Source organism: Stenotrophomonas sp. YJH_SMC_37 (genome assembly GCF_059370035.1).
In genome coordinates this window covers 1-55,758 of record NZ_JCAFTG010000014.1, presented here as the reverse complement: position 1 = coordinate 55,758, position 55,758 = coordinate 1, and the positions used below count along the sequence as shown (strand labels likewise).

Annotated in this window: 53 protein-coding genes (1 of these 53 only partly in view); 19 read left to right on the top strand and 34 right to left on the bottom strand. The window is 64.8% G+C overall.

The genetic code is table 11. From position 1 onward, the window contains the following. From AC5P8J_RS17360 to AC5P8J_RS17320, 9 genes are all read right to left on the bottom strand, one after another. A protein-coding gene (locus tag AC5P8J_RS17360) for a CsgG/HfaB family protein (RefSeq protein WP_227853681.1) crosses the window boundary here: on the bottom strand, positions 1-341 show its 5' end (the start). The gene continues 1,306 nt to the left of window position 1, outside the view; only the first 341 of its 1,647 coding nucleotides appear in the window; the start codon lies at positions 339-341; its stop codon lies beyond the left edge, outside the window. A gap of 16 nt (positions 342-357) precedes the next feature. After that, positions 358-1,035 carry a hypothetical protein gene (locus AC5P8J_RS17355; protein WP_021202156.1) on the bottom strand — a complete coding sequence of 226 codons (678 nt, stop codon included), beginning with the start codon at positions 1,033-1,035 and terminating at the stop codon, positions 358-360. Between the two features lie 98 nt (positions 1,036-1,133). After that, entirely contained in the window at positions 1,134-2,234 is a 1,101-nt protein-coding gene (locus AC5P8J_RS17350; RefSeq protein WP_019337987.1) for a hypothetical protein, read from the bottom strand. Next, positions 2,225-3,421 carry a hypothetical protein gene (locus AC5P8J_RS17345; protein WP_043403343.1) on the bottom strand — a complete coding sequence of 399 codons (1,197 nt, stop codon included), beginning with the start codon at positions 3,419-3,421 and terminating at the stop codon, positions 2,225-2,227. The genes AC5P8J_RS17350 and AC5P8J_RS17345 overlap by 10 nt, the downstream gene beginning before the upstream one ends. Positions 3,422-3,528: 107 nt before the next feature. After that, positions 3,529-4,791, bottom strand: a complete 1,263-nt coding sequence (locus AC5P8J_RS17340; RefSeq protein WP_494540092.1) for an RNA polymerase sigma factor — start codon at positions 4,789-4,791, stop codon at positions 3,529-3,531. A 45-nt stretch (positions 4,792-4,836) separates the two neighbouring features. Next, the gene (locus tag AC5P8J_RS17335; protein ID WP_057502328.1) at positions 4,837-5,193 is read right to left on the bottom strand and encodes a DUF1428 domain-containing protein; all 357 of its coding nucleotides are present in this window, start codon (positions 5,191-5,193) and stop codon (positions 4,837-4,839) included. A gap of 24 nt (positions 5,194-5,217) precedes the next feature. Then, a complete protein-coding gene (locus tag AC5P8J_RS17330; protein ID WP_010484146.1) occupies positions 5,218-5,628 on the bottom strand; it encodes a VOC family protein in 411 nt (136 codons plus the stop codon). 40 nt (positions 5,629-5,668) lie between these two features. Then, positions 5,669-6,091, bottom strand: coding sequence for a VOC family protein (locus tag AC5P8J_RS17325; protein WP_494540093.1), 423 nt, complete (start codon positions 6,089-6,091; stop codon positions 5,669-5,671). 67 nt (positions 6,092-6,158) lie between these two features. Further along, on the bottom strand, positions 6,159-6,572 hold the full coding sequence (locus AC5P8J_RS17320) for a YciI family protein (RefSeq protein WP_053500761.1): 414 nt from the start codon (positions 6,570-6,572) through the stop codon (positions 6,159-6,161). Positions 6,573-7,374: 802 nt separating this feature from the next. On the opposite strand from AC5P8J_RS17320, the gene AC5P8J_RS17315 reads away from it, so the two are divergent. Further along, positions 7,375-7,788, top strand: a complete 414-nt coding sequence (locus tag AC5P8J_RS17315; RefSeq protein WP_180832584.1) for a YciI family protein — start codon at positions 7,375-7,377, stop codon at positions 7,786-7,788. Here the strand turns inward: AC5P8J_RS17315 and AC5P8J_RS17310 are convergent. Further along, positions 7,766-9,847 carry an NHL repeat-containing protein gene (locus tag AC5P8J_RS17310; protein WP_188250009.1) on the bottom strand — a complete coding sequence of 694 codons (2,082 nt, stop codon included), beginning with the start codon at positions 9,845-9,847 and terminating at the stop codon, positions 7,766-7,768. The two genes, AC5P8J_RS17315 and AC5P8J_RS17310, sit on opposite strands and share 23 nt — an antisense overlap. A gap of 165 nt (positions 9,848-10,012) precedes the next feature. Between AC5P8J_RS17310 and AC5P8J_RS17305 the strand changes: the two genes are divergently transcribed. After that, positions 10,013-11,533 (top strand): tetratricopeptide repeat protein, encoded by a 1,521-nt coding sequence (locus AC5P8J_RS17305; RefSeq protein WP_495214075.1) that lies wholly within the window; start codon positions 10,013-10,015, stop codon positions 11,531-11,533. Between the two features lie 48 nt (positions 11,534-11,581). Here AC5P8J_RS17305 and AC5P8J_RS17300 read toward each other — a convergent pair whose 3' ends face one another. Together AC5P8J_RS17300 and cycA are read right to left on the bottom strand one after the other, a co-directional pair. Then, positions 11,582-12,358, bottom strand: coding sequence for a lytic transglycosylase domain-containing protein (locus tag AC5P8J_RS17300; protein ID WP_227853685.1), 777 nt, complete (start codon positions 12,356-12,358; stop codon positions 11,582-11,584). A 229-nt stretch (positions 12,359-12,587) separates the two neighbouring features. After that, positions 12,588-13,961 carry a D-serine/D-alanine/glycine transporter gene (gene cycA, locus AC5P8J_RS17295; protein WP_021204435.1) on the bottom strand — a complete coding sequence of 458 codons (1,374 nt, stop codon included), beginning with the start codon at positions 13,959-13,961 and terminating at the stop codon, positions 12,588-12,590. A 229-nt stretch (positions 13,962-14,190) separates the two neighbouring features. Between cycA and AC5P8J_RS17290 the strand changes: the two genes are divergently transcribed. Then, positions 14,191-15,807, top strand: coding sequence for an EAL domain-containing protein (locus tag AC5P8J_RS17290; RefSeq protein WP_227853686.1), 1,617 nt, complete (start codon positions 14,191-14,193; stop codon positions 15,805-15,807). 173 nt (positions 15,808-15,980) lie between these two features. Here the strand turns inward: AC5P8J_RS17290 and AC5P8J_RS17285 are convergent, their stop codons facing one another. After that, positions 15,981-17,165, bottom strand: coding sequence for an MFS transporter (locus AC5P8J_RS17285; protein WP_227853687.1), 1,185 nt, complete (start codon positions 17,163-17,165; stop codon positions 15,981-15,983). Next, positions 17,162-18,340 carry a serine hydrolase domain-containing protein gene (locus AC5P8J_RS17280; RefSeq protein ID WP_227853688.1) on the bottom strand — a complete coding sequence of 393 codons (1,179 nt, stop codon included), beginning with the start codon at positions 18,338-18,340 and terminating at the stop codon, positions 17,162-17,164. Before AC5P8J_RS17280 ends, AC5P8J_RS17285 begins: the two co-directional genes overlap by 4 nt. A gap of 227 nt (positions 18,341-18,567) precedes the next feature. Here AC5P8J_RS17280 and AC5P8J_RS17275 point away from each other — a divergent pair, with 227 nt between their 5' ends. Next, on the top strand, positions 18,568-19,467 hold the full coding sequence (locus AC5P8J_RS17275) for a LysR family transcriptional regulator (protein WP_111102282.1): 900 nt from the start codon (positions 18,568-18,570) through the stop codon (positions 19,465-19,467). Positions 19,468-19,731: 264 nt separating this feature from the next. Further along, positions 19,732-21,339: an ATP-binding cassette domain-containing protein gene (locus AC5P8J_RS17270; protein WP_495216998.1), complete on the top strand. Its 1,608-nt coding sequence runs from the start codon at positions 19,732-19,734 to the stop codon at positions 21,337-21,339. A gap of 175 nt (positions 21,340-21,514) precedes the next feature. Here the strand turns inward: AC5P8J_RS17270 and AC5P8J_RS17265 are convergent, their stop codons facing one another. Further along, positions 21,515-22,840 carry a GTP-binding protein gene (locus AC5P8J_RS17265; RefSeq protein WP_495216997.1) on the bottom strand — a complete coding sequence of 442 codons (1,326 nt, stop codon included), beginning with the start codon at positions 22,838-22,840 and terminating at the stop codon, positions 21,515-21,517. 70 nt (positions 22,841-22,910) lie between these two features. Here AC5P8J_RS17265 and AC5P8J_RS17260 point away from each other — a divergent pair, with 70 nt between their 5' ends. Next, positions 22,911-23,285 carry a MerC domain-containing protein gene (locus tag AC5P8J_RS17260; RefSeq protein ID WP_021204442.1) on the top strand — a complete coding sequence of 125 codons (375 nt, stop codon included), beginning with the start codon at positions 22,911-22,913 and terminating at the stop codon, positions 23,283-23,285. A gap of 95 nt (positions 23,286-23,380) precedes the next feature. On the opposite strand, the gene AC5P8J_RS17255 is transcribed toward AC5P8J_RS17260, so the two are convergent. Continuing rightward, the gene (locus tag AC5P8J_RS17255) at positions 23,381-23,665 is read right to left on the bottom strand and encodes a metal/formaldehyde-sensitive transcriptional repressor (protein ID WP_227853691.1); all 285 of its coding nucleotides are present in this window, start codon (positions 23,663-23,665) and stop codon (positions 23,381-23,383) included. 48 nt (positions 23,666-23,713) lie between these two features. Here AC5P8J_RS17255 and dmeF point away from each other — a divergent pair, with 48 nt between their 5' ends. Further along, a complete protein-coding gene (gene dmeF, locus AC5P8J_RS17250) occupies positions 23,714-24,688 on the top strand; it encodes a CDF family Co(II)/Ni(II) efflux transporter DmeF (RefSeq protein ID WP_021204444.1) in 975 nt (324 codons plus the stop codon). Positions 24,689-24,775: 87 nt separating this feature from the next. Here the strand turns inward: dmeF and AC5P8J_RS17245 are convergent, their stop codons facing one another. Beyond that, the gene (locus AC5P8J_RS17245; RefSeq protein ID WP_227844382.1) at positions 24,776-25,030 is read right to left on the bottom strand and encodes a hypothetical protein; all 255 of its coding nucleotides are present in this window, start codon (positions 25,028-25,030) and stop codon (positions 24,776-24,778) included. 120 nt (positions 25,031-25,150) lie between these two features. On the opposite strand from AC5P8J_RS17245, the gene AC5P8J_RS17240 reads away from it, so the two are divergent. The 3 genes from AC5P8J_RS17240 (at position 25,151) to AC5P8J_RS17230 (ending at position 26,924) form a co-directional block, all read left to right on the top strand. Further along, entirely contained in the window at positions 25,151-25,567 is a 417-nt protein-coding gene (locus tag AC5P8J_RS17240) for a hypothetical protein (protein ID WP_049459186.1), read from the top strand. Positions 25,568-25,636: 69 nt separating this feature from the next. Beyond that, complete coding sequence (locus AC5P8J_RS17235) at positions 25,637-26,017, top strand: hypothetical protein (protein WP_227853692.1); 381 nt, start codon at positions 25,637-25,639, stop codon at positions 26,015-26,017. Beyond that, the gene (locus AC5P8J_RS17230; protein WP_494540094.1) at positions 25,998-26,924 is read left to right on the top strand and encodes a class I SAM-dependent methyltransferase; all 927 of its coding nucleotides are present in this window, start codon (positions 25,998-26,000) and stop codon (positions 26,922-26,924) included. Before AC5P8J_RS17235 ends, AC5P8J_RS17230 begins: the two co-directional genes overlap by 20 nt. A gap of 3 nt (positions 26,925-26,927) precedes the next feature. Here the strand turns inward: AC5P8J_RS17230 and AC5P8J_RS17225 are convergent, their stop codons facing one another. Together AC5P8J_RS17225 and AC5P8J_RS17220 are read right to left on the bottom strand one after the other, a co-directional pair. Continuing rightward, complete coding sequence (locus AC5P8J_RS17225; protein WP_134731148.1) at positions 26,928-27,896, bottom strand: polysaccharide deacetylase family protein; 969 nt, start codon at positions 27,894-27,896, stop codon at positions 26,928-26,930. Positions 27,897-27,966: 70 nt separating this feature from the next. Then, positions 27,967-28,617: a hypothetical protein gene (locus AC5P8J_RS17220; protein ID WP_227853693.1), complete on the bottom strand. Its 651-nt coding sequence runs from the start codon at positions 28,615-28,617 to the stop codon at positions 27,967-27,969. Between the two features lie 133 nt (positions 28,618-28,750). Between AC5P8J_RS17220 and AC5P8J_RS17215 the strand changes: the two genes are divergently transcribed. Further along, positions 28,751-29,431, top strand: a complete 681-nt coding sequence (locus AC5P8J_RS17215; RefSeq protein WP_134731152.1) for a hypothetical protein — start codon at positions 28,751-28,753, stop codon at positions 29,429-29,431. A 90-nt stretch (positions 29,432-29,521) separates the two neighbouring features. Here the strand turns inward: AC5P8J_RS17215 and AC5P8J_RS17210 are convergent, their stop codons facing one another. Beyond that, positions 29,522-29,695 (bottom strand): hypothetical protein, encoded by a 174-nt coding sequence (locus AC5P8J_RS17210; protein ID WP_167692772.1) that lies wholly within the window; start codon positions 29,693-29,695, stop codon positions 29,522-29,524. A 9-nt stretch (positions 29,696-29,704) separates the two neighbouring features. Next, entirely contained in the window at positions 29,705-30,517 is an 813-nt protein-coding gene (locus tag AC5P8J_RS17205) for an alpha/beta fold hydrolase (RefSeq protein WP_227853694.1), read from the bottom strand. A 226-nt stretch (positions 30,518-30,743) separates the two neighbouring features. Between AC5P8J_RS17205 and AC5P8J_RS17200 the strand changes: the two genes are divergently transcribed. Together AC5P8J_RS17200 and AC5P8J_RS17195 are read left to right on the top strand one after the other, a co-directional pair. Continuing rightward, positions 30,744-31,223, top strand: a complete 480-nt coding sequence (locus AC5P8J_RS17200; protein WP_494540095.1) for a nuclear transport factor 2 family protein — start codon at positions 30,744-30,746, stop codon at positions 31,221-31,223. Between the two features lie 75 nt (positions 31,224-31,298). After that, positions 31,299-31,715, top strand: a complete 417-nt coding sequence (locus AC5P8J_RS17195) for an XVIPCD domain-containing protein (RefSeq protein WP_180877762.1) — start codon at positions 31,299-31,301, stop codon at positions 31,713-31,715. A gap of 63 nt (positions 31,716-31,778) precedes the next feature. On the opposite strand, the gene AC5P8J_RS17190 is transcribed toward AC5P8J_RS17195, so the two are convergent. From AC5P8J_RS17190 to AC5P8J_RS17140, 11 genes are all read right to left on the bottom strand, one after another. Then, positions 31,779-32,843, bottom strand: coding sequence for an XVIPCD domain-containing protein (locus AC5P8J_RS17190; RefSeq protein ID WP_494540096.1), 1,065 nt, complete (start codon positions 32,841-32,843; stop codon positions 31,779-31,781). Between the two features lie 40 nt (positions 32,844-32,883). Further along, positions 32,884-33,459 (bottom strand): hypothetical protein, encoded by a 576-nt coding sequence (locus tag AC5P8J_RS17185; RefSeq protein ID WP_494540097.1) that lies wholly within the window; start codon positions 33,457-33,459, stop codon positions 32,884-32,886. Positions 33,460-33,535: 76 nt separating this feature from the next. Then, positions 33,536-34,111 carry a hypothetical protein gene (locus AC5P8J_RS17180; RefSeq protein ID WP_494533700.1) on the bottom strand — a complete coding sequence of 192 codons (576 nt, stop codon included), beginning with the start codon at positions 34,109-34,111 and terminating at the stop codon, positions 33,536-33,538. Between the two features lie 144 nt (positions 34,112-34,255). Continuing rightward, positions 34,256-35,401: a YncE family protein gene (locus tag AC5P8J_RS17175; RefSeq protein ID WP_495216996.1), complete on the bottom strand. Its 1,146-nt coding sequence runs from the start codon at positions 35,399-35,401 to the stop codon at positions 34,256-34,258. Positions 35,402-35,586: 185 nt separating this feature from the next. Then, entirely contained in the window at positions 35,587-36,600 is a 1,014-nt protein-coding gene (locus tag AC5P8J_RS17170; RefSeq protein ID WP_308305881.1) for an XVIPCD domain-containing protein, read from the bottom strand. A gap of 2 nt (positions 36,601-36,602) precedes the next feature. Next, the gene (locus AC5P8J_RS17165; protein WP_494533702.1) at positions 36,603-37,238 is read right to left on the bottom strand and encodes a hypothetical protein; all 636 of its coding nucleotides are present in this window, start codon (positions 37,236-37,238) and stop codon (positions 36,603-36,605) included. After that, positions 37,235-38,161 carry an XVIPCD domain-containing protein gene (locus AC5P8J_RS17160; RefSeq protein WP_019660867.1) on the bottom strand — a complete coding sequence of 309 codons (927 nt, stop codon included), beginning with the start codon at positions 38,159-38,161 and terminating at the stop codon, positions 37,235-37,237. The genes AC5P8J_RS17165 and AC5P8J_RS17160 overlap by 4 nt, the downstream gene beginning before the upstream one ends. A 144-nt stretch (positions 38,162-38,305) precedes the next feature. After that, positions 38,306-38,944 (bottom strand): hypothetical protein, encoded by a 639-nt coding sequence (locus AC5P8J_RS17155; protein WP_494533703.1) that lies wholly within the window; start codon positions 38,942-38,944, stop codon positions 38,306-38,308. Positions 38,945-38,988: 44 nt separating this feature from the next. After that, the gene (locus tag AC5P8J_RS17150; RefSeq protein ID WP_495216995.1) at positions 38,989-42,336 is read right to left on the bottom strand and encodes an XVIPCD domain-containing protein; all 3,348 of its coding nucleotides are present in this window, start codon (positions 42,334-42,336) and stop codon (positions 38,989-38,991) included. 34 nt (positions 42,337-42,370) lie between these two features. Beyond that, positions 42,371-43,015 (bottom strand): DUF1629 domain-containing protein, encoded by a 645-nt coding sequence (locus AC5P8J_RS17145; RefSeq protein WP_495217013.1) that lies wholly within the window; start codon positions 43,013-43,015, stop codon positions 42,371-42,373. 188 nt (positions 43,016-43,203) lie between these two features. Next, positions 43,204-43,581 (bottom strand): hypothetical protein, encoded by a 378-nt coding sequence (locus tag AC5P8J_RS17140; protein WP_495216994.1) that lies wholly within the window; start codon positions 43,579-43,581, stop codon positions 43,204-43,206. Positions 43,582-43,748: 167 nt separating this feature from the next. On the opposite strand from AC5P8J_RS17140, the gene AC5P8J_RS17135 reads away from it, so the two are divergent. The 4 genes from AC5P8J_RS17135 to AC5P8J_RS17120 all read left to right on the top strand — a co-directional run bounded on the left by AC5P8J_RS17135 (position 43,749) and on the right by AC5P8J_RS17120 (position 49,068). Then, a complete protein-coding gene (locus tag AC5P8J_RS17135) occupies positions 43,749-43,964 on the top strand; it encodes a hypothetical protein (protein WP_495216993.1) in 216 nt (71 codons plus the stop codon). Positions 43,965-44,449: 485 nt separating this feature from the next. Continuing rightward, complete coding sequence (locus AC5P8J_RS17130; protein ID WP_164262238.1) at positions 44,450-44,818, top strand: hypothetical protein; 369 nt, start codon at positions 44,450-44,452, stop codon at positions 44,816-44,818. Between the two features lie 624 nt (positions 44,819-45,442). Beyond that, a complete protein-coding gene (locus tag AC5P8J_RS17125) occupies positions 45,443-46,369 on the top strand; it encodes an HNH endonuclease (protein WP_495216992.1) in 927 nt (308 codons plus the stop codon). A 1,070-nt stretch (positions 46,370-47,439) separates the two neighbouring features. After that, positions 47,440-49,068 (top strand): TIGR04141 family sporadically distributed protein, encoded by a 1,629-nt coding sequence (locus tag AC5P8J_RS17120; RefSeq protein WP_495216991.1) that lies wholly within the window; start codon positions 47,440-47,442, stop codon positions 49,066-49,068. Positions 49,069-49,090: 22 nt separating this feature from the next. On the opposite strand, the gene AC5P8J_RS17115 is transcribed toward AC5P8J_RS17120, so the two are convergent. Both AC5P8J_RS17115 and aceE read right to left on the bottom strand, forming a co-directional pair. Further along, positions 49,091-50,587: a reverse transcriptase domain-containing protein gene (locus tag AC5P8J_RS17115; protein ID WP_495216990.1), complete on the bottom strand. Its 1,497-nt coding sequence runs from the start codon at positions 50,585-50,587 to the stop codon at positions 49,091-49,093. Between the two features lie 239 nt (positions 50,588-50,826). Next, positions 50,827-53,514: a pyruvate dehydrogenase (acetyl-transferring), homodimeric type gene (aceE, locus tag AC5P8J_RS17110; protein WP_012478970.1), complete on the bottom strand. Its 2,688-nt coding sequence runs from the start codon at positions 53,512-53,514 to the stop codon at positions 50,827-50,829. A 550-nt stretch (positions 53,515-54,064) separates the two neighbouring features. On the opposite strand from aceE, the gene AC5P8J_RS17105 reads away from it, so the two are divergent. After that, positions 54,065-54,625, top strand: a complete 561-nt coding sequence (locus AC5P8J_RS17105) for a PadR family transcriptional regulator (protein ID WP_495216989.1) — start codon at positions 54,065-54,067, stop codon at positions 54,623-54,625. Positions 54,626-54,685: 60 nt separating this feature from the next. Beyond that, positions 54,686-55,483: a siderophore-interacting protein gene (locus AC5P8J_RS17100; RefSeq protein WP_171953334.1), complete on the top strand. Its 798-nt coding sequence runs from the start codon at positions 54,686-54,688 to the stop codon at positions 55,481-55,483. The last annotated feature ends 275 nt before the right edge of the window (positions 55,484-55,758 follow it).

Below are 55,758 nucleotides of genomic sequence, written 5' to 3'. Positions count from 1 at the left end.
CCGACGTGTTCGTCATCCACATCCACATGCAGGCCTGCACGCAGGCCCTGCATCTGGCTGGCCACGCGTACGCCGTTGACCTGCGCCACCGCCGACTGCAACGCCGCCAGCACCGCCAGTTCCGGGGTGCTGCCGATGCCGTCGGCCTCGCGCGCGACCTGGGTGGTGCCGCCGAAATCCGGCGTGCCACGCAGGGGCGCCGCTTCCACTGGCGCATTGCTGGCCAGTGCACTGGTTGCCTTTTCCTTGGCGGGCGCGGCAGCCGGGGCGTCCTGCTCGCCACAGGCTGCAAGCAGCGCGGCAACCAGGCCCAGGCCGATCAAACGGTAGGTCATACGCATGGAGATTCGCCTCGGATCAGAGCGTGTCGAGCATCGAATCGGCGTTGGACGGCACCTTCACCTTGCTCTTCCTGGCGAAGGTCACGGCCGACTTGGTCGAGCCGTACAGGCCCTGGATGAAGCCCGGCGATTCCTTGGCCACCCATGCACCGGCGGCCAGCTTGCGGCCGACGGTCGCCAGCTGGGTCGCGCCCAGGTTCTTCATGCCGGCGGTGAAGTTGCTGGCCTCGCCACCGAGCTTCTGTGCTTCGGCGGCCGACGCCAGCAGCGAGACCAGACCTTCGGCGTAGTGCTGCTTGGACTCAGCGTTCAGTTCCGGCTGCGCGGCCTGGCGCTCGTTGATCGCCGCCTGCGCCGCCTCGCTGACCGACACCGACTTCTTCATCGCATCGACGCTGACCGAACCCGACGAAAGCGCCTGGCGCTCGGCTTCCAGCAGCTGCACCTGCTCGGCCAGGCCGAAGGCACGGGCAAACGAGGTCTGGGCCTGCAGCGAGTGCGACTGCGAGCTGACGAAACGACGCACCAGCGCTTCCTGCGCGGCTTCGTCCGGGGCGGCGGCGCTGGAAGCGCTGCTGCTGGAGGTGCCGGTGGCGGCACCGGCCAGGTCCTTCAGCTTGCCCAGGCCAGCGTGGGCCGGCATCGACAGGGTGGCGGCAGCGATGGCCACGACAAGAGCAGTATTGCGGATCATATGAGTGTCCTTTGGGAGAGACGGCCGCCAAGCGGCACGTGGGAATCGGTAATCCCAGGCCGATGCCGAGCGGGCTCGGCACCCACCGGGGCGGCGGATCAGCGGACCGCCTTGACGTTCAGTTCGTTGATCATCTGCTGGGCGGCCTTTTCGGCAGCCAGCTGCAGCGCGTTGGTACGGGCCACGGTTTCATTCGGGCCGGTGCCGGAGAACTGCACCGGGCCCACCGACGACACGGTGCGCGGGAAACGACCGGTCACGTCCAGCACCTTGCCGGTGACCGTGACGAACACGCGGGTGTTGCCGCTGGCCGGATCGCGGTCGCGCATGCCGACGTCGAGGGTGCCGACGGCGATGTACGGAATGTTGGCCGCACGAATGCCGTTGGCGGTATCACGCAGGGTGGCCGGAGCCAGGTCGTTGCCGGTGCTGAAGTCCTTGCGGATGCGCTCGATGCTGAGCAGGCCGCGCGACTCGCCTTCCACGTATTCGGCTTCGACCACTTCGTAGCCGGCGGCGCTGAAGGCACCGGTCATCGCGGTGTTCACTTCGGCCGCGTTGGCCACCTTCCAGCTGATGTTGTCGCTGCGCTGGGTGGTGCTGCCACCGCTGGTGACCGACATCGAACCGTTCTGGTTGATGCTGCCGTTGGTGCTGACCGAGTTGCCACGGAAGCTGTCGCCTTCACGGGTGTTCTCGCTGTAGCTGCTGCTGGCGTCGACGCGGCGGTATTCCTTGTCCTGGAACGACTGCACGGTGTCCTGCGAGCGCGCCATGAACAGGAAGGTCAGCAGCGAGCGCTGGGCGGCGGTGGCGCCGGCCACGGCCGAACCTGCATCCAGCTTGGTCTGCAGCAGGGTGGTGTTGATCTCGGCGCGGACGGTGACGGTGTAGGTCTTGGCCTTCTTGTCTTCGGTGTCCGACAGCTGCACGGCACTGAGCACGTAGCGGTCGATCTCGCCGATGAACTCGGCGCGGCGCGCTTCGAACAGGCGCAGCTTGGCCGCACCGGTTTCGGCAATGTACGCCTCCAGTGCATTGACCTTGGCCTTGTTCAGGGCCTGGGCACGGGTGTCGGCACTCAGGCGCAGGCCGTAGCTGGCCGAACCAGTACCGCGCGAACTGGCGGTCTGCGCAGCGACCGGCGAGGCCACCACCAGGGCGATGAGGATGAGCAGGATGGTACGCATCAACGACATGACTTGATCAACTCCTGGAGGGCTTGGGTCTGCTGCTGCAACGGGCGGCCGCCCGGCTTCTGTTCGTCCAGCCAGCCGCGCGAATCGGCGCGCTTGGCGGCGGCGCCGGCGAAGGCATCGAGGCCCGCCAGCAGGGTTTCGTAGCTGGCCGACCACTGGTCGACCTGCCACTGCGTGACCGGCACCACCTTGGTGGCCCCCTTGCGCAGCGGCTGTTCGAAATAGACCTTGCCGGAGAACGGCTCGGTCACCTTGGCGGTGAAGAACGCGCCGAACAGCATCGTCTTCATCGCCGGGGTTTCTTCGATCACGCCGTTCTTCAACGCATCCACCTGCAGGTTGATGACGTAGTCCGGCTCGGGAATCTTCAGCTGGTAGACCTTGCCGTCGGCAAAGCGCGCCGCCATCGCACCACCGATCGCCTGGCCCGAGGCCGGCGGCAGCAGGCCGACGCCGGTATTGGACGACAGCGTCTTGGACAGTTCGTGGGCCAGCGTGGCGCGCAGCGGGGCGTCCCACTTCGGGTCGGGCAGCTTGGCGCGGACCGCGTCGGACAGGGTTACGCCACCGACCTGCAGGCGACGCACGGCGGCATCGGGCAGCTTGGCCTGGGCGAGGCTGGCGGCCAGCACCTGCGACAGGCTGGTATCGGCACTGCCGTACAGGAGATCGGCAACGATCGCGTCGATATCGTCGTTGTCCGGCCGGTAATCCTGCACGTCGATGCGCTGCAGGGTCAGCGGATAGGACGCGATCACCTGGCGCTCGCGGAAGTCGAAGAACAGCGCCTGCAGCGCCACTTCCACCAGCACCTTGTACTGGTCACCGATCGGCTCGACCGAGACCAGTTCGCGGTCCAGTGCCGCGGCCAGCACGGTCGCGCTGGTGGTGCCGTCGAGCATCGCCACCGGCTGGTCGATCAGTTCCAGGTGGGCCGGTGCGCGGCGCTTGAGCGACTGCGCCAGGGTCTGGTTGAGCGGGATCAAGCCACGCTTTTCCAGCACGGCATGCGCATGCGGGGTGGTCGCCTGCACGGCGGCGGCGTCAGCGGTGTAGGCAAAACCGGCCCAATAGGCCTGCTGTGATTTGTCTGCCGCCTGCACGGCCATCGGCCATACGGCCAGGCACAGGGCACAGGCAAGCAGGCGCGCAAAAGCGCGCGATGCGCTCTTCGTCCTTGAATACATCCAACCGCTCCTCGGTCAATACGCATGGAAAGTGGACGCTGACGCGTCCGCTGGGCGCGAAACATAACGGCTCACGGGGCTGCCGACAAGTGCTGCCTTCGTCGGGGTCACTCCGCGGGAGGCAGACCAGCCCGTTGCCGCAGCAGGCCGCGCTCTGCCTGGTTCTGGCTGAGTCTGGCGGCTTCCGCAAAAGCGTGACGTGCGTCCAAGTCGCGTCCCAACGCCTGTAGTAGTTCCCCGTGCACCACCTGCAGCGGCGCGTACTCGCGCAGTCGCGCGTCCACCAGCAACGGCTGCAGCTGCGCCCAGGCCGCGAAGGCACCGTCGCTGCGCAGTATCGCCACCACGCGGTTCAATGCGACAACTGGCGAGGGCTGCACCTGCAACAGCTGCGTATAGAGCGTTGCGATGCGCGGCCAGTCGGTATCTTCGGGACGCCGCGCCGCCGCATGGCACGCTGCGATGCGCGCCTGCAGCACATAGGGATCGTCGCCGCCACCGGCGGCCAGCGCGCGCGCCAGCACCTGCTGCCCGCGTTCAATCTGCAGCCAGTCCCAGCGCGCGCGGTTCTGTTGGTCCAGCAGCACCGGCACGCCCTGCGCATCGGTCCGTGCTGCGGCACGCGAGGCCTGCAGCTCCATCAGCGCCAGCAGGCCCAGCACCAGCGGCACCGGCAGCCGGTGCGCCAGAATGCGCGCGAGTCGCAGTGCCTCGTCGCACAGCGCCGGACGCATCCAGTCGTCACCGGCACTGGCCGCATAGCCTTCGTTGAAGACCAGGTAGATCGCCTCCAGCACTGAAGCCAGCCGCTCGGGCATCGCCTCCGCGCGCGGCACTTCATAGGGCACCTGCTTCTGCGCCAGGGTGCGTTTGGCGCGCACGATGCGTTGGGCGATGGTCGGCTCGGGCTGCAGGAAGGCGCGGGCGATCTCGGTCGTGGTCAGGCCACCGAGCAGGCGCAGGGTCAGTGCCACCCGCGCATCGGCCGGCAACACCGGGTGGCAGGCCACGAACATCAGGCGCAGCAGGTCGTCCCCCAGGTCATCTTCCAGCGCCTGGCTGTCATCCGGCGCTGGCAGGGGTGCCGGATGCAGTTCCTCACCCCATTGCGCATGCTGCTGCGCCACGCGCTGGTGCTGGCGCAGCACATCGATGGCACGGTTGCGCGCAGTGGTCATCAGCCAGGCTCCGGGATTGTCCGGGATGCCCTGCTCCGGCCAGCGCTCCAGCGCGGCCAGCCAGGTGTCCTGGGCCAGCTCCTCGGCGCGGCCGACATCGCCCCCGAGCAGCCGCGCCAGGCGCGCGATCAACACCGGCGACTCCATCCGCCAGAGGGTTTCCAGACGCTGCGTCAGTGCGGGATCGAGCATGCGCCGATCACAGCACGCACGCCCGGCCCGCACAAGCGCCATGGCTCACGCTTCGACGATGGGCTTGAAGCCGCCCCAGAACATGCGCTTGGTATCGAACGGCATGTCCTTCGGGCCCAGCGACGCCAGCCGCGGGTCAGCCATCACTCTGGCGTTGATGCGGTCGCGTGCCACACGCGAGCGGAACACCACGAAGGCGACGATCACCGTTTCACCGGGCCTGGCTTTCACCGCGCGCGGGAATGACGTGCTTTTGCCCGGTTCCACGTCGTCGGCCACGCACTCCATGTACTGCAGCGCGCCATGGTCCTTCCACACCGCGCCGGCCTTGCGGGCAAGGCGGCGGTAGGCCGCCACCTTGTCCTGCGGGCACGGCAGCACGTAAGCATCCACGTAAGCAATGAGGGTTCTCCCTTGCGGCGGCCGTCAGCCCGGCTCGCCGTCCATGTGTGCGATTTCCCAGAGATGGCCATCCAGGTCCTGGAAGCCACGCTGGTACATGAAGCCCAGGTCGCGCGCCGGCTGCGGCTCGCTGGCGCCGGCGGCCAGTGCCTTGTCCACCAGCACATCAACGGCCTCGCGACTGGGCGCCGAGAGCGCATTGATCACTTCCGTGTGGGTGCGCGCATCGGCAATCGGCTTGTTGGTGAACTGCTGGAAAAAAGGTTGGGTCAGCAGCATCACGTAGATGCTCTCGCTGATGACCATGCCAGCCGCATCGTCATTGGTATAGGTTGGATTGAAGCTGTAGCCCAGGGCGGTGAAGAACGCCTTGGACTTCTCCAGATCCTGCACGGGCAGGTTGACGAAGATCATCTGCGGTTGTGGTGCACTCATTGGTAACGCTCCTTGTGGATGAAGAGGAAAGAGGGAGGGATCAGGGCTGCTTCATGCAATTGACCATCCACGGCTTGCCGTAGCGATCAATCAGCATGCCCCAGCGGTGCGCCCAGAACGTTTCGGCGATCGGCATCTGCACCTGGCCACCTTCGGCCAGCGCAGCGAACACGCGTTCGGCTTCTTCGATGCTGTCGACGTCGACATTGATGGTGGTCGAGCCGCCCTCGCCACCGCCGGGGCCATCGGCCGCCATCATGATGGCGTTGCCGATCTCCAGCTGGCTGTGCGCAACGTGGTCGAGGGTTTCCGGCGGCATCTCGTTGCAGCCGGGCGACCCATCGGAGGGCGGCATGTCGCGGTACTTCATTTCCGAGGTGACCTGGGCACCGAGTGCCTTGGCGTAGAACGCCATCGCATCGTGGGCCTGGCCGCTGAAGCCGAGGAAGGGAATCAGTTTCATGGCAATACTCCGTTGTGCGGTTCAGGGCAGTAGTGCCGGGTCCTGCCCGGCAGGGAGAGGAATCGGGTCAACCTTCCAGCTGTGCACGCAGACGCTGTTCCTGCTGCTGTAATTCGGGGGTGAAGGCTTCACCGAAGTCTTCTGCGGAGATCAGGGGACGCAGTTCCAGCGTGCCTCCCTCGCCGAACGGCGCACGGCTGGCCCATTCAACGGCCTCGTCCAGCGACCGCACCTCCCACAACCAGAAGCCGGCGATCTGTTCGCTGGCAGGACCGAACGGACCGGCCTCGACCTTGGGTGCCCCGCCGCCGAAATGAATGCGACGGCCGCGCTGGGTGGCGTGCAGGCCTTCACCGGCCAGCATGATGCCGGCGGCCACGAGCTGTTCGTTGAAGGCGCCCATTTCGGACAGTTCCTGTTCGCTGGGCATGCGGCCGGCTTCGGAGTCGGCGTTGGCCTTCACGATCACCATCACTTTCATTGCAGTCTCCCGTGGGGACGCGTGATGCGTGCCCTTCACCGGGTACAACGAACCAGGGGGCTGGGAATCGACACGTCTGTTGGAAATTTTTTCTTCCGTGGAAGGCGCGCCTTCGGCGGGAGTCGGCGAACGGCGGAGCCCCTCCGTGGTGGGTTGGGTTGGTCGCTGAAAGCTGGGTTCATGGGCTTTGCCGGGTGGGTAGACGGGTCGGGGGACGCCGTAAACCCGTCCCTGGGGGCTTGACCGCGGCTTGCTCGTGTGCGCTGTCCTGCGCACACGGCAAGACCGGGGTTGGGCATCGTGCCCAACCCGCCCGAGGCTTGCCTCGGGCCCATGCCGCGGGCACCCCCGCCCCGCCTACCCACCCGGCCTTTGACAGTTTCCTGTCACCGTCGCACACCACGGGAAGATCAAGAGAAAAGGCAGAAGCAAAGGCAACAGCAACGGCGGTTGGCTGGCGGCCGCGGCTTTGCGAGCGAAGCGACCCGCTTTTGCTCTTGCTTGTGATTTCCCGTGGTGGATCGGCAACCGGAATCTGTCTGGGGCCGGGCGGGTGGGGTTGGCGGGGTATCCGCGCCATGGATGGCGCAACTAAGCCTCCAGGGATGGATTCACGGCGTCCCCGCCAATCCCACCCGCCCGGCCCACCCGCAGGAAGCCAGCTTTCAGCGACCAACCCAACCCACCACGGAGGGGCTCCGCCGTTCGCCGACCCTCGCCGAAGGCGCGCCTCCCGCGCTGCAACATGCCCACGCGCAGACCTGCGCCATCATGGGCACCCCGCCCCCGCCAGGACCGCGCCATGCAGCAGTACCTGCTCCTGATCTACATCGAGCCTGCCCTGCTGCAGGCCCTGCCCATCGAAGAATTCAACGCGCTGATGCGCGACTGCCTGGCCCATGCCGACAAGCTGCAGGCCGAAGGCACGCTGCTGGCCGCGCAGAAGCTGCAGCCGGTCGACACCGCGCAGACCCTGCGCGTGCGTGATGGCCACAGCCGCGTACTGGATGGCCCCTTCGCCGAAACCCGCGAACTGCTGGCCGGCTTCAACCTGATCGTCGCCCGCGACCGCGACGAAGCCATGCGCATCGCCCGCGACTTCCCTTGGGCACGCTTCGGCAGCATCGAAGTGCGGCCGCTGGAAGACATGGACGCCGAGCGCGAACGCTGCGGCGCGCCGGCTGCGGCTGCGGCTATGGCAGCAGCCGTACCCTGATCTCGCGCGGGCCGACGCCTTCGTTGCCGCTGTAGTCGCGCACGCTGGCACGCACGATGTACTCGCCCGGCGGCAACGCCGCCGGCTGCCAGCGCCCGGTTTCCATCAGGCCATCACGCACGGTGTTGGTGGCCAGGTAGCGGAACCGGGTTACCGCGCTGCCATGCACGGTGATGCCGCTGTCCGGTGCGTAGGCCACGCGCACCGCTTCCCGCTGCGGCGGCATGCGGTTGAACACGATGTTCCAGCGTGGCTGCTCGTAGCCCTGCAGCGGCTGGCCGCCCGCATCGAGAATCTGGTAACCCACCTGGTACATGCCCAGGCGCCGCCGCGGCAGGTTGTTGTCGACCTGGTCCCAGGCTTCGACCACGATCTGCACACCGCGTCCCTGGCGCGCCACCATCACCACGCCATCGCTGCCTGCCGCCATCGGCTGGTCGTTGTCGTCCAGCAACGCCACATCGGTGATGCGCGGTGCGAAGTGGTCGGCGTAGTTCTGGAAGCCCAGTGCCACGGCGTTGGTCTCGAAACCACCGGTGCCGACGGCCAGGTGCACATGCGCCTGGTTGTTGATGCTACCCAGGCGATCGCCGACGTGAATGCGCATGCCGCGCCGCACGCGCATCCGCTCCAGCTTGCCCTGCTCGTCGTACAGCGCCTGCCAGCGCGCATCGAACGGTTCATTGCGTGGGGTGCGGCCCACCCGCATGTGGATGTACTTGAGGCGATCCACGGCCAGGCCCTCGGCCTGCTCGCCCAGGCTCCAGGCCGCCATCGGGCTGCTGATCTTGCCATCGGCAATCGCCAGCACGGTCTGGCCCACATCACCGCGCACGTCGAAGCCCCCATGCAGGTGATGGCGGCTCTCGCCGCTGAAGTTGCCGCGCACCTCTCCCAGCGTGCCGACCACTTCGTGCCAGCCATCCTGCGGCGCCAGCGGCCAACGGCCGCCCGTCTTCGGCAACGCGGCATCGGCTGCCGGGCCGACCAGTGCCGGCGCAGGCAGTTCGCCCACCGGCAGCGGCCGCAGGCGATGCAGACGGTAGCCTGCGGCGTCGGCCACCAGCACGCTGCCATCGGCATCCAAAGCCAGTCCGCTGGGACGGGCCAGGCGCGGCAGTCGACCGTTGCCGACCAGCGCGATCTGGTGGCCCTGCGGCGTCACCTGCACGATGCGGCCATCCATGTCGCCCACGTACAGCACGCCATCGTGGGTGGTGGCCAGCGACAGCGGGCCATTGATCACGCCCCCACCACCCACCACGGTGCTGACCGTGCCATCCATGCCGACGCGGCGCACCGCGTTGTTGAACAGGTCGGCCACCAGCAACACGCCCTGCGCATCGAAGGCCAGTGCCACCGGCGTATCGAAGCGCGCAGCGGCGCCCGTGCCATCGGCCAGGCCCGGCCGATCGCCACCGGCCAGGGTGCGCACGTTGCCATCGGTACCGATCACCCGGATGCGGTCATTGAAGGTATCGGCCACGTAGACCTGGCCCTGCGCATCCACTGCGATGCCCATCGGCGCATCGAAGCGCGCCTGCGCGGCAGGTCCATCAACGTGGCCCTGTTCGCCACCGGCCAGCGTGGTCACCTGGCCATCGGTGCCGATACGGCGGATCGCATGGTTGCCGGTGTCGGCCACATACAGGTTGCCCTGCGCGTCGGCGGCAATGCCCGAAGGCGTATTGAAACTGGCCTGCAGTGCCGGGCCATCAACGCGCCCCTCGCCCTGCCCGGCCACCGTTTCGACGCGGCCATCGGGCAGGCGGCGACGGATCCGGTTGTTATCACCGGCATCAGTGAAATAGACACTGCCATCGGCACTGCGCAGCAACGCATAGGGATCGGCGAAGCGTGCCTGCCCGGACGCGCCGTCGCGGTCACCGGGGTGGCCATCGCCGGCCAGCGGCTCGATCTGTGCGGTCCACGCCAGTGGCGTTGGAGCCGGGCCCGCCGGTTCAGCCAACGTGTGCAGCGGTGTCTCCCACCAGGTCGCAGCCAATGCCACTACCGTCGCCAACGCTACGCCTGCCGCCATCCATTGCCACCGTGCCATCGCGCTGCGCTGCCTGCCTGCTGCCTGAAGAGGCACCGACAATAGACGCTGGGCACCGCATGCGCCAAGGCCAATCGTACTGCCGGATACCAGAGTTCCATGCGCCACGCTTGTTCTCACCAGCCCCAGCAGGTTCAATGCGGTTCCCACGGATGGAGATCCTCCATGCCCCGCATCCTCCCCCTTGCTGCCCTGCTGGCCGCCGCATTGGCCAGCACATACGCCACCGCTTCGATCACGGTGGCGCCGCAGAAGCCGTCAATCACCGCCGATGTGATGCACATGGCCTATGCCACGCGCTGGGATGAGGCCATCCAGCAGTCACGCAGTGGCAACACGCTGGGCGCGCTGATCGCGATGGAACGGCTGATGGAAGATCCGATGCTGGATGACTTCGATGCCGAACATCGCGGCCGCGCCGCGCAGGTGGCCGGCTGGACCGCGATGGTGCAGAAGAAGCCGGACCAGGCCCGCCGCTACCTGCAGCGCGCACAGGAAGCACTGCCGGACGACGCGCAGATCCTGCTGACCCTGGTCTCGGTGGAACTGTCCGAGAACCAACCGGCACCTGCCACGAAGCACCTGGTGCAGGCGCTGAAGCATGCCGAGGCGCCGTTGCCGGTGGACCACCACGCGATCAACTACCTGCAGTTCCGCCTGCGGGACCAGCCCCAGCAGCGCATGGAACTGCTGCAGGCGCTGTTCGACAACGGCTGGAAGAGCGGCGGCCTGGAACCCACCGGACTGTGGCTGGCACTGGCAACACTGCAGGCCGACAATGGCCGGGGCGACGACATCCCGGCCACGTTGGCGCGCATCACCGGCCCCGCCGAGATCATCCGCCTGCGCAGTGACAAGCGGTTTGATCGCTATGTCGACCGCGACGATGCCCGCTTCGACCCAGTGCAGGCTGCACAGAAGCACCTCGACGAACTGCGGGTTTCCGGCCTGCTCGACCGGGCGCTGGACGCACGCATGGCCGAGTTCAGCAGCACGCTGCTGATGCTGGACCGCAACGAGGAGGTGCTTGCGCTGACCGATGGCATGGCCGGTGCGGCGGCCGAAGGTGAGTCGCCCTCGGCGACGGAAGCCGAATGGGTGGCGTGGCTGCTCAACAGCCGGCTTATGGCGCTGCGCCGGTTGGGCCGTAACGATGATGCGCTGTCCACAGCCAGGCTGGCCGCACGCATCGGTGCGCTGGGCCCGGATGGTGCCGAGCACCAGTTCAACGTCGGGTTCTTGCTCAGTTCGCTGGGCCGCATTCAGGACGCTGCTGTCGCGGTGAATGACATGCCGGGCCTGGCCGGTTACGGCAAGGCGGCCCAGGCACTGCTGCAGTTCGTTGCCGCCCGTGAACGTGGCGATGCCAAGACCGAACAGGCCGCGCGCGCAGCCATCCTGGCCCAGGGCGATGACGCGCGCCTGTTCCAGCGCGAGATGCTGCTGGAGGAAGGCAATCTGGACGCGGCCGCTGCGGTGCTGATCGAACAGCTGCGCTCACCGGTTGAGCGCGGCGAGGCACTGGCCTCCCTGCAGGACATGCGCACCTATCCGTCGCTGCCCGGCGACGTGAAGATCGATGCCGCCTGGCGTGTGCTGAAGCAGCGTGCCGACGTGCAGGCCGAGGTGGCACGCGTCGGCCGCATCGAGCGCTACAACCTGGTCAGCACGTCCACCTCGCGCTGAGCCGATTTCCTGTGGAGCCGAGCGTGGGCTCGGCACTACACCTCCCGCCTAGCGGGCTGGCACTTCGGTGCGGATGCCCATCGCTTCGCGGTAGCGCGCGTACAGCGCCATCACCTTGTCCACATAGGCCAGGGTTTCGGCGTAGGGCGGCACGCCCTTGTAGCGGGTGACTGCACCGATGCCCGCGTTGTAGGCAGCCGCCGCCAACGGGCGATCGCCGTTGTAACGGCGCAGCAGCGCGCGCATGTACCGCGCGCCGCCCTCGATCGACTGCTGCGGCGAAAACGGATCGCGCACGCCATATTCCTGTGCGGTCTCCGGCATCAACTGCATCACGCCCTGTGCGCCCTTGCTGGACACCGCCAGCGGATCGAAATTGCTTTCGGCATGGGCGATTGCGCGCAGCCAGGCATCGTCGACGCCCGTGGCCTTGGCCGCGGCCTTGAACTGCCTGGCGTGCTGCGCCAGCTGCGGCTTGCCCACCTTGCCCAGGCCTTCGTGGGCAGGCTCGCCCGGCGGCGTGGCCACGGTGAACTTCAGGAATACCCGCGAGCCGGGCAGGTTGCGGGTGGAGTAGACCAGCACGCCATCCTGCTCGCGCTCGTACAGTACGCCGCTGAACACGCCCATGTTGCCCCACAGGTTCGGGGCCTGGATGGCGTTGTCGTCGATTTCCTTCGGGCTACAGCGCGAACCCGGTTCCGGCGCGGTGGCCAGGCTGACGGTGTTGCCCTGCACACAGCGGTAGACGGTGCGTGCGGCGGCCAGCCCGGGCCACAGGCTGGGCAGCAGCAACAGCACAAGCAGGAGAGGGCGACGGGACATGGCGGCCGGATCATCCGGCCGCGCCCGCGAATGTTGGGTGAATGGGGGTCGGCAGGGCTGCACCCTGCACTTGCGCCGGCGCCCGCAGCGGTAGAGTCGACTGTCAGTCGACTATCGCGCGCAGCGCGGGGTTTTCCGAAAGCCCATGGAAGAGCAGTCGACTAACAGTCGACTCTACCGATTTCCGACGTTCTCGATTTCCGGCGTTGCCGAAACCCCGCATTCCCGGTCATTTCACCGTTCTGAGACGCACCCGGTACCCCACGCCCAGCAGCACGAACCACACCGGGCTGGCGATCAGCGCCTGGCGGGTGTCAGCCTGCAGGCTCAGCAGCACCAGCACCGCGGCGAAGAACACCAGGCAGGCCCAGCACATGGCGACGCCGCCGGGCATCTTGAAGATCGACGCAGCGTGGCGTTCCGGGTAGCGGCGGCGATAGGCCATGTAGGCCACCAGGATCAGCGACCACACGAAGATGAACAGCACCGTCGCCAGCGTCGTCACCAGGGTGAAAGCAGTCACCAGGTTCGGAATCAGGTAGATCAGCAGCGTGCCACCCAGCAGGCACAGGCACGAGAACAGCAGGCCACGGGCAGGCACGGCAGCGCGCGACAACTTCGACAGCCCCCGCGGTGCGTGGCCTTCCTCGGCAAGGCCGTACAGCATGCGACTGGTGGAGAAGATGCCGCTGTTGGCCGAGGACGTGGCCGAAGTCAGCACCACGAAGTTGATCAGGCTGGCGGCGGCAGGAATGCCGGCCAGCACGAACAGCTGCACGAACGGGCTCTTGTCCGGCACCACCTGGCGCCACGGGGTGACGGCCATGATCGCAATCAGCGCCAGCACGTAGAAGATGATGATGCGTACCGGAATCGAGTTGATCGCCTTGGGCAGGTTGCGCTCGGGGTCGGCGGTCTCGGCGGCGGTGGTGCCGACCAGCTCGATGCCGACGAAGGCGAACACCGCAATCTGGAAACCGGCGAAGAAGCCGACCAGGCCCATCGGGAACAGGCCGCCGTCATTCCACAGGTTCGACAGCGACGCGGTGTGGCCACTGGGCGAGGTGAAGCCCCAGGCCACCAGCCCGGCGCCGGTGATGATCAGCGCACAGATCGCCACGATCTTGATCAGCGCAAACCAGAACTCCATCTCGCCGAACAGCTTCACGGTCACCAGGTTCAGTGCCAGCAACAGCAGCACGCAGGCCAGCGCCGGTATCCACGCATCCAGCCCGGGGAACCAGAACTGCGCATAGGCGGCAATGGCGATCACATCGGCGATGGCGGTCACGATCCAGCAGAACCAGTATGTCCATCCACAGAAGAACCCGGCCCATGGGCCGAGCAGATCCGTGGAGAAATCGATGAAGGACTTGTACTGCAGATTCGACAGCAGCAGCTCGCCCATCGCGCGCATCACGAAGAACAGCATCGCGCCGATGATCAGGTAGACGAAGACGATGGAGGGTCCGGCCAGGCTGATGGTCTTGCCCGAGCCCATGAACAGGCCGGTGCCGATGGCACCGCCGATGGCGATCAGTTGCAGGTGGCGGTTGGAAAGGCTGCGGCGCAGGTGCTCGGGGGGCGTTGCGGGCTCGGTCATGGGCGCGGGCAAGAGGGCGGCGAAGCGTTCGACGGTAGTCCTCCAGCGCCCGGAGCGCCAGCATCGGACGGATCAATCACGTCAAACTTGGCCGCTTTCATCACAATGTGACCGAATACCGGATTGATCCCATTCCGCCCGGCCCTGCGCCATGCTCAGATAGCCGTTCCTGCCCAAGGATCGGCCCGCCCATGTGCCCTGCCCTGCCCACCCCGCTGGAGCCCCGGCCATGAGCCGGCTGCGCGTGATCATCGGTGGCACGGCGCTGGCGATTCTGGCCGCAGCCGTGCCGATCGCGGTGATGGCCTATGCCACCTGGGACCGGGCCGTCAATGTCGAGCAGCAGCGCCTGCGCGATATCGCCGGTCGTACCCTGCGCCGCGCCGACCAGTCCTACCGGGAAGCACTGGCGGCGCTGCAGTCGGCCGAGGCCGGCGCCCAGGACGCCTGCGGGCCGGACCATATCCGGCGCATGCAGACGCTGGTGATGACCTCGCCGTCGGTTGACCAGATGGGCTACTTCGAGGGTGGCAAGCTGCGCTGCACGTCGTGGGGGCCGTTTCTGTCCGACGTGAACCAGCCCAGGGCCGACCACGTCACCAGTGATGGCGCCGGCATTGCCGTGGATGTGCGCCCCGAGGCAAGCGGACGGCGCCAGGTGCTGTCGATCCTGTATGGCAACTACGACGTCCTGGTCGATCCGCGCCGGTTTGTCGATGTCATCGCCGACCCGAACGTGCGCCTTGCCCTGGCCAGCCCGGATGGCCGCCTCCTGGCCAGGCAGAGCGGCATGGATCCCGCGTTGCTGGAGACCCTGCTGCGTGCGCCCGAGGAAGGCCTGGACCACAACACCCTGTACGCCACCGCCCGCAATGAAGAGTGGCTGGCGATCGCAACCACGCCGCGTACCGCGCTGGCTGCAACCTTCCGCCAGCAGGCGTGGCTGTTCGTGCCGATCGGCGTTCTGCTGGCCGCTGCCGGTGCCGGCCTGGTGGTGTGGCTGTCGCGTCGCCGCCTGTCCCTGCGCGGCGAACTGGCCACGGCGATCCGCCGCCGCGAGCTGTACCTGCACTACCAGCCGATCATCGAGCTGGATACCGGCATCTGCGTCGGCGCCGAGGCCCTGGTGCGCTGGCAGCGCCCGGATGGCACGCAGGTACGGCCGGACCTGTTCATTCCGCTGGCCGAAGAGGCCGGCATGATCGGCGCGATCACCGATCTGGTGATTGAGAACGTCGTGCGCGACATGCGCGATCTGTTGGTCGCCGACCGCAGCGCACACATCGCGATCAACCTGGCCGCCGAAGACATCAGCAGCGGCCGTGCGCTGAAGATGATCTCCAAGCACATGACCGGCAGCGGCATCCTGCCGCAGCAGATCTGGATGGAAGCCACCGAGCGCGGCTTCCTCGATCTGGACCGCGCCCGCACGATGCTGGCGCAGGCACGTCGCGCCGGCCACAGCGTGGCCATCGATGATTTCGGAGTCGGCTTCTCCAGCCTGCAGTACCTGGAGCAGCTGCCGCTGGACGCGCTGAAGATCGACAAGTCGTTCATCGATGCGATCGACACCGAGAGCGCGACGAGCCCGGTGACGCCGCACATCATCGACATGGCCAAGGAGCTGGGCCTGTGGGTGGTGGCCGAGGGCGTGGAGACCGAGGCGCAGTTGGCATATCTGCATGCGCGCAAGGTCGAGTTCGCGCAGGGCTGGCTGTTCTCGCGGCCGCTGCCACGGGACGAGTTCGTGGTGTTCCACCACAAGCGGCAGCAGCGCTATGGCGCGGCGCGGGAGCACATGCAGAATCCGCGCAGTGTGCCGATCGAGCGTGAGGGCGTGGAGTAAGGCGGCGAACGGCGGAGCCCCTCGTGGTCGCGCCCGGTGAATCCATCAGTTGGGGCCGGGTGGATGGGTCGCGCAGGAGGCGCTGCGCTCGGTAGATCCACGCCATGCGTGGATGGCGGGGACCACGGTAGTGCGGGCCGCTGGCCGGCACCGCGCCATCACTGACTCGCCGCCTACGCCCAGGCCTTCGGCCGTGCCAGCAACCACGCCACGCTCACCGCCAGCAGCAGCAACGGCAGCCATCCCAACTGGTTCGGGCCGCCCGCCTGCAGCAGCACACCCCCTGCAACGCCACCGGCAGCAATGGCCAGGTTCCAGCCGGTCACCAGCATCGACTGCGCCAGATCTGCGGCGGCACCGGCACGCCGTGCCAATGCGGTCTGGAACAACGTAGGCACCGCGCCGAAGGCCACGCCCCACAGCATGGTCGCCAGCAGCAGCGCGGTCGCTTCGCCCGGCCACAGCAGCAGCGCGAGCACCGGCACGATGAAGCCGATCACGGCCGCCCACACCAGCGTGCGCAGGTGGCGATCCACACCCCAGCCAGCGATACCGATACCGGCAATGGCCGCCAGCCCGAAGGCCAGCAGCAGGCGGTCCAGCCACGGGCCGGCCCCCGCCTCCACCGCCAGCGGTTCGATGTAGGTGTAGAGCACGTTGTGCGCCAGCACGTACAGCACCATTACCGCCAGCGCGCTGCGCACGCCGGGCATGCGCCACACCGTCGCCAGCGAGGTGCGCCGGCCGGCTGCCGCCGCCGGCAGCGCGGGCAGAGCCCAGCGTGCGTAGGCAAGCAGCACCACGGCCAGCACGCTCATCAGGGCGAATGCCCAGCGCCAGCCGAGCTGCTGCCCCAGCAACGTGCCCGCCGGTACGCCCAGCGACAGCGCCAACGGCGATCCGACCATCGCCACCGCAATTGCCCGGCCCTGCAGCGAGGGCACCACCATGCGCGCCGCATAGCCGGCCACCAGCGACCACAACAGGCCACCACTCACCCCGGCCAGGAAACGTGCGGCCAGGATCAGTGGATAGCTGCTGCTCACTGCGGTCAGCGTATTGACCACCACGAAGCCGGCAATGGCGGCCAGCAACAAGGCGCGTCGCGGCAGGCGCTGGGTCAACGCAGTCATCGGCAATGCGGCCATCACCGAGCCCAGTGCGTACACGCTGACGAGCTGGCCCACCGCCGCATCGCTCACGCCCAGGCCTTCGCCCATCGGCCGCAGGACGCCCGCCGGCAGGGTCTCGGTCAGCAGGGTGATGAAACCGCCGCCGGCCAGCGCCAGCAGCCCCGTCCACGGCAGGCGCGTGGCTTCACCGGCCGGGCCAGCCGCATCGATGGCATGGCCGCTCATCGGGCGGCCTCCAGATCGGCGTAGACCGCATCACGCAGCTCATCGACGAAGGCGCCATCCATGCCTTCGTACAGGGTGTTGGTCAGCGCCACCACGCTGAGCCCACGCGCAGGATCGACAAACCAGCTGTGCCCGTAGGCGCCGCCCCAACGCCATGTGCCTGCGCTCTGCGGCGTACCGCTGGCGGCCGCATCGCGCAGCACCGCAAAGCCAAGGCCGAAGCCCCAGCCGGCCGGTTCCGGCGGCCCCTGTTCGCCCACCTGCGGGCTGGCCATCTCCGCTGCCAGTGCCGGCGGCAACAGGCCTGAACGCTGCACATCACGCAAGGCCTCCAGCACCGCCATCACTTCATCGGCGCTGCCGACCAGGCCTGCCCCGGCCGAAGGGAAACGGCTGGCATCGGTGGCGCGCGCGAGGCTGTACTCGATACCGACAGTACCCTCGAACGGAGCGACCACCTCGCCTTCGCGCAGGCGGTGCGGCTGCGGTGTGTCGCTCACATAGGGCGTGGCCAGCCGTGCCGCGTTGCGCGCAGCGAAGGCGGTGTCACGCAGGCCCAGGGGTGCGGCCAGCAAGCGCTCGAACAGTGCCTGCAGGCATTCACCGGTCGCTGCTTCAGCCACGGCACCGGCAACGTCCACGCCCAGCGAGTACAGCCAGTGGCTGCCCGGCGCGAACAGCAGCGGTGCCTGCGCGATGCGGCGCACGTTCTCGGCCAGCGAGAGCGGGTTCGCGTCCAGGCCATCGCTGACCCCGGCGCGCGCATAGGGGCCGTCCACATCGGCTTCGAGGAAGCGGTAGCCCAGCCCGCTGCTGTGGCTGAGCAGCTGGCGCAGGCTGATCGGCGGCGCAGTGCCATCGGCCAACGCCGGGCGGAAATCCGGCAGCCAGCGCTGTACCGATGTGTCCAGGTCGAGCACACCCTCGGCCACCAGGCGCAGGATCACCGTGCTCAGCAGCGGCTTGCTCACCGACGCCAGCCGGAACAGCTGGTCGCGCTGCATCGGCGTGACCGATTCACGATCGGCCAGCCCGGTCGCGCTGGCATGGCGCAGTACGCCGTGCTCGCGCACCAGCACCACCGCGCCGACCAGGCGCTGCGGGTGGACCTGCTTCAGCAGCCGCTCCACTGAAGGCAGCGTCGGCGCAGGGGCAAGGGAAGGAACAGCATTCATCGCGATGGTCCGTGGGGAGAGGCCCGCCACGTTAGGCAGCGGGTGGCCGCGCAAAAAGCCGGTTGCCGCTCCGGGCATCATGGACCGTCCAGTCCGCAATCGGCATGATTGCCGGAGCTGCATGGCCGCAACCGTCCCCACGCCACCGCGCATCACAGTGTTGCGATGGCGGTGCCGCCCGCTACGTTCACGCAACCTACCCTGCCGCTTTCATTGCCCGCACGCCCATGTCAGTCCTGGACAACCTCGCCAACCTGCAGACCTTCGTGCACGCGGCCGACACCCGCAGCTTCGTCGAGACCGGACGCCTGCAGGGTATTTCCGCCTCGGCAGCGGGCAAGTGCGTGGCACGGCTGGAGCACGCGCTGGGCGTACGGCTGTTCCATCGCAGCACGCGCAGCATCACCCTCACCGCCGAGGGCCAGCTGTTCCTGGCGCGCTGCCGGCGCATCCTGGACGAGCGCGATGCCGCGCGCACCGAGCTGGCACAACCGCACGCCTCGCCCCGTGGCACCCTGCGCATCAGCCTGCCCCTGGTTGGCGACCTCACCCTGCCGTTGATGGCCGAATTCATGGCGGCGTACCCGGATATCCGCCTGGACCTGGACTTCAGTGACCGCCTGGTTGATGTCATCGAGGAGGGCTTCGATGCGGTGCTGCGCGTCGGCGAACCCAGCGACTCACGCATGAACGCACGGCGCCTGGGTGTGTTCCCGCGCCGCGTCGTTGCCTCGTCGGGCTACCTGCAGCGCTGCGGCGTTCCGCGCACGCCGGCAGGCTTGATGCAGCACACGCTGCTGCACTATCGCTTCCCCACCACCGGCAAGCTGGAACCGTGGCCGATCCACTGGCCCGACGATGAAACGCCGCAGGAGCTTCCGGTGCACATGGTGGCCAACACCATCGAAGCGCGGGTGGCGCTCGCACTGCGCGATATCGGCCTGGCCTTCGTGCCGGTGCACTCGGTGCGCGATGCCCTGGCCGACGGCCGCCTGGTCACGGTGCTGGACGAACACGTGCATTCCTGCGGCACCTTCCATCTGCTGTGGCCGTCGGGCCGACACGTACTGCCGAAGCTGCGGGTGTTCATCGACTTCGTCAACGACCGCCTGGGTACCGTGCCGTAGATCCACGCCATGCGTGGATGCGTCTCGCGGCGAAAGGAAGCCGAGCATCGGCTCGGCTCTACAGAACCGCCCGACCATCGGTAGCGCCGGGCCATGCCCGGCGGCCGCACACCTGACCATTCAGCCACTGCCGCTATACTGACCGCTCATTCCTCCCAGAGGCTCGCGACCAATGCGCCATTGATGCCGCCGTCTTCCCACCAGACGGCCTGACTCTTCCCGCCCCCTGCGCGCAGGGGAGAACCCGGCATCCATGGAGGTCGCATGACCCCGCATTCCCTCACGCTCGATCGCGTGTCGTATCGATTGGCCGACGGCCGCCTGCTGTTTTCCGATCTGACGTTTTCCTTCGAACCGGTTGCTACCGGCCTGGTCGGTGCCAATGGCGCCGGCAAGAGTGTGCTGGCACGCCTGCTGGCTGGCCGGCTGCTGCCCGACAGCGGCCAGGTACGCGGCAGTGGCCGGGTGTTCCTGTTGCCGACGCCCGGTTATCCACCCGTCGGCACGGTTGGTGAACTGGCCGGCGTCGGCGCGGAACTGGCCGCGTTGCAACGCATCGAGGCCGGCAGCGTGGATGAGGCCGACTTCGCCTGCATCGGCGACCGCTGGGATCTGCGCGAATGCCTGCAGCAGCAATGGCAGATGCTCGGGCTGCCCGATGACCTCGACCCCGCCCAGCCTGCCGCGCGTCTCAGCGGTGGCCAGGCGATGCAGGTGGCGCTGTCCGGTGCCTGGGCCAGCGGTGCCGATTGGCTGATCCTGGACGAACCCAGCAACCACCTGGATGCACGCCATCGCCAACAGCTGTACGAGCAGTTGCAGCAGTGGCGCGGTGGCCTGCTGGCGGTCAGTCATGATCGCGAGCTGCTTGGGCACATGCAGCAGATCGTCGAGGTCGATGGGCGCGGGCTGCATCGTTACGGCGGACCGTGGCAGCACTACGCCGATGCGCGCGCCGCCGAGCGCGAAGCTGCCGTCGCCCAGCTCGACCATGCGCGCGCCCAGCACCGGCAGCAGCAACGCAGCGCGCGCGAACAGCACGAACGGCAACAACAACGCCAGGCGCGTGGCAATCGCGATGCGAAGCAGGCCAACCAGGCCCCCATCCTTCTCGGCCGGCAGAAGCAGCGCGCCGAGGCCAGCCACGGCCGCGCGCAGCTGGTACAGGCCGAACGCCTGCAGGCCAGCGCAGAGCAGCTGCGCGCAGCGGCATCGGCGGTGCATGTGGCGCCAGAGCTGGCGCTGTTTGCCGTCGCAGGCGAACGTGGCAGCACGCGTCTGCTGCAGGCCGAATCCCTGGTGCTGCCGCATGGCTGCAGTGCGCCGTTGCAGCTGGAGATCCGCCGCGGGCAACGCATCGCCGTGATCGGCGACAACGGTGCTGGAAAATCCACTCTGCTGCGCGTGCTGGCCGGCCAGTTGCCTGCGCGCAGCGGCATCGTGCAACGGCATGCGCCCCTGGCCCTGCTCGACCAGCAGCTGCTGGGGCTGTCCGGCGAGCGCAGCATCCTCGACACCGTGCAGGCCGCCAACCCGCGCGCGGCCCCCGGCGAACTGCGCACGCGGCTGGCCCTGCTCGGGCTGGATGCACAGCGCATCCAGCGGGCGGCCCACAGCCTCAGCGATGGCGAACGGGTGAAAGGCGCGCTGGCCAGCGTGCTGTATGCCGATCCCGCACCGCAGCTGTTGCTGCTGGACGAGCCGGGCAATGCGCTGGATCTGAGCGCATTGCAGGCGTTGGAAGAATTGCTTGCGGCGTGGCCGGGCGCACTGGTGATGGTCAGCCACGACCGGTACCTGCTGCAGGCATTGCGACCGACGCGGGTACTGCGAGTCACCTCCGACGCCTGGCAATGGCGCGATGCGTTGTAGATCCACGCCATGCGTGGGTTCGATTCTGTAGAGCCGAGCCCACGCTCGGCTGACGCATCACGCATGGCGTGGAACCACTGCAATTGCAGCCGAGCGTGGGCTCGGCTCTACAAGGCGGGCAAAGACCGGTTGAACCACCATCCACGCATGGCGTGAATCTACTGGAGCCGTTCGCTCACCGCTTCCACACCGGGAACGCCTGCGGCAACTGCTGCCACAGCAACGGCCCCGCACGCAGTTCCTGATCGTTGAGCAGGCACGCGTCCAGCTCCGCTCGCACCGCGCGCTCATCCATGTGCACGCCGATCACCACCAGCTCCTGGCGGCGATCCCCCCACAACGGATGCCACAGGCGCTGCATCGCCGAATGCGCGGCCGCATCCGGGAAGTCCTCCGGCCCCGGCAACGGTGCGCTCCAGCAATCGGCCTGCTGCCGCGCCCAGCCGAGGTCGCTGTACGGCAGCGGCGTGGGCGGCAGCAATGGCGCGGTGTCCTCCAGCCCAGCGCGCACGCGATCACGCGCGGCGTACCAGAACCCCGCCGCCTGCGTGCGCGTCGCTGCGCCCACGGTGTTCAGTTCGCCCACCCAGTCCATGCGGTTGGCCAGCCAGAACCAGCCCTTGCTGCGGATCACGCCAGGCATGCCCGACTGCAGCGCGCGGGCGAAGCGGGCGGGATGGAACGGTCGCCGCGAGCGGTAGACGAAGCTGCCGATGCCGTACTCTTCGGTCTCCGGCGTATGCTCGCCACGCAGTTCCTTCACCCAGCCCGGCGCACGTTGCGCACGCTCGTAGTCGAAGCAGCCGGTGTCCAGCAGCTCGGCCAGTGGCACGTCACCGAAGCGGGACAGCAGCAGCTTCGCGTCGCGGTTCAGGCCGCGCAGCACGGCCAGCGTGTCCTGCAGCAAGTCATCTTCCGTCTGATCGACCTTGCTGACCACGATCACATCGGCGAACTCGACCTGCTCACACAGCAGGTCGACCACGCCGCGATCATCATCCGGCCCGGCCTGCTGGCCACGCTCGGCCAGGCGCAACGTCGAGCCGAAGTCGGCGAGGAACGCGCTGCCATCCACCACCGTCACCATCGTGTCCAGGCGCGCGATGTCGCTCAGGCTGAAGCCATGCTCGTCGCGTACGGCGAAGGTGGCTGCCACCGGCATCGGCTCGCCGATGCCGGTCGACTCGATCAGCAGGTAGTCGTAGCGGCCGGCGTCGGCCAGGCGCCGGCATTCCTGCAGCAGGTCATCGCGCAGCGTGCAGCAGATGCAGCCATTGCTGAATTCCACCAGCGTCTCCTCGGTGCGGCGCAGTTCGGCGCCGCCCTCGCGTACCAGCTGCGCATCGATGTTGACCTCGCTCATGTCGTTGACGATGACCGCCACACGCAGGCCCGCGCGGTTGCGCAGGATCTGGTTGAGCAGGGTGGTCTTGCCGGCCCCGAGGAAGCCGGACAGCACGGTGACCGGAAGGCGACGGTCGGCGCGGGAAACAGTGTTCATGTCGGAGCGGGGTTGGCTGCGGAACGGAAATGTTACTGTATAACATCTGTCGCGCAAGGAGCCTCCCCCGATGAAGTCGCCGTCTGCCGCCCTGCTCGATGCCGGCGCTGTCGCCCTGTCCAGCCTGTGCCTGCTGCACTGCCTGGCGCTGCCGCTGCTGGCCGCCGCGTTGCCGCTGTTCGGCGCGTGGGCCGAGGCGGAATGGGTGCACTTGCTGTTCGTGGCCATCGCCCTGCCGCTGACCGGCTACGCGCTGTGGCGGGCCGAGCGTCGCCGTCGCCTCCCCGTGCTGGCCTGGGCCACCGCCGGCGCCGGGCTCGGCCTGCTGCTGGCCGGCGCGCTTGCGCTGCCCTCGCACGACTGGGAAACACCGATGACGGTCACCGGCAGCCTGCTGCTGGCCGCCACGCACATCTGGAACGCGCGGCACCGCCACGGGGGGTAGAGTCGACTGTTAGTCGACTATCGCGCGAAGCGCGGGGTCTTTCGTTGGTTGTACGAAGAGCAGTCGACTGACAGTCGACTCTACCGCCCCTCGGCCTATTTGCCGTAGCGGCGCAGCAGCTCGACCAGCACCTCGGCCTCGGCCGCCCGCTGCTGCGGGTCTTCGGCGCCCACCACGTGTTCCTGCAGGTGCTCGTGCAGCAGCTCCATCAGCAGGCTGTGGGCGGCACCGCGCACGGCGGCAACCTGCACCAGCACGTCCGCACAGTCGCCGGCCTTACCCTCGGGCTGGTCCAGCGCCTGCTCCAACGCCGCCACCTGGCCGCCGATGCGGCGCACCCGGGTCAGCAGCTGCTTACGATTTTTGTGTACGTGCGCCATGGCGGGATCATATACCCTATGGGGGTATCCACTCCAGCTCCCGCCCCCATGCACTTGGACGCCCTCGCCGCCGCCCGTCGCCACGAACACCGCTTCGACGACGGCAACCCGCTGGCCGAACGCAATACCCGCCGCGCCCTGTGGCTCACCGTCAGCATGATGGTCGTGGAGATCGTCGGCGGCTGGTGGTTCAACTCCATGGCCGTGCTCGCCGACGGCTGGCACATGAGTTCGCATGCGCTGGCGCTCGGGCTCTCGGTGTTTGCGTACCGCTGCGCACGCCGCTACGCGCACGACCCGCGCTTCGCCTTCGGCACCTGGAAGATCGAGATTCTGGCCGGCTATACCAGCGCCATCGCTCTGCTCGGCGTGGCCGCGCTGATGGCCGTGCAGTCGCTGGAGCGGCTGTGGGTACCGGCGCCGATCCACTACAACGAAGCCATCGCCATCGCTGCGGTAGGCCTGGGCGTGAACCTGCTCTGTGCATGGTGGCTGCACGACAGCCCGGGCCACGCGCATCACCACCACGGGCATGACCATGGCCATCATCACGGGCATGACCACGAACACCACGATCACGGCCATGCGCACAGTCACGACCTCAACCTGCGCTCGGCCTATGTGCACGTGCTGGCCGACGCCGCCACCTCGGTGCTGGCCATCATCGCCCTGCTCGGCGGCAAGCTGCTGGGCCTGACCTGGCTGGACCCGGTGATGGGCCTGGTCGGCGCCGTGCTGGTCACGGTGTGGGCGGTGGGCCTGCTGCGCGACAGCGGCCGCATCCTGCTCGACGCGCAGATGGACGCTCCGGTGGTGGCCGAAGTACGCGAAGTGATCGAACAGGGCCCGTGGCCGGCGCGCCTGGCCGACCTGCACGTCTGGCAGGTGGGTCGCGGCAAGTACGCGGTCAGCGCCAGCGTGGTCACCAGCGACGCCACGCTGGATGCCGATACCCTGCGCAACGCGCTGGCGATCCATGAGGAGCTGGTGCATGTCACCGTGGAGATCCACCGCAGCACATGATCCACGCGGGTAGTGCCGGCCGCTGGCCGGCAACCTCATGGGCTCCGGAAACAATCCGGTGTTGCCGGCCAGCGGCCGGCACTACCGCTAGAGCTTCAGCATCATCCGCAGCAGGTACATCAGCAGCGGCAGCGCACTCAGCACCGCACCACCGATGCCGATCCACGGCCAACGCTCACCGCGCACGCGCGAAGCCACCGCCAGGCCGCCACCCACCAGCGCCGCGCCCAGCACGCCCACGCCCAATCCCGCAGCCATGCCATTGCCGCCTGCGGCTGCCGCCGCCTGCGCCGCCAATGTGCCGGCCCCCCAACCCACAGCGATCCCCAGCCAACTGGCCATGCCGCACCACGGTGCCTTGCCCTGCGCCCTCCGAAAACCCCTTTGTTCTTGCCGAATTTCTGTACGGGCGACGCCCGAGTGCCGCCTACACTAGCCGCACCTGCCCTGTAGGGACATCCCATGCGCATGCTCCGCCTGCTGCTGCCCGGTGCCGTCCTGCTGCTCACCGCCTGCAGTGGCGATGCCGGGCTTCCTTTCAGCGCCGATCCGTTGCAGGGCTGCTTCGCCACCGGCGCGCGCAAACCGGCCGACTTCCGCATCGACAGGGAAGGCGGCCAGTACTTCGTCTCCTTCAGCCGCGGCGACCAGTGGCAACGCGAGCCGAATGCCCTGCACAAGGCCACCCGCAGCGAGATCAGCCGCTACTTCCGCGATGACGCCGAGCAGATCGACAGCGCGTTGATCCGCATGGCGGGCGGCTTCGGCATCTTCCACTTCAACAAGGACGCGACATTGAAGGGCAAGGCCAGTGATAGTGACTACATGGCGCTGATGCTGATCGGTGCTGGGCCGGTGTATGCGGTGAAGTGCCCGTAAGACGCAATGATTCTGATGGCGACTCAGGGCACTATGGGCGCATCCTGTCTTCTTTGAGGAGCGATGCCAATGCTGCTGTTTCTGCTGCTTGCGGTAAGCGCGCCGAAGACCCAGGGTGCCTATGACGAAGTCCGGCAGCTGCCCGATGGCCAGATCCTGATAATGCGCACTCTGGATTGGGACCTCGGCGATGGCACGAAGGAGCGCGTCATCGTGCACTGGCTGCTGCAGGAGGACGGCCGCATGCGCTACGACTTCGATCGGCAGCCACCGCAAACCCAGGAGGCCCATCGTCGATCGTGCGCGCGGCAGGGCATGCAGCCGTCGCGTGGCGTCGGCATGATCGCGGGGGAAGGGACCACACACGGTTACAGCTGCACTAGCGCTAGCGTCGGGCCCACGCCCGACTCCTCCCTGCCTGCATCCACGCATGGCATGGACCTACTTTGACATCGGCTTGGCTCTACAACAGCTGCGGTACCATGCCCTCCCCCGAACCGCCCCGGTACCCGCCGTGCCCCATTACACCGGCCCCCTGCTGACCCGCGACAGCGCCGACACCCTGCGCCGTGCCCATGACAAGGGCGCCGCCGACTGGCAGGGCTCGCTCGACCTCGGCCGCAGCGAGGACAGCGTGGTGCTGGATGCCGACGGCTTCCGCTTCCGGGGCCAGCCCTACCCGTGGCCGGGCAAGCTGAAGGACCGCACGCTGTACTACTGGGATGGCGAGGACTTCGCGCCGATCTCGCGCTACAGCGGCTCGCTGATCAAGCTGGTGCCGACCGAATGGGGCGCACCGACCTTCGAGATCGACGGCATCAAGATGCTGCCGACCTCGAAGCTGTCGCCGTTCGAGGATGCACGCCGCAAGGTGGAGCTGGTCGCCCCGGCCGGCAAGGTCATCCTCGATACCTGCGGTGGCCTGGGCTACTTCGCCGCCTGTGCGCTGGAAGCCGGTGTCGGCCAGATCCGTTCGTTCGAGAAGAACGCCGATGTGATGTGGCTGCGCACGCTCAACCCGTGGTCGCCGGATCCAGACTCGGCTGCCGCCGGTGGCCGCCTGCAGTTCAGCCACGGTGACGTCTCGCAGCAGATCGAACAGGTGGCCAGCAACAGTGTCGATGCGATCCTGCACGACCCACCGCGCTTCGGCATCGCCGGCGAGCTGTACTCCCAGGTGTTCTATGACCACCTCGCCCGCGTCATCCGCAAGGGCGGCCGCCTGTTCCATTACACCGGCGCGCCGAACAAGCTGACCAGCGGCCGCGACGTGCCGCGTGAAGTGGCCAAGCGCCTGGAAAAGGCGGGTTTCAAGGCCGAACTGGCGCTGGACGGCGTGCTGGCCGTCAAGCGCTGAGCGTCACTCCGAGTCGACCTTGGCCAGCTTCATCACCCACGCCGGCACCTCGGGTTCGCCGGCGTAGAAGTCCTTCGGCTTGTTCTGCGCCATCGCCCAGCGGTGCAGCCAGCTCGGGCCATAGCGGCCGTTGTAGCCCTCGGCACCCCGCGCGTAGGCCGGGTCACGCATCGCCTCGTCCAATGAAATGAAGCGATAGCCGCGACGCTTCGTGGCCGCGACCAGTTCGGCAAAGGTCGCCGCGTTGAGCTCATTGGCGTGCATCAGCCACACCTGCGGCAGCGCGTACCCAAGTAGCGCCTGCGACTGCTTCTCGTAATAGTCCAGCTTGTTCAGCATGTACGGCACGTAGCCCTTGCGCAGCTGCGCCAGCGTCGCCGCGCGCGCGGGCGAATCCGCCTGCTCGTTCATCACGTTGGCATAGGCGAACGCCCACACCCACTCGCCGTTGTCCACCGTCACCGGCGCCACGCGGTAGCCAAGCTGCTTGAAGAACACGTCCATTTCCGCGCGGTCTTCCGGCGTGCGCCCCGCACGCAGATAGGGGTGACGCATCCACTGCGGCTTCAGCCCGCGCTCGGCCAGCAACGGCCGCAGCACCGTCTCGCCACGCAGGAAATCCCGCTGGAACGCAGGCACGCCCTTGGCGTTCAGGTCCATGTGCGAGTAGGTGTGATTGCCCAGCATGTAGCCGGCGTCCAGCCAGTCGCGCAGCATCTGCACCCGCGCCGGCTGCATCTGCCCGTCGATCTCAAGCTTGTTCTCGTTGACGAAGCCGACCACCGGCACGCCTGCCTCGCGCAGCTGGTCCATCAGCGCTTCATGCCGCGCCTGCAGGTCCGGCGGAACGATCTCATCCACCCGCGCCCAGGGCAGGTCGTCGATGGTCACCGCAATCCGGCGATCTACTTCAGCGGCGTGTACCGCCAACGAACAGAGCAGTAGCGGTACAGCGCGAAGCAACCAACGCATCAGCACTTCCTTGCAGGGGCGAAGTACGGACTTTAGCGTGATTGAGAACGCCTGGTCGGGCATGCAGCTGCTATGGGCTGGGCGACTGCACCTCCCGCTCGCGCACGATCGCCCGCCACAACATGAATCCTGCAGCCATCGCCATCAGCATCACTGCGACCAGCACCAGGGCCAGATCATCGGGATTGCGCAGCAGCGGGGCATGCTCGTGGGTGAGGATCTCGAACACCACCTCCTGCGCCTGTGCCAGCGGCAAACTGCCCAGTTCCATCAGGCAGGTTGTCGGCGCCAGCTTGGCCACACTGGTCCATGCCATGTCGTACAGATGCAATGCCCGCACCGCCAGCACCAGTAACGCGCCATGCAGCATCATCAAGACCCGGTTGGCCCGCCGCAGCCGTCCGGACAACCGCCCCAGCCGATAGACGCTGATCGACATCGCGCCCAGCAGCGCGAGCACCACGCCCGCCATCGGAATCCACTGCAACGGTTGCCACGGTGCAAGCGCAGTGGATCGCGCCAGCAGCTGTTCGGCCACCTGTATGCGTGCGGCCGCGTCGGGCCCACCGCATGCGTCATCCACCGGCTCCAGCAGCAGTCCCACACGGTAGTGGAAGAAGCCGGCTGCAAGGCCTACCGCCAGCAACGCCACCACCTGCAGCGCCAGCAGGATCGGGCCGGGACCACAGATGCGACAGAAGCGGGCAGCGGCAGAGACCATCGGTTCATCCATGACAACAAAGGACCATCCTAACCAAGCATCCTGTGCCTGTCGGCTGGCGTATACGACAACCACCGCGTGGTCCCGGTAGGATGTAGACGAGCATGGATGGTCGTCTGTAGAGGTGTTGTGGATGGTCACGCTGTATCTGTGGGTGCGAACCCTGCTCCCGCTGCTGGCGTTCGTGATCGCGTGGATGCTGCTCTCGCGCCTGATCCAGGCCCGCGTGGCGCGCCTTCCGCGCGTTCCCTTGAACCTGCCTGAGCACAGCAGCAGCCCGCGCAGGAAGGACCGGCGTATCTACGCGCGCAAGCTGCGGCGCAAACCGGGGCTGCGCAACGCGACTCGACCGGCCACCGCGCCGCGCAGCTGGATCCTGGCGGCGGTATTCGTTTCGCTGTGCGTATTGATCGCCGCCGTGCTGGCCGTACCAGATGGCGCGCGCTTCCAGGTCATGGTCGAGAGCCTCACCGGCTACCCAGCCACGATTGCGGAAATACATGTTCCCGCTGCCGGGCAGCCCCTCGTGCTGCAGGCGTGGCAGCCCGCACTGGCGCAGCTGTCACGGCCGGTAACAATGCGCTACCCGATCGGCCGCACCGGCGGCCAGCAGGACGCGCGTGCCACGCTACCGGTACAGGTGAGACATCAGGGTGATCGGCTGCAGGTGGCTACGGCCATGTCGGTGGATGCCGAGCTGCTGCGTGCGGAGCTTGCACGCCTGGCTGGGGTACCAGTTGAGGCCATCACCGTCCGCCAGAACAAGATCGCGCCCTGGATGGAACCCGGCTGGAAGCCGCTGGCCAAGCTGTAGAGCCGAGCCCACGCTCGGCTGCTTTTGCAGTAGATCCACGCATGCGTGGATGGATGCAGAGCGGAGTCGAGCATGGCTCAATTCTACAGATCACAGTCCGCGCGGCAGCTTGGCGGCCCACATGTTGTCCACCAGATTCGGATAGCGCCGCCCATTCTCTTCCGCCCGCTGCCGCGCCGCCTCCTTCTGTGCAGGCGACAGCGGCTGCGAGGTCTGGCCCTTGGGGTTGGGCTTCTTCCACGGTGGCATCTTCGGTTCGCGCATGGCCGCAGCTTACCGCTTCAGGAAGTTCAGCAGGGCAAGATTGAAGTGGTCGGCATGGCTGGTATTGCAGCCGTGCGGCGCGCCTTCAAGGATCACCACTTCGCTGCCCGCAATGGCCCGGTGCGTGCGCTGGCCAGAGCCTTCAAACGGAACGATGGCATCGCTGTCACCGTGCAGGATCAGGGTGGGCACTGTGATCTTCTTCAGATCATCGCGGAAGTCCGTGGTGGCAAACGCTTTCATGCAGCCCAGCGCTGCCGTCTGGTCGGACTGATGACACAGCGCGATCGCCGCCTGGCGCGCTTCCTCGGTGACCATCAGCTTGCCGTTGGCGCTGAAGAAATCGCGGGTGAAGCCGTCGAAGAACGCTTCGCGATCCTTCTTCAGACCACTGCGCATTTCGTCAGCCTTGTCCTGGGTCAGCGGGCCTTCCGGGTTGTCATCACTGCGCAGCAGGTACGGCGGCACGGCGGCAGCAAACACCACGCTGTGCAGGCGCTCCTGCCCGTGGTTGGCCACATAGCGCGCCACCTCACCGCCGCCCATCGAGAAGCCGACCAGGGTGACGTCGCGCAGGTCACGTTCCTCGATCAACCCCGCCAGGTCCGCCGCCAGCGTGTCGTAGTCATAACCTTCGGCCGGCTTGTCGGAGCGGCCGAAGCCACGCCGGTCGTAGCTGATCACCCGGTGTTGAGCGTCGCGCAGAATCGTCACCTGCGTCCTCCAGGCGTCGGCGGACAGCGGCCAGCCGTGGATCAGTATGACCGGGCGGCCGTGGCCCCCTGTGTCTTCAACGTGCAGGCGGATGCGGGAAGCAGGCATGGGCGCTCCTGTGGAAAGGGAGGCGTTCAGGCTAGTGGCCGTGCCCTGTGGCGGCCGTGAGGGAATCCCGGCCGCTCATGACATCGCCTGCACAGCCACGGCCCCGACGCTGGCGCCGGGCCGCCAATGCGGACGTTCACTCCGTGGAAGGGCCGTTTCGTCGGACGCCGGCTGCAGTGGCCCAAACGCCATGCGAGCCTGCGTGAACCCTCCCTGGAGCCTCACCATGCTGCTGCCCACCCTGCCCTTGCTGGCCGCCGGCCTCGTTGCCGCGCCAGCGCCCGCCGACTCCCTGCGCGAGCAGATCCACCAGGCCGACACCCAGCTGTTCGCCGCCGCCTTCGAGGCCTGCAATGCCGACAGGGCCGCCGCGATGACGACCGAGGACATGGAGTTCTTCCATGACAAGGACGGCAAGTCGGCCAGCAGCCGCGAGGACTTCCGTCGCAGCGTGGCCACCCTGTGCAGCAGCGCGCGCAAGGGTGGCTGGCAGCTGCGCCGCGAGCTGGTGGAATCTTCGCTGCAGGTCTTCCCGCTGCACGATGAGCGGGCGCTCGAAATCGGCAACCACCGCTTCCATGAACGCGGCAAGGATGGCGTGGAACGCTGGACCGGCCAGGCCCGCTTCATCCAGGTCTGGCGCCGCGTGGACGGGTGCTGGTTGGCCGAACGGGTGATCAGCTACGACCATCGGCCGGCGGACTGACCTTTCCGGCGCCCTTCACCGGCCGGATTTATACTGAAGGGGTTCACCCCGACCCACCGCTACCGTTCGATCGCCATGGCAGAACTCACCCCCAACCACCCCGACTACGGCCTCAACCAGCAGGTCCGCCAAGGCGTGGCCGCTCTGGATGCCCAGCATGGCCGTGCGTTCGACCAGACCAGCGAACGCCTGACCGCCAGCCTGACTGTGCTGGCCCGCGAGCAGGGCCTGCAGCAGGTCGACCATGTGCTGGTCAGCAACGCCACGGCCAACCATCCGGCAGGACACAACATCTTCGTGGTGCAGGGCGACCCGGCCAATCCGGCGCACCTGCGCGCGATGATGCCGACCGCGGTGGCGGCGCAGACGCCGGTGGAGCAGTCGATGCAGAAGCTGGGGTTGGCCCCGCAGCAGCCGGCCGTGGGGCTAGTGCCCGAACAGCAGGCCCGTGAGCAGGAGCAGCAGCAGAACCCGGCACACCGTCTGGGCTGAGCCGCCTCCAGCGTTACTGGCGGCCCAGCGCGAGTACGGCGGCTCGCCGTGGCGCTTGCTGCGCTAGGCCATGCGCGGACCGGACTGCTCCTGCACCTGGCGCTGCTGCAGCTCATCCTGCGTACGCACCTGTGCAGACTGCGACAGCTGCTCGGCACGCTCGAACGAAGTTTCTGCCGGTGTCTGCGCAGCCACCGCTGTTGGCATGCTGGCGCGCAGCTGTGCCGGATTGTTGCGCTCGCCCTGCACGATGAAGATGTTCTGCGCAGCGTCGGGCTGCGCGGTGCGATCGCTCAACAGCACATGGTCAACCTGGGTCAGGCCATTGGCTTTGGCCAGCGCGTACAGGCTGGCACTGATGTTCTCGCTGGTGGCATCGAAGGCACGGCCCCGCTCTGCATCGAGCCGGGCCACGCCCTGGTGGATCTGCGAGAGCAGCGGGTCGTTGCTGTGCCGGGCCAGAAGATCACCGCTTCGTTCGCCCATGCCCTCGGCATCACTCAGCATGTGTTGCTTGAGACTGCGCTCCGGCAGGGGATTGGTTTTCCTCTGGTTGAGCTCGCTGTCCGGAAACGGCGGATCAATGCTATCCACACCGTGGATGTTGCGCAGCGGTCGGAATGCGTCCTTGCCCGCCCCCTTGATGTCAAGAGGAATGCGAACATCCGGAAGAAGCTGGCCAGCGGGACCTCCCAACGCGTTCACGTCGATGCTGCTTTTCCGCTGGATGCCTGCGTGGTTCAAGGCTTCCCAGGTGAAGTCCACGCAGTTGTTGCGCACGTCCTTGTATTGAAGATCGAAGCCGTACTTATCCGGGTGCGCACCGAAGGCCTCAAGCTTTCTGTACTGTTGCTCGCTGATCTCGAGCGTGCGGCTGTAATGCGGGTTCCTGTACTCGACCGCATCGGTCTTCATGACCTCGCCCGGCCCGTTCATGCTTCCATGCTCCGTAGGCGCGAAGCCGAAACTCCGCGTGGTCTTGTCCGGCCCATGGAGCACGTAGAACATGTGTCCGGGCCCGGATGTCTGCGGAACCCCGTCCACAACTTTCTGTACACCTCTCTCGTCCACCAACGGCGTACCAGGTGCGGCAATGACTATTTCTACGGTGTAGCGCGGCTTATCCATAAGAAAAATCCTTCAGTTCCTTCCAGCAGTGGGATGACGTCTATTTTCCAGAGAGTGGGTCGGCATGAACCCGCAGCTGCGCCGGGTAATGCTGGAGCGCAGCGGTGGGCTGCACCGTGCGCACATCCAGGCGGTAGCGGGCACCCATTTCTATCGGCAGCGTGACGATGCTCAACCTGTATCGGCTGGCGTCCATCGATACCTGCTGCGCGTAACGCCAGTCTGCCGACTCATGCCATTCGGGGAGCGGCTCACCCAGATTGCGCGCCCGTGCCTGATAGACATCAGACGTTGCAACGTCCTGCCAGGCACCTGCGACCCAGCGCTGCAGGGACAGCTGAAAGGGAACATGAACATTGTCCATGTCAGGCTCACTGTCAGGCCCGGGTCCATGTCGCTGCAATTCAAGATCCAGAACATAGGGACGACCCGGATAGAAGTTGCGGGCATTCGTCTCGAACTCGAACCGCACCGCTTGGCCGGACCCGGCCACGTCGATCGGCTTGACCAGATCCAGCGGCTCCGGCGCATCCGGTACGCGGCTGCTACAGGCGCCGAGTGCGCCCGCCAGCGTGAAGATCAGGCCGGCGCGCAGCCAGCGGTGGATACCCAGCATGATTCAGATCCTTTGGCTCCCTGCCATAGGCCTCAACCCTAGCGGGTGACCAACGGCGTCGCAACCAGGCGATTGATTACTTTCCAGCGGTTCGGGCGGCATGGATCCGAAAACGGGCCGAGTAGCCCTGCAGTGCCTCTGTCCTCTGCACCGTGCGCACGTCCACGCGGTAGCGGGAGTCAATTTCCACTGGCAGAGCAACCAGGCTCATCGTGTACTGGCCATCACTGCCCATGTGCGGCGACGTATACCGCCATTCGCTGGATGCATGCCATTCCGGAAGCTGCTCACCGGCATTGAGCACCCCGGCTTGAAAGCTGTCGTAGGTGGGAACATCCTTCCAGGCATCAGCACGCCATTGCTGCAGGGTCACCTCGAACGGGATCCTCATTGTGCCCACGTCAGGCTCGTCGGGCTTTCGCGTCCCCTGGTGCTGCAACTCAAGCTCCAGCGCATAGGTGCGACCCGGGTGGAAGTTGCGGGCATTCGTCTCGAACTCGAACCGCACCGCCTGGCCGGACTCGGCCACGTTGATCGGCTTGACCAGATCCAGCAGCTCCAGCGCATCCGGTACGCGGCTGTTGCAGGCGCCAAGTACGCCCGCCAGCGTGAAGATCAGGCCGACGCGCAGCCAGCGGTGGATATCCAGCACGATTCAGATCCTTTGGCTCCCTGCCATGGGCTTCAACCCTAGCGGGTTGGCGCTGGGCACTGCAACCAGGCAAAGAAAAAGGCAGGGCCTGCACCCTGCCTTCTTCACGCGGCGCGTCGCCGGGCGGGACCCGGCGTCAGCGCATCACAGCTGGATGCGCGCCACGCTCTCGTCAGCGCCCTTGTCATCCTTCTCGCCGTTCTTGATGCTGACGAACAGCACGTTGTTCTTCGCATCCAGCGCCAGGCTGTTCGGGTGGGTCGGCACGGTGTAGGTGGCCACCTTCTGGTAGCTGTCACTGTTGTAGGCGGTCACCGTACCGGCTTCGCGGTTGGTCACGTACAGGCGCTTGCGCGGTGCATCCAGCAGGATGCCCAGCGGGCCGGCGTCGGTCGGAATGCTGGCCAGTTCCTTGCCGGTGCTGCGGTCCAGCACCAGCACGCGCTGGCCCGGGTGCTTGCTGACCAGGCCGCTGCTCTTGGCCTGGTAACCACGCAGGAATTCCGAGCCCTGGTCGGTCACGAACAGGCGCTTGCCGGCCGGATCCAGCGCGATGTTCATCGGCTGCTCGGCGGCGATCCTGTGCTGCGCCACTACCTTGTTCGAATCGGTGCCCACCACCACCAGGTCGGCCAGCAGGTTGCTGGTGTAGACGCGCTTGTTGGCCGCATCCAGCGCCAGGCCCGGCGCCTTGGCATTGCCCAGGCCGTCGATGGTGTTGATCACCTTCAGCGTGGTGGTATCGATCACGAACAGCACGCTGCTCACGTCCGGCTGGCTGCTGTGGCCGGTCACGTACAGGCGGTTGGTCGCGCTGTCGACCACCAGCTCGCGCAGGTCGTAGGTGTAGGCGGCCTTGCCGTCCTTGCCGGTCTTCTTCTCCATCAACTGGATGGTGCCCACGGCCTTGTTCTGCGCGGTGTCGACCACGGTCACCGACAGGTCCACGGTGTTGCCCACGTACAGGCGGTCGTGGGCGTCGTCCAGCACCACGCCGAACGCCTTGCGCTCCAGCGGGATGCGGGTTTCCACGGCCAGCGTGGCCGGGTTCAGGCGCAGCACCTGGGCCGGGCCGGCGTCATCGCCGAAGCCGCCGGAGGAGGCCACGAACACGGCGTTCTGCTTCGGGCTGTAGGCCAGCTCGTACAGGCCCTTGGCCACGGCCTGGCGCTGCACAGCGGCGGTGGCACTGGCGGCGGGAGCGTTGTCGGCGAAGGCCGAGGGCGCGCCGAGGCTGAGCGAAACGGCAACGGCCAGGGCGGCCGAGCGGAAGAGAGGATTACGGAACATGCGAGCGTCCTTGAATGGGCACGGGAGGGTGTCCTGGCTCGCTGGGCCGTACTGCGACGGCCCGCCCCGCATCTGTCTGCGCGGGGTGGGCTGGCTGGGGTTGCGGGGGAATGGTAGCAGGTGGGGGGCGTGACGTGCGCCGGCGCGGGCATGGCCGACGCTCGACCTCGATGCTGCGCCCGCGGCTATGCCATCCGTGGACCGTGGCTCTGCTGAAGCTGCTGCTCCTCCTGCAGGCGCTGCGCGTCTCGCTGCGGCTCGTTCTGCTGCAACTGCGCGACGCGATCGAACGAGGCCTCCACCGGTGCCTGCGCAGCCAAATCCGCCGGCATGCTGGCGCGCTGGTGTGCCGGGTCACTGCGGTCACCCTGCACGATGAACAGCTTCGGTGCGGTATCACCGCGCTGCTCGCCCAGCACCACTTCGTCCACGCGCGAGAATTGCTGCTCCTTCGACAGCGCGAGCAGGCTGGCACTGACATTGCCGTTGCGCGCACCGAAAGCGCCGAGGTCGGCCACCTGCTGGTGGATCTGGTTGAGGCGGGCATGATCGTCGTGCGCCGGGTCTGCGGGCGTGCCGCTTGCCGCGAGCACGCTGTTGCCGCGCCACTGCTCGCCGTTCTCGGTGAACATCCACTCGCGGAACGTCTGCTTCGGCATCGGGTTCCACTGCACCTTGTCCAGCTCGCTGCCCTTCACCTGCTGCGGAATGGCATTGACGGCGCGGATGTTGTCCAGGACCCTGGTAGCGCCCTCGTAGTTGGTGATCTCCCCGGCCAGCCCCACCGGGCGCAGCCCTGCGTGGTTCAGGGCACCCCACGCGAAATCGGTGCAGGCGTTGGAGAAGAAGTCGTAGTTCATGTCGAAGCCGTGTTTCTTCGGGTCTGCGGAGAACTCGAGGATGCGGTCGTACTGCTCCTTGCTGATCTCGATCGTGCGCTCGAAGCGGGGCTTGTCGTAGACCCACACGTCCATGTCATCGACTTTGCCCCTGTTCGGCTCGTCCTTGGTGCCTGCGTGGGTGAAACCCATGCTCTCCGGCAAGGGTTCACCCGAACGGCGCAGCGACAGGAACATGTGGCCCGCGAACGAGGGCTCCAGCAGAAACCTGTTCCCCTCAGCATCACGGCCGTAGCGCGGCGTGCCGGGGGCCGCCAGATGGATGGTTACGCTGTAGCGTTCGGCATCGTCCTTGTGCATGTCTACTTTCCTAGTGATTGGTAGCCAACGATCAGTTCTGCTTTCAGGCCATTCAGCTGGGGTCGATCCTCCACAAGGTCGACCCGCAGAACGTAGCGCCCGGGTGCAATGCCTCCGACCTGCGCCAACTGCAGCGTGCGATAGAGCACCTCTTCAGAGTACAACCCGGCCTCGGCCAAGCTGTTGATGTCCACGCTCCCCGTCGTCAGGTCTGTTACCACGCCATCCTCCCCGATTTTCTGAGAATCGCGTCCATCGCGAGTACGCTGCCAGAGCTGCACAGGACCAGGTGCACCGCCATCAATACGCTCCAGGCGCAGCCGCGTTGGCAGCCGTCCCAGCGTGATCTTCTCCGAAGCATCCAGCAGCCGTCGCGCATCGGTATCCTGCAGCCGCAACCCGATGTTCAGGATCGGAATGGCCGGCTTCTGGGGCGCCGGCAAATCAAACGTGACCTCGGCAATCCGACCGGCCTTCTGCAACTGCACGGCCCGCGTGAACGGCACAACCGTGCGCGCCTCGGCCTGTGCGCGCGTCAGCAGGGGCGGCGCAACCTCCGGCGCTGGTGACGCACGGCATGCCGCCAGCGCGCCCAGCACCGCCAGTACCACCAGCCCCCGCCGCAGTGGCAGCATCATTGCTCCTTCAACCGCAGCGAATCGGCCACATCGGTCTTGGCCGCCACCTCGGTGGCGATGCTGGCGCGGCGGTGCCCCGGGTCGTTGCGGTCCCCCTGCACGATGAAGATGCTCTCCGCCGCATGGCTGCTTTGGGTCGGCCTGCTGAGCAGCACGTGGTCCACGCGCGAGAGATTGTTCTGCTTGGCCAGCACCAGCAGGCTGGCGCTGATGCGCTGGCTGGCCGCATCGAACGGGCGGCCGTGCGCGGCATCCAGTTCGGCCACTTTCTGGATCAGCTGCGAGAACAGGCGATGGTCCGGATGTGAGGGGTCCAGCAGCGTGCCGGCCACTTCGATCGGCGTCGGTGGCGGTTCATCGATCGCGCGGTCGCCCTGGCGATGATGTTCGGCCTCGCGCTCGGGCATCGCGTGGTGGGTTTCGGCATTCAGATCGCTGCCCGGGAACGGCGCGGCAATGCACTGGATTTCCGGCAGGTTGAACAGCACCGCGAACTCGCCCAGGTTGCTGCTTCCGTCCAGCGGGGCCGGTAGCGGATGCAGGCCGGCGTAGTGCAGCGCCGCCCAGACGAAATCGCTGCAGCGGTTGATGGTGGCCGGGCGATCCACGTCGAATTCGAACTCGGCCGGTTCCTCGGCGAAATCACGCAGGCAGCCGTAATGCTCCTCAGTGATTTCCAGGGTGCGGCTGTAGTACGGGTCCAGATGTTCGTCGGCATCATCGTGGCGCACCTGCGCGTACTGCACGCCGGTGCGGGCTTCGCCCGGCGCGTGGCGCGGTGGTGCGAAGCCATAGCTGTGGGCCTCGTCGCCCGCAGCGACCTGCAGGTACATGTGGCCGCGCGGCGAGATGCCCCCACTCTTCAGCGGGGTGCCGGGGGCGGCCAGATAAAGGGTTACCGTGTAGCGTGTTGCCTGCTCCATGCCTGTTCAGCCTTGATGGGTGCTGCGGTCCTGGGCGGATGATGGCATAGGTGGGATGGGGGGCAGGTGGAGGACAAAGTTGAGGCCACGACTGGCATGCTGAATGTGTGAACCAGCCAGCAATCCAAGAAGCTGACTGCTTCGCTACTTGGGCCTGCGCAGGTAAGCAACCAGCAGTTCCGGCTGGTACGGCTCAAGCTGTGGCAGAGGGGAGTGCAGTTGCACTTCAACCCGGTATCGGCCCGGCGATGGATTGCGTGCCCATGCGAAGGCCAGCTGTGCATAGTTATCATCGGGTCGTTCCAGCCCAGCATTCTGCAGCGCCAGCACGTCAACATCGTCCAGCCACGCATTTGTCACTCGACCATCGGCGGGGATGGGAATTGTTCTGGCAGGTTCCCCAATGACCCATTCCAGCCGGTGCAAGGGCACGTCCTTCCGTCCACTCGATTCCAGGCGCTGCATGGAAACCTTCGCCTGTAACTCGGACGCCCGAACATCGGCCAGTGCCCAAAACGCCGCGGTGTTATCCGTGCGGTCAACGCGAATGCCGATCATGAGCGTTGGAGAGGAATTTTTGCTGGGAACATCCACATCGAATTCCACCGCCAATGGTTCATCCATTGACGAGGTGGGCATGGCGCGCACAAGCGGCACCAGATCCGGACGATGGGCCTCTGCTATCGAGCCTGCGTCGCGAGCCGCCTCGGGTCGGCACCCCGTAGCCAGAAGAACGAGCAGTCCAGCGAGCATGCAGATCCGGCGCTTTCCTTGTGGCTTCATCTTCGGTCCTTTTCGCAGTTCGCCCAGTGCAGCTCACACGTTGATCATCCCCCGCTGGCCGCACGAATCTGGATGTCGTGCTGCACCCGCTGATCTTCCAGCTGCTGATCCATCTGATTGGCAAGCGCACGCTGATGCGCTTCACGGCTGACAGAGTCGAACTGTTGCAGTGACTCTTCAACTGATGTCTGCGCCGCCAGCTCCGTCGGCATCGCAGCGCGCTGATGCGCCGGATTGCTTGGCTCGCCCTGCACCACGAACAGCGTGTGCCCAGCCGGGTGTTCGTGCGTGGCGTTGCTCACCAGCACATGGTCCACCCGTTCCAGGTCGTTGTCCTTGGCCAGCACCAGAAGGCTGGCCGTCATGCGTTCGCTGACTTCATCGAAGCTGCGGCCGTGCTTGGCGTCCAGCGCTTCCACGCCCTCGCGGATCTGCTGATACAGCGCGTGATCGGGGTGGCCGGGCTGCGTGGGGTCCTGCAGCGCCCTGTTCGGGCTCGATGCCTCATCCGGTGCGGGCGCGGTCGGTTCAGGGCTTGGCGCTATCCTGGGCGCGGCAGGAACAGTGACAGCCGCAGTGACGGGCTGGTGGTCATCCAATGGAGCCGTTTCGGGCTCTGGCACGTGTTGTGCCGCTTCCTGCTCCAAAGGCCATGGATCGCGCGCAGGCTCAGCAGGCAGCGGCTCCTTGAAGGGCACCGGTTCACTCTCCTGCACTGCCATGTCCTGCTTTGGAGTGGGAGCGACCGCAGGCACCGGGGCCATCTGCTCCGACTCCGATGCCTGCTCTGTGCGCTGCGTGGGCATCATCTGCGTTGCCGCATCCAGAGGCGCGGCGACATGCGGCGTCGCGCGCTCAGGTGCGGCCGGTTGTGCCTGCATCGGCCCAGCGGGCTCCGGCGTCTGTGAGGCGATACGGTTTTCGGTAGGCGCCTCGCTGTTTGGATGGGGCTGAGGTTGCGGCTCCGCCTCACGCCGCGGCGGATCGCGCTGCTCGGCGTACCGCTGTGGCTCGGGCTTATCCCGCGGCGCGGGCGTAGGCGGTGACGTGACCGCTACCGCTGGCGGCGCTGCCACAACCGTCGCAGGCGCGATGGGTTGCGCAGTTGCCGGCTCTTCAGGCCGCACTTCCACGTTCCCATCCTGCTCGGATGGCTTGTCGCCATGTGCCACCTGCGCGGCCGCTCGGGCAGCCTGTCCTGCATCCACCTGAGCAGCACCCAGCCGATTTGCCTCCTGCAGTGCCTGCCGGTACGCCTCCTGCTCACCCGCCGACAGCGCGGCAATGCGCAGCTCGGGTGATTCCGGCACCGGCGCCTGCTCATTGGCACGCGCGCGCACCTCATTCCATGCGGCCTGCAGCTCCTGCGTACTGGTCGTTGCGACGGCGCGTGCCACGCCATCCTGGCCTACCTGGTAATGGGTGATGGGCCGAGAGGCGCCCGCGTTGCCCTCGGCTACAGGCCCCAGTTCCTGCAGCGTGGGACCCGTAATGCCGTGCTGCTCGCGCGTGCGCGTCGTGGCCAGCGCAATGGCCTGCTCCCACGCTGGGGTCAGCGCAATGCCTGCAGCGTAGTAGCTGTGGCGCAGCTCGTTCTGGTTCACTTCCGCCGCAGATGGCAACGTTCGCGCGTCCAATGCGGCAATGGTCTGGTTGAACTGATCGAGCGACGGCTGCTGGATGGTGCGGGTCAGCTCCAGCTCCAGCGCCATGTTGCCCTGCGCGATCTGGCCAGCGTGGTGCCATTGCCCTTCTTCATCGCGCTGGTAAAGCTGGTTGTCCGAGCCCTGGATGGCGTCGGGCCTGGCACGGGCCTGCTCCACCGCCTCCGGCACCAGCGGCACGAAGTCGCTGGCACGGGTAGCGGCGTAGGTCTCCAGATAGCTGGCGGCAATGGCGGCCTTGCCGTTGGCGATGTTGTTCTCGATGCGTTGCACCGCCTCGCGATTCAACTCGTTGGCGCGTTCGGGACTGGCGGTCTGCGTCTCGTACACACCCCGGTCGTTGGCGCCGGACACGCCAATCTTGACCTGTCGCGTCCACTGTTCGGTCTGCGCATCGCGGTGCCAGTTGGGATTGTCCAGACGGCCCTCGCCGTCCTTCGCCGGGATGCTGAAAGGATCCTGCGGCGGCGGTGCCTTGCCCAGCGCCAGCTCTACCGCTTTTACATGGGCGTATGCGCCCAGCTCGCGGGCCTTCTCGTAACTGGCGCCCACACTGCGCTCAGCCGGATTGCCCAGGCCGTCGCCCGCGCTGTCCATGACCGCCTGGCGCTGCCAGTTCAGGCCATCGAACTGCCATGTGACACCGGCCTTGTCGGTCTGCCGGTAGACGGCGCGGTTGTCGAGCAGATCGGCGCCCTTGTCGAACGCCTTGCTCATCAGCAGCGCATCGCCCGCGACGATGGCCGCAGGGACGAAGCTGGACGTGCCGATCACCGACGCGGTGGCCATGCCACCGACCCAGCCACCGCCGTTGCGCGCCAAGGCATGGGTGAGCTCGGACAGGGCGGCGGTGCCGTTGCCTTCTTCCAGCAGCTGCGAGGTGCGGCGGGCGGTGATGACCGCGTCGGCGCCGGAGGCGAGCAGGCCACCGGAGCGGATCAGTTGGCTCGTGGAGGCCTCGCCGAGGAGCAAGTCCATAGTGATGCCGCCTTGCTGCAAGCGAGGCGCACGAATGCGATAGGCAGCCTCCTCACCTAGTACTCGCTCCACTTTCAGGATGCCCGGCTCCGTCATGACAATCCGACCAGACTGTTGCGCATCGGAGATTGCCGCCGACAAGCTGTTCCTCTGAAGCTCAAGATCACTTCCTTTAGTCAGCTTGGTGCCGAACTGATCATGGACATCCAGCAAGGCCACAATGCGCGATTCAGTTCTGGTCACTAGAAGATGCATTCGCTCGTCTGGACGCATGCCAGTCAACGCGCCGTACTGCGAAGAGTGGACCTGCGCGTAGCGATCGATATTTCCGAAGAATGCCTGCGTCCGCGGCCTGATGGCATCTGAATCCATGCCAAGAGGAGCGTTCGTGTAAAGATCACCGTTGACTAGGCCAATCGTCATCGTGTCGCGAAGGCCGTTGACCTGAGCTGCCACGCGCTGCATCGCAGCCACGTCACCGCGAAGCGCAGCTTGGCCGTCTGGTGATGCCTCGATCATCTCCAGAGAGAAGGTGATTCCGTTTTGATAGTCCTTGATCGGCCCCCCGCCATGAGGGGAAACACCCATGGCAGCAGCGAGCCTCTTGTCTGCCGGCATGTAGAGCAGGTTCTCGAACACATCCTTCTCAACGAGCTCTGCATCCACCAATGCCTGCAGAAAATCGTTGTTATTGAAGGTTTGTTGCTCAAGCACATGGTGCTTCTGAAGAATCGGACTGCTACGCGGCATAGAGCGACCTCTTCCTTGAGTTCAACCAGCGGACTCAGATATCAGCTGCGTCCGTAAACGATAGTCCTCGCGACTCGCCCCTATCACCGATGCCGGCGGCCAGAACCGCATCGCGCAAAGCGCTGTCACAGAAAACCAGGTTCCCTGAGTACGGCGTTCGGAATATGTGCGCCTGGTTGATGACATCCTTTCGGAACGCCAGGGAACTTCCACCCCTGAGATCGTAAAACTTGCCTCCGGGATAGCCCTCGTCGCGAACAACGCGGAGCTTTGACGCAGCTTCATCGACCGCATCGATCACTCGGGTCACATCGCAGAGGAAGTAGCGCGGCCCTTCAGATCCATTGGCGAGGCGGTATTCGCTCTCCGCAAACTCGAATCCGTCGGGATCGACAGAGACGAACGCATTACGCAAGCGCTCCGAGACGAGCCAGTAACCGCTCATTCCTCCTTCAAGATCTTCAGGAAGCCCCCCCTTCTTGGGCGAGTGAACCAACAGTGGTTTCTCTGCCATAGGTGGAAATCCCCCCCCTTCAGGACGTAGGATCAGCCGTGGAGGCGTGCGAAGTTTCTTCACATTCTCGAACACTACCCCGTGACCCTTTCCCCCGCGAGTAGTGTCCGGCATTAAGAGGAAGAATTCTCCGCGTCTGGGCTGAGTTGACTCCATTTGCTCCATGATATTCATTCCTTACAAAATCCTAATTGATAGCCTAGAGCCAACCTGAAGGAGAGGAAAGTGACCTCCTTTCATTTACGTGAAAGCTGGCGCCACACCTGCCGGACGTTGCCCCTGCGTGACATAGCTGTCGTACGTTCCCAACGCACCGAAGCTCCAAGAGCTGGCACTCCCCAGCTTCAGCTCCGCTATGCCAACTCCAGATCCCCATTGATCAGCGCCACCCTCACCGTGTCCTGCAGCATCCTCACGGCCTCCACTGCCCGAACGGTAGAGCCTAGATCGCCTTCAAGCGCCCCCTGCCCGTCTGGCGAGGCCTCGATGGCAGCCAACTGCTGCAACATGCCCTGTGAGTAGGCGTCAATCGGCTCCTGCACATAGCGCGCGCATCCCAGCTCATCTGCGAACGCCTGCTCAATGGGCAGGTACAGCCAATTGTGTGCAGAGTTGATGTCGAACTCGCCCGCCGCCTGCAGACGGCGAAGCAGGTTGCTTCCCGCAACGATCGTGGGACCGATGATCAACTGAGAATCGAACAGCGCGTCATTGTCTTCGATGGCAGCCATGGGTCTCCTTTCCTATGGATGTTGCGATGGGCAACCACGGTCCCCTTTTACTCTGGCATGCATTGGTGCGCAATCGGACCGCAATGAAATTTTGCGGACGGCCGACGGCGCGTCCCGCCCTGTGAGACGCATCGCAGCCACGCTTCTCTTCTCACTGGAGGATGCCCATGATCAGAATCGACCCCACCTGGCTGGAAGCCTTCGACAAGGAGCTCCTCCACCTGTTCGCCATCGACCACCGCGATGCCGACATGGATGAGTACCTGCTGGGCTGCTACGCAGACCTTCCGCCTCGCGAAGCAGCACTGGCGTTCGGCAGCGACTACGACCTGGAGCGCGACGATGCGCTGTGGCCACGGCCAGGCGTGGCGCTGCAAAGTTAAGCTGTGTCGCAATCGGCACGCCACGCGAATGGGCCCCGTGGGCTACGTGTCGCTTTTGGGATCCCGAACAGCTACAAACCGTGCTTTTCAATGCGCATTCCGGCGATAACTTAACACCGGCCGAAACCACCGCACCGCAAGGGTTCTGCCACGCCTGCTCCATGCAACAATGCCGTAAGCGTCAGCATTTACGGCCTCTGCGGTCTACGGTTTCTTGGCATCTCGCAACCATGCGAGTACACCTTGGCATGCCACCGGAGAAGGGTGGCGCGGGACTCGGAAACCCGTCTATGTACCAGATGTATGCGCTTGCCAGCCGGCGCCACCGTTTGTGTGGCGCCGGCTGGCAATCCGTTCGCGTTTCCATGGCGGGCGGTGCGTGGGGATCTTCGGATCCGCCGGTCTGGTACATACCGGTTTTCGAGCCCGCACCGTCCGCCACCTTTATCGGTGGCGCTGCTATCTGTCCTGTACGGAGCATTGCCATGAACACATCGGACTTCCGTTCCCTGCACGCGCAATACGATCCGGACAACGCCGAACCCGCGCGCGAACGATCCGTCGATCCCAACGCCTTCGTCGCCACGCTACGCCGCATCGGGACCGGTGCGGCTGCGGATGGCCAGCCTTGGCCGGAACGGCATCAACTGCCTGGGCGGTGTCTTCAGCTGGCGGATGCGGATTGCGCGCTGGCAGGGCTGCGTGTGGTGGCCGAGCTGATGCTGGCTGCGGAGCGCACCCGGCAGAACGGTGCGCCCGAGGAGTACCTGGGAGATCGAGTGATGGAGGGGTTGAAGATGGCGTGTGTGGCGTTGACTGCGCAGGTTGCTGAGCGGTTGCATGTGCGGGAGTAGAGCGCGCCTCGCTGCGCACATCGAATGCAATGCGCGGATCGTATGCACGGTCCGAAGCATTCTCCGCTGTCTGAGCCTTTAGCCTCCAACACTGGCCTCACTATGCCGAGCCGGACTTTGCTTGCCCTGACGACGGCAGTGCTATCGGGATTGATCATTGGAGGGACGTACGCGCCAGCCACCACAATGAGTCTTGAGAACTACCCAAGACTCACTGACTCGGAGTTTGCCCTGTTTCAGGCCGAAGCCGAGAGCTTCGCCGAAGCATTGGCTTGCCAAGGCGTCATCATCGGAAAGCATGATTCCAGTAGACGCTTCTTTGATATCAGCGTACGCGGCGATGCCGTTCTGTTCGTGGACAACTCTGGGCCGAGTCTTCTGATAGTCAATATGTCTACGGGCGCAAGCGATGCAATAGAGCTACAGCGCTGGAAAGATGGTTGGGGCTCACCAGAGAGACGCAGGAGGAACTTGAGCGCACCTGAGAACAGCTGCTCTAGGTCTACGTCCCAATAGCCCGCCATCTGCACCCTCTCCTGGCGGCCAAACGCGTCAACCAATGACACAAGGAACCTGGTTCTGGCTAAAATCCTGGGCACGTAGCTTCTGGGACAGGGATCTAGGATGGAACTCCCATTCGAGGTGGGCGCGCTCTACAACCGTCAAAAGCAGATCCACGGTGTATTTGGCGGGCAACAGCAAGGCGGCATTTCGACACCCAAGGAGCATCCGCTAGTCATCGCGTTCACTGGCGAGGCCGGCGCGTCTCATGGCTACCATGACTTCTGGGACGACGACGAGGTCTTTCATTACTTCGGCGAGGGTCAAGTCGGAGACATGAAGTATGTGGCGGGCAACCGAGCGATCGGCGAGCACGTCAAAGATGGCAAGACGCTCGTGGTATTTCAGATGATGGGCAAGGGGCGGCCCTACCGGTACCTTGGCAGGTTCATGTGCCAGTCCTCCTACGTGCAACCTGGCACGCCAGATCGAGAAGGGCAGCCTAGATCTGCGATCGTGTTCCGCTTGAGATCACTGGAGACCTCACTGGGCCTCGCGGCAAGTGAGTCGGAGCAAGCTGAGATCGATGCCGCTGTCGATGACGTCGGCGCCACCAGCACAAGACGCGAAACCGAAGTGCGGACGAAGCAACGCCTGTTCCGTGAGCGTCTGATCGGCGTCGAAAAGGGCTGCCGACTGACCGGCATTGAGGACCTAAGATTCCTCCGCGCGAGCCATATCAAACCCTGGGCAGATAGTACTCATAGCGAGCGCATTGATGGGGAGAATGGCCTTCTCCTGGCTCCGCATGCGGACCTGCTCTTTGATCGCGGCTGGATTAGCTTCTCGTCGGCCGGTCGCCTGCTGATTTCGAGCAGACTACCGTCTGACGTGCAAGTTCGGCTTGGTCTGGACTTGGATACATCACTTCGATATGGGGTTTTCTCGCTGAAGCAGATTAGCTTCTTGGAATTCCACCGAGACCTTGTTTTTGATCGCCGCAATCTTCCATCACATTCCCAAGAGCATTGTCCGCCAAACTTTCTGTAGCGACCCACTGATTTCCCCTCGGTGTGGCTTCCACGAGGTAGACACCAATGAGCGAATTGGCGGAAGAAGGGATCAAACGCTAGTCCGCGCGATGCAAGTCGTCGTTGGTCTTTAAGCTCGTCCAGGTCCAGGCGAAGGTAGCCACCTACGCGACGCGGCTCCACTCATGATCGATAGCTGGGCGAAGATGGCAAGGGCACTATGTGAAGGCCCTGCGGGCGAGTACAGAGGACGTACTTAAGATGCGCTAGCGACAACTGAAAGACCTGAAGGAAACCTTTAGCAAGGTGATTTTGGAGATCCGCTCCCCGTAAGGGGCAGGCTTCTCTGCTGAAATGACGAGGGCCGATGTGCTTGGCCATCAAGCGAGGGCAAATGACGAAGGCACCACGGTGACGATGAGGAAGCTCTGTCAATGGTTCCGAATGGCGGGTCGGGCGACGTACCACAAGCCGATGAATGGTGTGGCCGAGGCAAAGCCCGAGCTGAAAGAGCCAATCAGTGAGTGAGACAATCTAGGCCATGCCCTCATTCGGCCACCTCGCTATCGGCGCGTTGCTCGTGAACAAGGACACCTTGCAGCTCGTCAACCGGCTCAAGGGTTTATAGGTCTGGCGCGGCCTAGGGTGGTTGGCTGAGTCTGGCGTTGGTAATCGAATGTGGCGCGCGACAGCTACCTGCGGCTCCCCTACTGCCGCGATCTAGCAATTGCTGGTGTTCACCAACAGCAACCACATTCGCCTGGAGCGCAGCTGTTGCCTGCGGTAGGAGTTCAACACCCCACACTACCCACAGCAGAATGGGATCGTGGGCCAAGTAATTCCGGCGCTGGAGAAGCAATGCGTGCGCAAGCGTGGTTTCGAACTCCAACTGCAGGCTTCACAGTTGGTCGCTGAGTGGCTCACCTCTTGCAACCGGCCCTCATCAGGCACTGACGATGCTAATCCCATAGGCTGCCTATGCCACCACATTAACCACGTGACCTAGACAGAAGCCTGACGGATCATTAGATATGTACATGGAGCACAATTCGGTTAGCATCATCTCTGGGCTCTCACACATCAGGGGATATGACCGCCATGAGAGATGGGCCACGCAAAGAAAAACTGTCAATTTATCTTGCCAGAGAAGGATTTCAAGACTACGGATTCCTCCTTAAACAAGAAATGGTTGAAGTAGCACACCATATTCCGGTTGACTGCGAAGAAGCCATTGTATTCATAAAGAAAGAGCCGCCATCCAAAACCCCCGCCTGGGCTCATCTTCTAACTGAGCACCCAGGTGCACCTGAGATGAAGTTTGGAAAGAGTGCAAGCGTAGGGGCAGTGCTCCTCATCAAGCTAGAACGTAGAGTATTTTTGATTTCCTTTGGATCCGGGTTTCACCTCATCCACCCTGAATCTATGGAACGAGATTTTGGACTGCGTGTAACATTAAACGCAGTAGAGCCAGACAAACTAAGAAGTCTAGACAAAGCAAGTTACGACGATAGCCCTTTAAGCTCTAGGACACAAAGCACCACCCAGTCCGACATATTTGACTTGCAGGCAAACTCAGAATCAGATCTAGTATACGCGGTTACCGGCGCGTGCAGATTTCCCATATTGGGAAGCCACATCACTGGTCGGGACGCACTTACACTGATGGTCGAGACAGACATTCCGGGAATATTACCGATCCTCACAAAGGCTCTCCAACTATTTAGGGAGCCACTGCCTTCAGCCTATAGCTGGATTGATAACGTCGCAAGGGTTCGAGATCCCGACACGCTGAATCTGCTGGACTTATTACTCGACGATCTAATTAAGCGAGATGGAGAAGGCAATCTATGGATGGGGGAGCCTGAAATTGTAGACTGGGAATCAAACGCGGGGTACTCATTTGATATGCGCCCCAACACCCCTAGGCACCAAGTTCTGCAGATCTCCGATTTACGCGAATACATCGAATCCAAGGGCATAGAGCTCTGTCTATCTACAATTAAGTCGTCGACTGTCCATATAAACAATTCAGAATACAACTCAATTCGAAGCTGGTCCGCCTACAGATGCCTTTACGCAGAGATCTCCGAAGGGGACGACAGGTTCACGCTTCGGAATGGCGCGTGGTTCAGGATTGAATCTGACTTCATCAAAAGAATAGATGATAGCCTGACCAAAATACCAGTCATAACCAATTCGCTTCCAATTTACTCTTTCGCAAATGAGGGCGAATACAACCAACATGCATCAAATCTGGTCGATGACCTGCATCTAATGGACAAGAATAACATTCAACTAGGCGGGCCACTCGATAAGATCGAGTTTTGCGACCTAATTGAAGGGTCCGAAAATTTCATTCACGTAAAGTATTACCGCTCATCAGCCACCCTAAGCCACTTATTTGCACAAGGGCTAACCGCCGCAGAGGCATTTGTAAAGGACGAAGCGTTTCGCCAGCGACTTAACAAGAAGCTTCCGCAGAACATTGCTTTAAAAGACGCAAAATCCCGTCCTAACGCATCAAATTATACGATAACTTATGCGATCGCAACGAATAAATCGATTCCGTCCGAGCTCCCCTTCTTCTCGAAAGTTTCATTGAAAAACGCGGCCTCGCAGCTTCTGGCATTGGGCTATCAAGTGAAGCTTACCGCGATCCCCATTGACCCTCAGTTGCCACTTATTAAGAAGCAAAAGCCAAAAAAGCAGCCATTATGAGTGAATTTCGAAACGCAGTAGCCTAGGTTCTGTAGGCGTACCGACTCGATTTAGGATCCATCACATAGGAAATCCCGTGCTCATTAATAGCCTTTCTCATCGCCCGAGAAACCAAGAGAAAGCTCGGAATTTCCAGAAGCTTTCGTCCCGAATAGCTCATAGAGTCAAGCGCGGAGACTAGGCGGGCCTTTGGCACACCAAAGGGGAACACAGCCCCTACACTGGGATGCCCGTGCGCAGCGTATTTTCTCGCTCTAAGTTTCAGCACTCGAAAAACGGTCGATGTCAGCCATCCGTCCAGCGACATAAGTTGTTCCTCGTCCGTTACGAGCGGATAGAAGCTCATCACACCCCGAAATCTAATCTGCCCAATTCCTGAATTAAGATAGTTGTGAAAATCAGACTTATAAAGACTCCCACAAACGTACCGCCGCACCTGCAACATGGCTGTAATCAGGTCCGGGTCATACCCAACTGGAACACGAACGCCTGCGAGGGCGGGCCCCTTAAGCGGCTGAAGAAGATTTCTGTAGAGCAGGTATGATATTCGCCTCTTAATTCTTTGCTCAGAGGATTTTTTGATGCCGAGCGCTCGCATTGAAACCGCATAGCCGAGAAAATCAAAGCTGTGCTTTTCTCGCATCTCCGCCTTACCGGTCATATCGGAAAGCATACTAATCCCTTCCGACTTGGCAAAGTTTATCTTTACCTCAGACTGGCGAGAAAATTCCGAAATACAGCGAACAGCTCTGCAGATTGAATCATAGCTATCGCTGCAGATGACTGTATCATCAGCATAGCGAGCGAACTTGACCCCAATCTTTTCTAGAGACTTATCCAGAGAGAGGCACGCCACATTTGCCAGGAATAGCGAAACCGAAGTTCCCTGAGGAATTCCCCTATCGCTCAGAAGGAATTTCTTGAGTATCCACTCATCCTCGTCACTAATCAGCAATCCATTTGAATTAAGCTGCTCCTCGAGATGCCGATGGGATATGTTTCCGAAAAAATCTGAAAAGTCGTACTCCGCAATGTATGCACGATCAAATCCAGATATGTCTGAATGCATGTCCTGTATCGCAAAATGAACATTGCGATCATCTCTATAGGCATATGAAAATGCACTAAATCGATGCCTATTCTTCGATAGCATCCGCTCGTACACGATCTTGGAAACCACAGCATCAGGAATCTGGTAAATGCGCAGCTTGCGCTTCCCCCCTGAAGCCTTTGGAATATCTTTCTCGTGGGGCGGCTCTGGACTGTACGTTTTTAGAATAATCTTACGAACAATGGACCTCGCCATTGCTCGAGCCCTGCCGCGACAATAGAACGGATCGAACTTTTTATTTTTTTTCCAATAGTCGGGTTTAATTACAATTTTCGCAGGCACCACACCGAGTCTTCTCGCCATGCGCACAGTCTCCGCGTGGAGATTATTGTGGTAAACCTCATATCGCCGAATTAGCTTGTTGCACTCTAAGACAATCTCGGCAGCCAAATCCTTCTCGCTAATCACTTATCCCTCCTTGATGCCAAGAAAAAAGAGTAAAAAAAAGCCCGAGCGAGCTCGGGCCACGGTACCAATCGGGTAAAGTAGGATATCAGGTGGCCTCAGTTCGCACCTCGGCTCCGAACGGCATACCGCCTTAGATCGGTCCCGCTAGCCCCCTTGGGGCATATGTGGATTCTTCCCTATTCTTGAGCTCTATTCAAGCTCAGAGGCACAGGCGTTAACCCGTGCCCCTGGTAGCTAGGTCAAACCCCAACAGGATTAGCCTTCTCCGGATCAATCTTGTACTGCTTGATCGCCCGGGCCACATCCTTCGCGGTCATCTTCCCTTCCTTCGCCAGCGCCGCAATCGCGGCATGGGCGATGTAGTACCGATCCACCTCAAAGAACCGGCGCAGGTTTGCACGCGTATCCGAACGACCAAACCCATCCGTACCCAGCACCGTGTAGCTCATCGGCACGAACGCGCGAATCTGGTCCGCATAGGCACGCACGTAGTCGGTGGCGGCAATCGCCGGGCCCTGGCGGCCTTCCAGCAGCTCGGTCACGTAGGCCTTGCGCTGCTCACCTTCCGGATGCAGGCGGTTGGCACGTTCCACGTCGAAACCATCGCGACGCAGTTCGTTGAAGCTCGGGCAGCTCCAGATGTCGGCGGTCACGCCGAAGTCCTTGTCCAGCAGCTCGGCCGCGGCAATGGCTTCGCGCAGGATGGTGCCCGAACCCAGCAGCTGCACGCGCAGCTCGCCCTTCTTCGGCTTGCCGGCGTCGGTCAGCAGGTACATGCCCTTGACGATGCCTTCGGCCGCGCCTTCCGGCATTTCCGGGTGGGTGTAGTTCTCGTTCATCAGGGTGACGTAGTAATACTCGTCCACCTGGTCTTCCATCATGCGCTTGGTGCCGTGCTGCAGGATCACCGTCACTTCGAAGCCGAAGGTCGGGTCGTAGCTGCGTACGTTCGGGATGCCACCGGCCACCAGATGGCTGAAGCCATCTTCGTGCTGCAGGCCTTCACCGTTCAGCGTGGTGCGGCCGGCGGTGCCACCCAGCAGGAAGCCGCGGGTACGCATGTCGGCGGCCTGCCAGGCGATGTCGCCCACGCGCTGGAAGCCGAACATCGAGTAATAGATGTAGAACGGCAGCATCGGCACGTTGCTGACCGAGTAGCTGGTACCGGCCGCCATCCACGAGCTGATCGCGCCCGGCTCGCTGATGCCCTGCTGCAGCACCTGGCCGCTCTGGTCTTCGCGGTAGAACATCAGCTGGTCGGCGTCCACCGGCTTGTACTTCTGGCCGAACGGCGCGTAGATGCCGATCTGGCGGAACAGGCCTTCCATGCCGAAGGTACGGGCTTCGTCGGCCACGATCGGCACGATGTGCGGGCCCAGTTCCTTGTCGCGCAGGGTGATGTTCAGGCTCTGCACGAAGGCCATGGTGGTGGAGTAGCTGCGCTCGCCGCTGCTCTTCAGCAGGCGCTCGTAGGCTTCCAGCTTCGGCGCCACGAAGGTCTTGTCGGCTTTGCGGCGGCGCTGCGGCAGGTAACCGCCCAGCGCGGCACGGCGTTCCTGCAGGTACTGCACTTCCGGCGAATCCGGGCCCGGGTGGTAGAACGGCACCTGGCCGTCGGCCAGCTGCGCGTCGGTCACCGGAATGTTGAAGCGGTCGCGGAAGTGGCGCACCGCTTCGTCGTCCAGCTTCTTGGTCTGGTGGGTCGGGTTCAGTGCCTCACCGGCGCTGCCCATGCCGTAACCCTTCACGGTCTTGGCCAGGATGACGGTCGGCATGCCCTTGGTGTTCACGGCCTGGTGGTAGGCGGCGTACACCTTGTGCGGGTCGTGGCCACCACGGTTCAGGCGCCAGATGTCGTCGTCGCTCAGGCCGGCGACCATCGCGGCGGTTTCCGGGTACTTGCCGAAGAAATGCTCGCGGGTATACGCGCCGCCGAAGGCCTTGCAGTTCTGGTATTCGCCGTCGACGGTTTCCATCATCAGCTTCTTCAGGACGCCGTTGGTGTCCTTGGCCAGCAGGGCATCCCAGTAACCGCCCCACAGCAGCTTGATCACGTTCCAGCCGCCGCCACGGAACACGCCTTCCAGTTCCTGGATGATCTTGCCGTTGCCGCGCACCGGACCGTCCAGGCGCTGCAGGTTGCAGTTCACCACGAAGATCAGGTTGTCCAGGCCTTCACGGCCGGCCAGCGCGATGGCACCCAGGGTTTCCGGCTCGTCGCTCTCGCCGTCGCCGATGAAGCACCACACCTTGCGGTCGGACTTCTCGATCAGGCCACGGTTTTCCAGGTAGCGCATGAACTGCGCCTGGTAGATGGCGGCCAGCGGGCCCAGGCCCATCGACACGGTCGGGGTCTGCCAGTAGTCCGGCATCAGCCACGGGTGCGGGTACGAGGACAGACCACCGCCGTCCACTTCCATGCGGAACTTGTCCAGCTGCTCTTCGCTGATGCGGCCTTCCAGGAAGGAACGTGCGTAGATGCCCGGGGCGCTGTGGCCCTGGATGAACAGCAGGTCGCCCGGGTGGTTTTCGCTCGGGGCGCGCCAGAAGTGGTTGAAGCCCACGTCGTACAGGGTGGCGCCGGAGGCGAACGAGGCGATGTGGCCGCCCAGGTCACCCGGCTTGCGGTTGGCGCGCACCACGGTGGCCATCGCGTTCCAGCGGATGATCGAACGGATGCGCCATTCCAGCTCGGCGTTGCCCGGGCTCTTGGCCTCGAACTGCGGTTCGATGGTATTGACGTATTCGGTGGTGGGAGAGAACGGCAGGTAGGCGCCCGAACGACGGGTCAGTTCCACCATGCCTTCCAGCAGCTGATGCGCGCGCTCGGAGCCCTCGACATCAATAACGGCCTTCAACGACTCGATCCACTCCTGGGTTTCCACAGGATTCGGGTCGTTGTTCAGCACCTCGTTCAACCAGTTCATTAGCGCTCCCATAACCGCACGCACGCGCGCGACTGTTGTATAGATTTCTAGACCGCAAAGTGTAGCGCACCAAGGGCTTTCGTCACTTGGCTACGCAGGCGTATGGATGCAACCGGCCAGTGTCCGCAAGGGGCTTGCCGGGCCCGCTGATGGCCCTGCGGCGGGCCTTGGCGGCGGCGCGGGCTGTCGCTTGCGGGCCGCTGCGCCCATCCGCAGGACGCAGTGTTACCGCTGCCGATGACGGTTGTAGGGCAACTCCGGCACCGCTGTAGGGGCGGTTCGGGCAACGGTACTGAACCGGCGACAACATGTCGCACCTGCCTCTGGATCGGTACCGGCAGCGGGTCCAGCGTGGGCCGCGAGTGAGGGGCCTGGCGGCCCTGCTCCCTTCCACGGTTCGCCGCCGGGGCGCCCTGCAAGGGGCGCCCCTTTTTGCTGTGGGCCCGCGGCCAGCCGTGGCCCAAATCGCACCTGCTTGTGGCCGGATCGATGATTGCCGGCTTCGATATATCGATATATCGTTTGCACACTCGTTTACCGATATATCGAAATGAGCCGCCCCCCTTCTGCCAGAGCCCGTTCCACCGATCCCGCGGTGCCGCGCCGCAACGGCCAGCCACGCGTGCTGAGCCGCGGTGACCTGCGCCTGCTGGTGCTGGCCCTGATCGGCGAGCAGCCGCGCCATGGCTACGAGCTGATGCAGCTGATCAGCAACCAGTTCATGCAGGCCTATACGCCCAGCGCCGGCACCATGTACCCGCTGCTGGCCAGCTTCGAGCAGGCCGGCTGGATCGAGGCCGAGGAAGTCGACGGCAAGCGGATCTTCCGCATCACCGCTGCTGGCGAGTTCGAGCTGAAGGTGCAGCGCACCCAGGTACGCCTGGCGCAGCGGCGTGCCTGCGACCGCGCCCGCGAGATCACCAAGGCTTCGCTGCCGCCGCCGCTGGCCACTGCCCTGCGCGAGTTCAAGCGGGCGCTGGTGCATCACCACGGCCGCTGGGCCGAGGGCGAGGCGGACGAAGTGGCGGCGCTGCTGACGCGGGCCTCGGCCCTGCTCAACGGTACCGTCGGCAGCGAGAGCCCACCGTTTTCAACGACCCAGCCAGACTGACTCCAGCCAGGTCTCCCCCATGCCGCGCGCCCCCGCGCGACGCCCTTACAGGTAACCCCCATGACCGAACACAACAACACGCGCCTGCGCCTGGATGTGCGCTTCCGTGAACTGACCGTGCTGCGCACCGAAGAGGTCACCCCGCACATGCGCCGCATCGTGCTGGGTGGCGCAGAGCTGGCCGGTTTCGATTCGCCCGGCGCCGACGACCACATCAAGCTGTTCTTCCCCAACGCTGCGGGCGAGATGGTGCTGCCGGTGCTGACCGCCGAAGGCCGCAGCTACCCGGACGGCAAGGAGCCTTCGCCGTCGCGTGACTACACCCCGCGCTGGTGGGATCACGAAACCGGCGAGCTGGCCATCGACTTCGTGCTGCACGACCAGGGCGTGGCCGGGCCGTGGGCCGAGCGCGCACAGCCCGGCGACACGCTGGTGATCGGCGGTCCGCGCGGCTCGTTCGTGGTGGCCGACAGCTACGACGCCTACGTGCTGATCGGCGATGAGACCGCGCTGCCGGCCATCGCCCGCTGGCTGGACGTGCTGCCGGACGGTGCCGAGGTGCAGGCCTTCATTGAAGTGCGCGACGAAGCCGAACGCCAGGACCTGCCGCAGTACGAGAACGTGCGCATCCACTGGCTGGAGCGCAACGGCTTTCCGGCGGCCAGCAGTACGCTGCTGGAAGACATGCTGACCGACTTCGAGGCCCCGGACGGCGATGTCTTCTACTGGATTGCCACCGAATCGCGCCGCGCGCGGATGATGCGCAAGTTCATCGAAGGCCACCTGGGCGTGCCGCGCGACTGGATTCGTTCCACCGGCTACTGGAAGGCCCACCCGGACGAAACCGACGGCGATTGACCGGGCAGCCGGTGGGTGCGGACCCTGCTTGGTGGGTGCGGACCGTTGGCCCGCACGCCCTTGACCATGTGGAGTCGAGCCCACGCTCGGCTGCTTTTCGCTCCACCCTCGCGTTACGCGCGATGAGCCGAGCATGGGCTCGGCTCTACAGGGGTCATCGGCGGCCATGCACATTCCCTGGTGGGTGCGGACCGTTGGTCCGCACGCCTTTGACTGTGTAGAGCCGAGCCCATGCTCGGCTGCTCTTCGTTCCGCGATCGGCGAACCCTCGAGCT

What these genes read in the sequence shown, in the direction of transcription:
- AC5P8J_RS17355 (WP_021202156.1), bottom strand. Translation starts at nt 1,035, where the DNA reads ATGATCCGCAATACTGCTCTTGTCGTGGCCATCGCTGCCGCCACCCTG.
- AC5P8J_RS17350 (WP_019337987.1), bottom strand. Translation starts at nt 2,234, where the DNA reads ATGTCGTTGATGCGTACCATCCTGCTCATCCTCATCGCCCTGGTGGTG.
- AC5P8J_RS17345 (WP_043403343.1), bottom strand. Translation starts at nt 3,421, where the DNA reads ATGTATTCAAGGACGAAGAGCGCATCGCGCGCTTTTGCGCGCCTGCTT.
- AC5P8J_RS17340 (WP_494540092.1), bottom strand. Translation starts at nt 4,791, where the DNA reads ATGCTCGATCCCGCACTGACGCAGCGTCTGGAAACCCTCTGGCGGATG.
- AC5P8J_RS17330 (WP_010484146.1), bottom strand. Translation starts at nt 5,628, where the DNA reads ATGAGTGCACCACAACCGCAGATGATCTTCGTCAACCTGCCCGTGCAG.
- AC5P8J_RS17325 (WP_494540093.1), bottom strand. Translation starts at nt 6,091, where the DNA reads ATGAAACTGATTCCCTTCCTCGGCTTCAGCGGCCAGGCCCACGATGCG.
- AC5P8J_RS17320 (WP_053500761.1), bottom strand. Translation starts at nt 6,572, where the DNA reads ATGAAAGTGATGGTGATCGTGAAGGCCAACGCCGACTCCGAAGCCGGC.
- AC5P8J_RS17315 (WP_180832584.1), top strand. Translation starts at nt 7,375, where the DNA reads ATGCAGCAGTACCTGCTCCTGATCTACATCGAGCCTGCCCTGCTGCAG.
- AC5P8J_RS17310 (WP_188250009.1), bottom strand. Translation starts at nt 9,847, where the DNA reads ATGGCACGGTGGCAATGGATGGCGGCAGGCGTAGCGTTGGCGACGGTA.
- AC5P8J_RS17305 (WP_495214075.1), top strand. Translation starts at nt 10,013, where the DNA reads ATGCCCCGCATCCTCCCCCTTGCTGCCCTGCTGGCCGCCGCATTGGCC.
- AC5P8J_RS17300 (WP_227853685.1), bottom strand. Translation starts at nt 12,358, where the DNA reads ATGTCCCGTCGCCCTCTCCTGCTTGTGCTGTTGCTGCTGCCCAGCCTG.
- cycA (WP_021204435.1), bottom strand. Translation starts at nt 13,961, where the DNA reads ATGACCGAGCCCGCAACGCCCCCCGAGCACCTGCGCCGCAGCCTTTCC.
- AC5P8J_RS17290 (WP_227853686.1), top strand. Translation starts at nt 14,191, where the DNA reads ATGAGCCGGCTGCGCGTGATCATCGGTGGCACGGCGCTGGCGATTCTG.
- AC5P8J_RS17285 (WP_227853687.1), bottom strand. Translation starts at nt 17,165, where the DNA reads ATGAGCGGCCATGCCATCGATGCGGCTGGCCCGGCCGGTGAAGCCACG.
- AC5P8J_RS17280 (WP_227853688.1), bottom strand. Translation starts at nt 18,340, where the DNA reads ATGAATGCTGTTCCTTCCCTTGCCCCTGCGCCGACGCTGCCTTCAGTG.
- AC5P8J_RS17275 (WP_111102282.1), top strand. Translation starts at nt 18,568, where the DNA reads ATGTCAGTCCTGGACAACCTCGCCAACCTGCAGACCTTCGTGCACGCG.
- AC5P8J_RS17270 (WP_495216998.1), top strand. Translation starts at nt 19,732, where the DNA reads ATGACCCCGCATTCCCTCACGCTCGATCGCGTGTCGTATCGATTGGCC.
- AC5P8J_RS17265 (WP_495216997.1), bottom strand. Translation starts at nt 22,840, where the DNA reads ATGAACACTGTTTCCCGCGCCGACCGTCGCCTTCCGGTCACCGTGCTG.
- AC5P8J_RS17260 (WP_021204442.1), top strand. Translation starts at nt 22,911, where the DNA reads ATGAAGTCGCCGTCTGCCGCCCTGCTCGATGCCGGCGCTGTCGCCCTG.
- AC5P8J_RS17255 (WP_227853691.1), bottom strand. Translation starts at nt 23,665, where the DNA reads ATGGCGCACGTACACAAAAATCGTAAGCAGCTGCTGACCCGGGTGCGC.
- dmeF (WP_021204444.1), top strand. Translation starts at nt 23,714, where the DNA reads ATGCACTTGGACGCCCTCGCCGCCGCCCGTCGCCACGAACACCGCTTC.
- AC5P8J_RS17245 (WP_227844382.1), bottom strand. Translation starts at nt 25,030, where the DNA reads ATGGCCAGTTGGCTGGGGATCGCTGTGGGTTGGGGGGCCGGCACATTG.
- AC5P8J_RS17240 (WP_049459186.1), top strand. Translation starts at nt 25,151, where the DNA reads ATGCGCATGCTCCGCCTGCTGCTGCCCGGTGCCGTCCTGCTGCTCACC.
- AC5P8J_RS17235 (WP_227853692.1), top strand. Translation starts at nt 25,637, where the DNA reads ATGCTGCTGTTTCTGCTGCTTGCGGTAAGCGCGCCGAAGACCCAGGGT.
- AC5P8J_RS17230 (WP_494540094.1), top strand. Translation starts at nt 25,998, where the DNA reads ATGGCATGGACCTACTTTGACATCGGCTTGGCTCTACAACAGCTGCGG.
- AC5P8J_RS17225 (WP_134731148.1), bottom strand. Translation starts at nt 27,896, where the DNA reads ATGCGTTGGTTGCTTCGCGCTGTACCGCTACTGCTCTGTTCGTTGGCG.
- AC5P8J_RS17220 (WP_227853693.1), bottom strand. Translation starts at nt 28,617, where the DNA reads ATGGTCTCTGCCGCTGCCCGCTTCTGTCGCATCTGTGGTCCCGGCCCG.
- AC5P8J_RS17215 (WP_134731152.1), top strand. Translation starts at nt 28,751, where the DNA reads ATGGTCACGCTGTATCTGTGGGTGCGAACCCTGCTCCCGCTGCTGGCG.
- AC5P8J_RS17210 (WP_167692772.1), bottom strand. Translation starts at nt 29,695, where the DNA reads ATGCGCGAACCGAAGATGCCACCGTGGAAGAAGCCCAACCCCAAGGGC.
- AC5P8J_RS17205 (WP_227853694.1), bottom strand. Translation starts at nt 30,517, where the DNA reads ATGCCTGCTTCCCGCATCCGCCTGCACGTTGAAGACACAGGGGGCCAC.
- AC5P8J_RS17200 (WP_494540095.1), top strand. Translation starts at nt 30,744, where the DNA reads ATGCTGCTGCCCACCCTGCCCTTGCTGGCCGCCGGCCTCGTTGCCGCG.
- AC5P8J_RS17195 (WP_180877762.1), top strand. Translation starts at nt 31,299, where the DNA reads ATGGCAGAACTCACCCCCAACCACCCCGACTACGGCCTCAACCAGCAG.
- AC5P8J_RS17190 (WP_494540096.1), bottom strand. Translation starts at nt 32,843, where the DNA reads ATGGATAAGCCGCGCTACACCGTAGAAATAGTCATTGCCGCACCTGGT.
- AC5P8J_RS17185 (WP_494540097.1), bottom strand. Translation starts at nt 33,459, where the DNA reads ATGCTGGGTATCCACCGCTGGCTGCGCGCCGGCCTGATCTTCACGCTG.
- AC5P8J_RS17175 (WP_495216996.1), bottom strand. Translation starts at nt 35,401, where the DNA reads ATGTTCCGTAATCCTCTCTTCCGCTCGGCCGCCCTGGCCGTTGCCGTT.
- AC5P8J_RS17170 (WP_308305881.1), bottom strand. Translation starts at nt 36,600, where the DNA reads ATGCACAAGGACGATGCCGAACGCTACAGCGTAACCATCCATCTGGCG.
- AC5P8J_RS17165 (WP_494533702.1), bottom strand. Translation starts at nt 37,238, where the DNA reads ATGATGCTGCCACTGCGGCGGGGGCTGGTGGTACTGGCGGTGCTGGGC.
- AC5P8J_RS17160 (WP_019660867.1), bottom strand. Translation starts at nt 38,161, where the DNA reads ATGGAGCAGGCAACACGCTACACGGTAACCCTTTATCTGGCCGCCCCC.
- AC5P8J_RS17155 (WP_494533703.1), bottom strand. Translation starts at nt 38,944, where the DNA reads ATGAAGCCACAAGGAAAGCGCCGGATCTGCATGCTCGCTGGACTGCTC.
- AC5P8J_RS17150 (WP_495216995.1), bottom strand. Translation starts at nt 42,336, where the DNA reads ATGCCGCGTAGCAGTCCGATTCTTCAGAAGCACCATGTGCTTGAGCAA.
- AC5P8J_RS17145 (WP_495217013.1), bottom strand. Translation starts at nt 43,015, where the DNA reads ATGGAGCAAATGGAGTCAACTCAGCCCAGACGCGGAGAATTCTTCCTC.
- AC5P8J_RS17140 (WP_495216994.1), bottom strand. Translation starts at nt 43,581, where the DNA reads ATGGCTGCCATCGAAGACAATGACGCGCTGTTCGATTCTCAGTTGATC.
- AC5P8J_RS17135 (WP_495216993.1), top strand. Translation starts at nt 43,749, where the DNA reads ATGATCAGAATCGACCCCACCTGGCTGGAAGCCTTCGACAAGGAGCTC.
- AC5P8J_RS17130 (WP_164262238.1), top strand. Translation starts at nt 44,450, where the DNA reads ATGAACACATCGGACTTCCGTTCCCTGCACGCGCAATACGATCCGGAC.
- AC5P8J_RS17125 (WP_495216992.1), top strand. Translation starts at nt 45,443, where the DNA reads ATGGAACTCCCATTCGAGGTGGGCGCGCTCTACAACCGTCAAAAGCAG.
- AC5P8J_RS17120 (WP_495216991.1), top strand. Translation starts at nt 47,440, where the DNA reads ATGACCGCCATGAGAGATGGGCCACGCAAAGAAAAACTGTCAATTTAT.
- aceE (WP_012478970.1), bottom strand. Translation starts at nt 53,514, where the DNA reads ATGAACTGGTTGAACGAGGTGCTGAACAACGACCCGAATCCTGTGGAA.
- AC5P8J_RS17105 (WP_495216989.1), top strand. Translation starts at nt 54,065, where the DNA reads ATGAGCCGCCCCCCTTCTGCCAGAGCCCGTTCCACCGATCCCGCGGTG.
- AC5P8J_RS17100 (WP_171953334.1), top strand. Translation starts at nt 54,686, where the DNA reads ATGACCGAACACAACAACACGCGCCTGCGCCTGGATGTGCGCTTCCGT.